Annotated in this window: 57 protein-coding genes and 1 tRNA gene (2 of these 58 cut by a window edge); 24 read left to right on the top strand and 34 right to left on the bottom strand. The window is 56.4% G+C overall.

All coding sequences use genetic code 11. From position 1 onward, the window contains the following. Positions 1 to 519 carry the 5' portion of a lipoyl synthase gene (lipA, locus tag Q4G72_RS02960; RefSeq protein ID WP_303310682.1) on the bottom strand. Its footprint begins 375 nt before the window's first position, so only the first 519 of its 894 coding nucleotides appear in the window; the start codon lies at positions 517 to 519; the stop codon falls past the left edge of the window. Between the two features lie 78 nt (positions 520 to 597). Beyond that, entirely contained in the window at positions 598 to 1,383 is a 786-nt protein-coding gene (locus Q4G72_RS02955; RefSeq protein WP_303309944.1) for a hypothetical protein, read from the bottom strand. A gap of 117 nt (positions 1,384 to 1,500) precedes the next feature. Here Q4G72_RS02955 and Q4G72_RS02950 point away from each other — a divergent pair, with 117 nt between their 5' ends. Further along, complete coding sequence (locus tag Q4G72_RS02950) at positions 1,501 to 1,908, top strand: OsmC family protein (protein ID WP_303309943.1); 408 nt, start codon at positions 1,501 to 1,503, stop codon at positions 1,906 to 1,908. A 97-nt stretch (positions 1,909 to 2,005) separates the two neighbouring features. On the opposite strand, the gene ytxJ is transcribed toward Q4G72_RS02950, so the two are convergent. The 4 genes from ytxJ to Q4G72_RS02930 form a co-directional block, all read right to left on the bottom strand. Then, positions 2,006 to 2,344, bottom strand: coding sequence for a bacillithiol system redox-active protein YtxJ (gene ytxJ / locus Q4G72_RS02945; protein ID WP_303309942.1), 339 nt, complete (start codon positions 2,342 to 2,344; stop codon positions 2,006 to 2,008). Next, positions 2,341 to 2,709: a hypothetical protein gene (locus Q4G72_RS02940; protein WP_303309941.1), complete on the bottom strand. Its 369-nt coding sequence runs from the start codon at positions 2,707 to 2,709 to the stop codon at positions 2,341 to 2,343. The genes ytxJ and Q4G72_RS02940 overlap by 4 nt, the downstream gene beginning before the upstream one ends. 92 nt (positions 2,710 to 2,801) lie before the next feature. Beyond that, positions 2,802 to 3,104 carry a hypothetical protein gene (locus Q4G72_RS02935; protein ID WP_303309940.1) on the bottom strand — a complete coding sequence of 101 codons (303 nt, stop codon included), beginning with the start codon at positions 3,102 to 3,104 and terminating at the stop codon, positions 2,802 to 2,804. An 85-nt stretch (positions 3,105 to 3,189) separates the two neighbouring features. After that, entirely contained in the window at positions 3,190 to 5,169 is a 1,980-nt protein-coding gene (locus Q4G72_RS02930) for an alpha-ketoacid dehydrogenase subunit alpha/beta (RefSeq protein ID WP_303309939.1), read from the bottom strand. Between the two features lie 138 nt (positions 5,170 to 5,307). On the opposite strand from Q4G72_RS02930, the gene Q4G72_RS02925 reads away from it, so the two are divergent. Beyond that, entirely contained in the window at positions 5,308 to 7,932 is a 2,625-nt protein-coding gene (locus Q4G72_RS02925) for a SusC/RagA family TonB-linked outer membrane protein (protein WP_303309938.1), read from the top strand. Positions 7,933 to 8,063: 131 nt separating this feature from the next. Continuing rightward, on the top strand, positions 8,064 to 9,347 hold the full coding sequence (locus Q4G72_RS02920; RefSeq protein ID WP_303309937.1) for a M16 family metallopeptidase: 1,284 nt from the start codon (positions 8,064 to 8,066) through the stop codon (positions 9,345 to 9,347). Between the two features lie 23 nt (positions 9,348 to 9,370). Here the strand turns inward: Q4G72_RS02920 and Q4G72_RS02915 are convergent, their stop codons facing one another. Further along, complete coding sequence (locus tag Q4G72_RS02915) at positions 9,371 to 9,739, bottom strand: hypothetical protein (protein ID WP_303309936.1); 369 nt, start codon at positions 9,737 to 9,739, stop codon at positions 9,371 to 9,373. Between the two features lie 173 nt (positions 9,740 to 9,912). Further along, positions 9,913 to 10,446: a hypothetical protein gene (locus Q4G72_RS02910; protein ID WP_303309935.1), complete on the bottom strand. Its 534-nt coding sequence runs from the start codon at positions 10,444 to 10,446 to the stop codon at positions 9,913 to 9,915. Between the two features lie 218 nt (positions 10,447 to 10,664). On the opposite strand from Q4G72_RS02910, the gene pheS reads away from it, so the two are divergent. The 6 genes from pheS (at position 10,665) to Q4G72_RS02880 (ending at position 17,921) form a co-directional block, all read left to right on the top strand. Continuing rightward, on the top strand, positions 10,665 to 11,702 hold the full coding sequence (gene pheS, locus Q4G72_RS02905; RefSeq protein ID WP_303309934.1) for a phenylalanine--tRNA ligase subunit alpha: 1,038 nt from the start codon (positions 10,665 to 10,667) through the stop codon (positions 11,700 to 11,702). A gap of 55 nt (positions 11,703 to 11,757) precedes the next feature. After that, entirely contained in the window at positions 11,758 to 12,642 is an 885-nt protein-coding gene (locus Q4G72_RS02900) for a 3-hydroxyacyl-CoA dehydrogenase NAD-binding domain-containing protein (protein WP_303309933.1), read from the top strand. After that, on the top strand, positions 12,629 to 13,075 hold the full coding sequence (locus tag Q4G72_RS02895) for a Rieske (2Fe-2S) protein (protein ID WP_303309932.1): 447 nt from the start codon (positions 12,629 to 12,631) through the stop codon (positions 13,073 to 13,075). Before Q4G72_RS02900 ends, Q4G72_RS02895 begins: the two co-directional genes overlap by 14 nt. Before the next feature lie 96 nt (positions 13,076 to 13,171). Next, positions 13,172 to 13,248, top strand: a tRNA-Asn gene (locus tag Q4G72_RS02890). Between the two features lie 659 nt (positions 13,249 to 13,907). Further along, positions 13,908 to 17,549, top strand: a complete 3,642-nt coding sequence (locus Q4G72_RS02885) for an alpha-amylase domain-containing protein (RefSeq protein WP_303309931.1) — start codon at positions 13,908 to 13,910, stop codon at positions 17,547 to 17,549. A gap of 201 nt (positions 17,550 to 17,750) precedes the next feature. Further along, positions 17,751 to 17,921 (top strand): hypothetical protein, encoded by a 171-nt coding sequence (locus Q4G72_RS02880; protein WP_303309930.1) that lies wholly within the window; start codon positions 17,751 to 17,753, stop codon positions 17,919 to 17,921. Positions 17,922 to 17,994: 73 nt separating this feature from the next. Here Q4G72_RS02880 and Q4G72_RS02875 read toward each other — a convergent pair whose 3' ends face one another. The 5 genes from Q4G72_RS02875 to Q4G72_RS02855 form a co-directional block, all read right to left on the bottom strand. Next, positions 17,995 to 18,669, bottom strand: a complete 675-nt coding sequence (locus Q4G72_RS02875) for a sterol desaturase family protein (protein ID WP_303309929.1) — start codon at positions 18,667 to 18,669, stop codon at positions 17,995 to 17,997. 77 nt (positions 18,670 to 18,746) lie between these two features. Beyond that, positions 18,747 to 19,268 carry a shikimate kinase gene (locus Q4G72_RS02870; protein WP_303309928.1) on the bottom strand — a complete coding sequence of 174 codons (522 nt, stop codon included), beginning with the start codon at positions 19,266 to 19,268 and terminating at the stop codon, positions 18,747 to 18,749. A 72-nt stretch (positions 19,269 to 19,340) separates the two neighbouring features. Beyond that, positions 19,341 to 20,396 carry an ABC transporter permease gene (locus Q4G72_RS02865; RefSeq protein ID WP_303309927.1) on the bottom strand — a complete coding sequence of 352 codons (1,056 nt, stop codon included), beginning with the start codon at positions 20,394 to 20,396 and terminating at the stop codon, positions 19,341 to 19,343. Positions 20,397 to 20,435: 39 nt separating this feature from the next. Next, positions 20,436 to 21,536, bottom strand: a complete 1,101-nt coding sequence (locus Q4G72_RS02860; RefSeq protein ID WP_303309926.1) for a BT_3928 family protein — start codon at positions 21,534 to 21,536, stop codon at positions 20,436 to 20,438. 30 nt (positions 21,537 to 21,566) lie between these two features. After that, the gene (locus tag Q4G72_RS02855) at positions 21,567 to 22,142 is read right to left on the bottom strand and encodes a DUF1599 domain-containing protein (RefSeq protein ID WP_303309925.1); all 576 of its coding nucleotides are present in this window, start codon (positions 22,140 to 22,142) and stop codon (positions 21,567 to 21,569) included. Between the two features lie 225 nt (positions 22,143 to 22,367). Here Q4G72_RS02855 and folP point away from each other — a divergent pair, with 225 nt between their 5' ends. Then, positions 22,368 to 23,186 (top strand): dihydropteroate synthase, encoded by an 819-nt coding sequence (gene folP / locus Q4G72_RS02850; RefSeq protein ID WP_368408959.1) that lies wholly within the window; start codon positions 22,368 to 22,370, stop codon positions 23,184 to 23,186. After that, positions 23,183 to 24,022 (top strand): diadenylate cyclase CdaA, encoded by an 840-nt coding sequence (cdaA, locus tag Q4G72_RS02845; RefSeq protein WP_303309923.1) that lies wholly within the window; start codon positions 23,183 to 23,185, stop codon positions 24,020 to 24,022. Before folP ends, cdaA begins: the two co-directional genes overlap by 4 nt. A 92-nt stretch (positions 24,023 to 24,114) precedes the next feature. Here cdaA and kbl read toward each other — a convergent pair whose 3' ends face one another. Both kbl and Q4G72_RS02835 read right to left on the bottom strand, forming a co-directional pair. Further along, complete coding sequence (gene kbl / locus Q4G72_RS02840) at positions 24,115 to 25,362, bottom strand: glycine C-acetyltransferase (RefSeq protein WP_303309922.1); 1,248 nt, start codon at positions 25,360 to 25,362, stop codon at positions 24,115 to 24,117. Positions 25,363 to 25,462: 100 nt separating this feature from the next. Further along, on the bottom strand, positions 25,463 to 26,536 hold the full coding sequence (locus Q4G72_RS02835; RefSeq protein ID WP_303309921.1) for a patatin-like phospholipase family protein: 1,074 nt from the start codon (positions 26,534 to 26,536) through the stop codon (positions 25,463 to 25,465). 177 nt (positions 26,537 to 26,713) lie between these two features. Between Q4G72_RS02835 and Q4G72_RS02830 the strand changes: the two genes are divergently transcribed. The 3 genes from Q4G72_RS02830 to Q4G72_RS02820 all read left to right on the top strand — a co-directional run bounded on the left by Q4G72_RS02830 (position 26,714) and on the right by Q4G72_RS02820 (position 29,558). Beyond that, positions 26,714 to 27,712, top strand: coding sequence for an NAD-dependent epimerase/dehydratase family protein (locus Q4G72_RS02830; protein WP_303309920.1), 999 nt, complete (start codon positions 26,714 to 26,716; stop codon positions 27,710 to 27,712). An 87-nt stretch (positions 27,713 to 27,799) separates the two neighbouring features. After that, complete coding sequence (locus Q4G72_RS02825) at positions 27,800 to 28,528, top strand: DUF3891 family protein (RefSeq protein WP_303309919.1); 729 nt, start codon at positions 27,800 to 27,802, stop codon at positions 28,526 to 28,528. 61 nt (positions 28,529 to 28,589) lie between these two features. After that, entirely contained in the window at positions 28,590 to 29,558 is a 969-nt protein-coding gene (locus Q4G72_RS02820; protein WP_303309918.1) for a YihY/virulence factor BrkB family protein, read from the top strand. Positions 29,559 to 29,637: 79 nt separating this feature from the next. Here the strand turns inward: Q4G72_RS02820 and rlmN are convergent, their stop codons facing one another. Continuing rightward, the gene (rlmN, locus tag Q4G72_RS02815) at positions 29,638 to 30,705 is read right to left on the bottom strand and encodes a dual-specificity RNA methyltransferase RlmN (RefSeq protein WP_502213671.1); all 1,068 of its coding nucleotides are present in this window, start codon (positions 30,703 to 30,705) and stop codon (positions 29,638 to 29,640) included. A gap of 105 nt (positions 30,706 to 30,810) precedes the next feature. Beyond that, entirely contained in the window at positions 30,811 to 31,239 is a 429-nt protein-coding gene (locus Q4G72_RS02810) for a thioesterase family protein (protein ID WP_303309916.1), read from the bottom strand. 18 nt (positions 31,240 to 31,257) lie between these two features. On the opposite strand from Q4G72_RS02810, the gene mnmC2 reads away from it, so the two are divergent. The 4 genes from mnmC2 to Q4G72_RS02790 all read left to right on the top strand — a co-directional run bounded on the left by mnmC2 (position 31,258) and on the right by Q4G72_RS02790 (position 34,866). After that, complete coding sequence (gene mnmC2, locus Q4G72_RS02805) at positions 31,258 to 31,980, top strand: tRNA (5-methylaminomethyl-2-thiouridine)(34)-methyltransferase MnmC2 (RefSeq protein WP_303309915.1); 723 nt, start codon at positions 31,258 to 31,260, stop codon at positions 31,978 to 31,980. Between the two features lie 21 nt (positions 31,981 to 32,001). After that, entirely contained in the window at positions 32,002 to 32,940 is a 939-nt protein-coding gene (locus Q4G72_RS02800; RefSeq protein ID WP_303309914.1) for a hypothetical protein, read from the top strand. A gap of 127 nt (positions 32,941 to 33,067) precedes the next feature. Continuing rightward, positions 33,068 to 34,285 carry a DUF2157 domain-containing protein gene (locus Q4G72_RS02795; RefSeq protein WP_303309913.1) on the top strand — a complete coding sequence of 406 codons (1,218 nt, stop codon included), beginning with the start codon at positions 33,068 to 33,070 and terminating at the stop codon, positions 34,283 to 34,285. Continuing rightward, complete coding sequence (locus tag Q4G72_RS02790; protein WP_303309912.1) at positions 34,282 to 34,866, top strand: GDYXXLXY domain-containing protein; 585 nt, start codon at positions 34,282 to 34,284, stop codon at positions 34,864 to 34,866. Before Q4G72_RS02795 ends, Q4G72_RS02790 begins: the two co-directional genes overlap by 4 nt. Here Q4G72_RS02790 and Q4G72_RS02785 read toward each other — a convergent pair. From Q4G72_RS02785 to Q4G72_RS02720, 14 genes are all read right to left on the bottom strand, one after another. Further along, positions 34,863 to 35,381 carry an ExbD/TolR family protein gene (locus Q4G72_RS02785; protein WP_303309911.1) on the bottom strand — a complete coding sequence of 173 codons (519 nt, stop codon included), beginning with the start codon at positions 35,379 to 35,381 and terminating at the stop codon, positions 34,863 to 34,865. The genes Q4G72_RS02790 and Q4G72_RS02785 overlap by 4 nt on opposite strands. 103 nt (positions 35,382 to 35,484) lie before the next feature. Continuing rightward, entirely contained in the window at positions 35,485 to 36,063 is a 579-nt protein-coding gene (locus tag Q4G72_RS02780) for a 5-formyltetrahydrofolate cyclo-ligase (protein WP_303309910.1), read from the bottom strand. Between the two features lie 6 nt (positions 36,064 to 36,069). Continuing rightward, positions 36,070 to 37,662, bottom strand: a complete 1,593-nt coding sequence (gene bshC / locus Q4G72_RS02775) for a bacillithiol biosynthesis cysteine-adding enzyme BshC (protein ID WP_303309909.1) — start codon at positions 37,660 to 37,662, stop codon at positions 36,070 to 36,072. A gap of 103 nt (positions 37,663 to 37,765) precedes the next feature. Further along, positions 37,766 to 38,578 carry a phytanoyl-CoA dioxygenase family protein gene (locus Q4G72_RS02770; RefSeq protein WP_303309908.1) on the bottom strand — a complete coding sequence of 271 codons (813 nt, stop codon included), beginning with the start codon at positions 38,576 to 38,578 and terminating at the stop codon, positions 37,766 to 37,768. A 137-nt stretch (positions 38,579 to 38,715) separates the two neighbouring features. After that, positions 38,716 to 40,032, bottom strand: a complete 1,317-nt coding sequence (gene rimO, locus Q4G72_RS02765) for a 30S ribosomal protein S12 methylthiotransferase RimO (protein WP_303309907.1) — start codon at positions 40,030 to 40,032, stop codon at positions 38,716 to 38,718. Positions 40,033 to 40,258: 226 nt separating this feature from the next. Next, positions 40,259 to 41,407 carry an acyltransferase family protein gene (locus tag Q4G72_RS02760; RefSeq protein WP_303309906.1) on the bottom strand — a complete coding sequence of 383 codons (1,149 nt, stop codon included), beginning with the start codon at positions 41,405 to 41,407 and terminating at the stop codon, positions 40,259 to 40,261. A gap of 136 nt (positions 41,408 to 41,543) precedes the next feature. After that, positions 41,544 to 42,521: a signal recognition particle-docking protein FtsY gene (gene ftsY / locus Q4G72_RS02755; RefSeq protein WP_121236120.1), complete on the bottom strand. Its 978-nt coding sequence runs from the start codon at positions 42,519 to 42,521 to the stop codon at positions 41,544 to 41,546. Positions 42,522 to 42,707: 186 nt separating this feature from the next. Further along, positions 42,708 to 42,869, bottom strand: coding sequence for a DUF4295 domain-containing protein (locus tag Q4G72_RS02750; protein ID WP_071843814.1), 162 nt, complete (start codon positions 42,867 to 42,869; stop codon positions 42,708 to 42,710). A 7-nt stretch (positions 42,870 to 42,876) separates the two neighbouring features. After that, on the bottom strand, positions 42,877 to 43,059 hold the full coding sequence (gene rpmG, locus Q4G72_RS02745; RefSeq protein WP_044510387.1) for a 50S ribosomal protein L33: 183 nt from the start codon (positions 43,057 to 43,059) through the stop codon (positions 42,877 to 42,879). A gap of 213 nt (positions 43,060 to 43,272) precedes the next feature. Then, on the bottom strand, positions 43,273 to 44,082 hold the full coding sequence (locus Q4G72_RS02740; RefSeq protein ID WP_303309905.1) for a DUF5602 domain-containing protein: 810 nt from the start codon (positions 44,080 to 44,082) through the stop codon (positions 43,273 to 43,275). Positions 44,083 to 44,341: 259 nt separating this feature from the next. Continuing rightward, positions 44,342 to 45,988, bottom strand: coding sequence for an aminopeptidase P family protein (locus Q4G72_RS02735; RefSeq protein ID WP_303309904.1), 1,647 nt, complete (start codon positions 45,986 to 45,988; stop codon positions 44,342 to 44,344). A gap of 99 nt (positions 45,989 to 46,087) precedes the next feature. Next, positions 46,088 to 46,327 (bottom strand): 50S ribosomal protein L28, encoded by a 240-nt coding sequence (gene rpmB / locus Q4G72_RS02730; protein WP_044015540.1) that lies wholly within the window; start codon positions 46,325 to 46,327, stop codon positions 46,088 to 46,090. Between the two features lie 97 nt (positions 46,328 to 46,424). Then, positions 46,425 to 46,613, bottom strand: a complete 189-nt coding sequence (locus Q4G72_RS02725) for a C1orf53 family protein (RefSeq protein WP_303309903.1) — start codon at positions 46,611 to 46,613, stop codon at positions 46,425 to 46,427. A gap of 7 nt (positions 46,614 to 46,620) precedes the next feature. After that, entirely contained in the window at positions 46,621 to 47,001 is a 381-nt protein-coding gene (locus tag Q4G72_RS02720) for a RidA family protein (protein ID WP_303309902.1), read from the bottom strand. A gap of 107 nt (positions 47,002 to 47,108) precedes the next feature. On the opposite strand from Q4G72_RS02720, the gene rocD reads away from it, so the two are divergent. Further along, on the top strand, positions 47,109 to 48,359 hold the full coding sequence (gene rocD, locus Q4G72_RS02715) for an ornithine--oxo-acid transaminase (protein ID WP_303309901.1): 1,251 nt from the start codon (positions 47,109 to 47,111) through the stop codon (positions 48,357 to 48,359). A gap of 89 nt (positions 48,360 to 48,448) precedes the next feature. On the opposite strand, the gene Q4G72_RS02710 is transcribed toward rocD, so the two are convergent. Continuing rightward, positions 48,449 to 48,778, bottom strand: a complete 330-nt coding sequence (locus tag Q4G72_RS02710; protein ID WP_303309900.1) for a hypothetical protein — start codon at positions 48,776 to 48,778, stop codon at positions 48,449 to 48,451. Positions 48,779 to 49,095: 317 nt separating this feature from the next. Between Q4G72_RS02710 and Q4G72_RS02705 the strand changes: the two genes are divergently transcribed. Both Q4G72_RS02705 and hemB read left to right on the top strand, forming a co-directional pair. After that, positions 49,096 to 49,653: a hypothetical protein gene (locus tag Q4G72_RS02705; protein ID WP_303309899.1), complete on the top strand. Its 558-nt coding sequence runs from the start codon at positions 49,096 to 49,098 to the stop codon at positions 49,651 to 49,653. 110 nt (positions 49,654 to 49,763) lie between these two features. Further along, positions 49,764 to 50,756, top strand: coding sequence for a porphobilinogen synthase (gene hemB, locus Q4G72_RS02700; RefSeq protein ID WP_303309898.1), 993 nt, complete (start codon positions 49,764 to 49,766; stop codon positions 50,754 to 50,756). A 74-nt stretch (positions 50,757 to 50,830) separates the two neighbouring features. Here hemB and Q4G72_RS02695 read toward each other — a convergent pair whose 3' ends face one another. Both Q4G72_RS02695 and Q4G72_RS02690 read right to left on the bottom strand, forming a co-directional pair. After that, positions 50,831 to 51,538, bottom strand: coding sequence for a phosphatase PAP2 family protein (locus Q4G72_RS02695; RefSeq protein WP_303309897.1), 708 nt, complete (start codon positions 51,536 to 51,538; stop codon positions 50,831 to 50,833). Positions 51,539 to 51,625: 87 nt separating this feature from the next. Beyond that, on the bottom strand, positions 51,626 to 53,008 hold the full coding sequence (locus Q4G72_RS02690; RefSeq protein WP_303309896.1) for an APC family permease: 1,383 nt from the start codon (positions 53,006 to 53,008) through the stop codon (positions 51,626 to 51,628). A 105-nt stretch (positions 53,009 to 53,113) separates the two neighbouring features. On the opposite strand from Q4G72_RS02690, the gene Q4G72_RS02685 reads away from it, so the two are divergent. The 3 genes in view from Q4G72_RS02685 to Q4G72_RS02675 are tightly spaced (at most 34 nt apart) and all read left to right on the top strand, a layout consistent with a single transcriptional unit that may run on beyond the window. Then, on the top strand, positions 53,114 to 54,055 hold the full coding sequence (locus Q4G72_RS02685; protein ID WP_303309895.1) for a cation diffusion facilitator family transporter: 942 nt from the start codon (positions 53,114 to 53,116) through the stop codon (positions 54,053 to 54,055). Between the two features lie 34 nt (positions 54,056 to 54,089). Beyond that, on the top strand, positions 54,090 to 55,304 hold the full coding sequence (locus tag Q4G72_RS02680) for an amine oxidase (protein ID WP_303309894.1): 1,215 nt from the start codon (positions 54,090 to 54,092) through the stop codon (positions 55,302 to 55,304). 21 nt (positions 55,305 to 55,325) lie between these two features. Further along, a protein-coding gene (locus Q4G72_RS02675; RefSeq protein WP_303309893.1) for a phospholipase D-like domain-containing protein crosses the window boundary here: on the top strand, positions 55,326 to 55,392 show its 5' end (the start). The gene runs 647 nt beyond the window's last position; 67 of the gene's 714 nt are visible here — the first part of the coding sequence; the start codon lies at positions 55,326 to 55,328; its stop codon lies off the right edge, out of view.

Here is a 55,392-nt window from a genome sequence, read left to right as displayed (position 1 = left end):
GTGCGATACTACTTCCTGCCCACCGGAAATCATCAGATCCAGCGCTTCCCAGTTCGCCTTTACGTCGGGAATCAGAGTTTCAATAGTGGTACCCGGGCTCAACTGCTTAATACGGACCACCGTTTCGTGCCAGATGCTGGCACCCCGGTCCTTCAGCTCGTCGCGGTTTACGCTGGTAATTACGGCATGCTTTACGCCCATCAGCTGAATGGCTTCGGCTACGCGGCGGGGCTCATCAGTATCATACTCATTGGGGCGGCCCGTAGCTACGGCGCAGAAAGAGCAGGAGCGTGTGCATACGTTGCCCAGAATCATGAAGGTAGCCGTACCGGCTCCCCAGCACTCGCCCATGTTAGGGCAATTGCCGCTTTCACAAATGGTGTGCAGCTTATGTTCATCTACCAGACGGCGCACGCTGGCGTATTCGGGGCCCACAGGCAGCTTCACGCGCAACCAGTCGGGCTTGCGCGGACGAGCCGGCGCAGCAGCCTCCGGCTGAATCACGGGCAGGGTCAGCAGTTCATCCATACTACAAAGGTAGGGGCTAGGCGGCAGTTGGCAGCTATGACCGGAAAATGTACCGGGCCCGGTTTGGGCTTAGCTGCGGCTGCCGATGTATATGGTCAGATAAACCGAGGTGAAGTACCGGTTGTTTAACTGATCATTGGGGGTGCCCAGGGCACGCAGCAGCAGCATCGGCTTGGGGTAGGCCTCAAACAGGAAGCCGGTTTCTACCCCCGCAATGGCATCACGGTAGCGGCCATACTCAAAGGTGAGGGCCCCGCGCACGTGCGCGCCGACTTTGGGCTCCAGATCATTGATACCCGAAAAAAGCGGGGCATGATCGTAGATAAAAATTTCGTTGCGGTGCTTTTCCGGATTATAGGGTTCAGCCCGGATGTCTTCCTGCGAGATAGGACGGTTCTGGGAGTCCCGCTTGGTGTAGTCGTAATAGATATAGTAGGGCAGCAGCAACGCTACTGAGGGGCCGCCCCCTACCAAAGCATTAATCTGTACGCCTGAGTCGGGAGCTTTGCGAAAAATGACTTTCTGCACGCCTACTGAAGGCCGGAGCACAAAGGCCGAGTTGGTTTTTCCAAAGACGTACACGCCACCCGTGTAAGGGTTTTGCACCCGCCGTTCCTTGGGGTGCTTCACCTCCACCACTTCCACCATCCAGAAGCGCGACATATCCCCGGTCAGCAAATGCGTAGAGCGGATCATGCCGCCGCCAATCAGGCCACCATTGGTGTTGAAGTTGATGCCGTAGGCAAACTCTTTGCGGTACGTTGGTGTTTCGGTGGCCTGCTGGGCCTGCGCCGGAGCCAGGCTGCCGCAGAGCGCAGCCAGCAAGGCAAAACCAAATAGGAGACTGGTACGCACGGCGCCCGGAAAAGAAAAAGTGTGGAACATCCAACCGCAACGGGCCAGCACAGCCCGGCGAGACTTCTCGAAAGTACGTAAATTTACCACCATTCGTCTAGCTCTATTTCGTAGCATATGTCAACCGCCACCGCCCACTACGCCGGCCATTTGCGCACCGAAGCCACCCACGTGGCTTCCGGCAACACCATTCTGACCGACGCCCCCGTGGATAACCACGGCCGGGGCGAGGCCTTCTCTCCCACCGACCTGGTTAGCACGGCGCTGGGCTCGTGTATGATGACTATTATGGGCATCGTGGCCAATCGCCACGAGGTAGATTTGGCAGGAACTACGTTCCAGGTCACCAAGCATATGACGGGTGAGCCCCGGCGCATTGCCCAGATTGATGTGCACTTTCACCTGCCCGCTACCTTGCCGGCAAAAGAACGTGCTATCCTGGAAAACGCCGCGCGGACGTGCCCGGTAGCCCTCAGTTTGAACCCTGAAATTCAGCAGCAGGTTCAGTTCACCTACGACCTGTAACGCTACTGTTGCCGGTTTCGGTATAAGAGCAACGCCCCGCGCCGATTTCCACTAAGGAAGTCAACGCGGGGCGTTTTGTTTTTGCTAAGAGCGTTTTCTATAGCTGGCTCTGAACGTCGCTCAGGCGGATACCCATGTGGGAGGCATCGTAACGGCACTCGCCCTGCTGAATCAGTAGCAGTTGGGGCGACTCGTGGCGCACCCCAAACTTCTCGGCAATTTCGTTGGAAATGGGGCGGTAGCGCAGCAAATCCAGGTAGTACAGCTTCACATTCGACAGGCCGGCATCGGCCCACTGGCGCTCCAGGCGGCTTTTGGCAGCGGCGCTAATGGAACAGGTAGTGCTATGCTTAAATATCAGAATGGTTTGGTCTTCTGACTCGCGGACGATGTCTACCAGTTGTTCTGGTTGGGTTAGTTGAATCCAGGAATTCATGGAGTGGTTGTAGGCTTCTTCAATTGTTTTGGAGGAATTCGCAGCCAATGCGTGGGCAGCATGGCCGACATGGGCACGCTTACGCGTGGAATCCCTTCGTGGTCAAACTTATATTTTTCCCGGCCATCGTTCGGCCGGGCTTTCTGGTTGCCGCTGTCTCCGTCTTTAAACGTTTCCCGCGTCACGGCCAGATGCGATTCCTGATAAGGGGTTTGCACCCGCCGGGCATCCCGCAAAGCCCGCCGGTTCTCCGCTCGTTGCTGCGCCGGACTGGAGTAGCTGATTTGAGCGCAGGCCGGCGTAGTGGAGAGCCAGCCGGTTAGGGCGAGCAACACCGCCGAGGGGAAAAACGTGCGAAAAGCCATGGTGGTAGAGAATACGAAATAGCAGAACGTAATTACCGGGAGAAACTTCTAAGATATACGCAGATAGCTACCCTCCCGGGCAATGAATTGGCTTAGAAAACGATACCTAGAAACTTGCGCTGGCCTACTTTGTGCTTCAGCTTGCGGCGTTCGTACTTTTTTTGCTTCAGTAAGCCCTGTTTATCAAAGCTTTTCTTGGGAGTTTTCAGCTCCGCTACGGCCGCCGACATACCAGTACCATTTTTATCGGCTTTGCCCAATTTCACTTTGGGCTGCGGCGGTCCTTTGGGACTCGGAATTCGGTAGCGGTGGCAGCCCGTGCCTAGCAGTAGCGCGCAGGTCAGCACCAGCAGACTTACAAACCGACCAACCTTTTGTGAAGAGAAAAACTGCATGGAAAGGAGTACCGATGAAAAATCGGATGGCTAAGATAACAAGAGTAGTGCGAAGCCGGAGCTTCGCACTACCAGGCGCAATGCTTTAGTAATTGCGCAGCTTTTCTACCGTTTCGCGAAGGCGCTGCTGGGGCAGGAACTGCTTTTCCAGTGGGGGTGCGAAGGGAATGGCCGTATCCAGGGAAGCCACGCGCTGTACGGGCGCGTCCAGGCTCTCGAAGCAGTGCTCGGCAATCCAGGCGGCAATTTCCCCACCGATACCGCCCGTGAGCGTGTCTTCGTGCAGGATGATGACGCGGCCGTTTTTCTCTACCGTTTTGCGTACGGCTTCCTCGTCCCAGGGCAGCAGGGTGCGCAGGTCCAAAATGTCGCAGTCCAGATTCAACTCACCAGCCAGCTGGGTAGCCCAGTGCACGCCCATGCCGTAAGTAATGATGCTTAGCTCCTCACCTTCGCGGGCCAGGGCAGCCTTGCCAATGGGCGTGGTGTAATAACCGTCGGGTACGGGGCCACTGATGCTGCGGTAGAGCATTTTGTGCTCGAAGTACATCACCGGATTTGGATCCTCGATAGCCGCGCACAGCAGACCTTTGGCATCATGGGGGTTGCTGGGGTACACCACTTTCAGGCCGGGCGTGTGGGTAAACCACGCCTCGTTGCTCTGAGAGTGGAACGGACCGGCCGCCGAGCCGGCACCGGTGGGCATACGCACCACCACGTCAGCGTTCTGCCCCCAGCGGTAGTGGCTCTTGGCCAGGTTATTCACAATCTGGTTGAAGCCGCAGGTCACGAAATCGGCGAACTGCATTTCCACCATGGCCTTTTTACGCTTGATGCTCAGTCCCAGGCCCGCGCCCACAATAGCTGATTCGCAGAGCGGCGTATTGCGCACCCGCTCCTTGCCAAACTGCGCCACAAAGCCTTCGGTCACCTTAAACACCCCGCCGTAGTCGGCAATGTCCTGGCCCATGAGCACCAGCTCGGGGTACTCTTCCATGCTCTGGCGCAGGCCATCGGAAATAGCATCCACAAAGCGCTTGTCGGTAGCGGGCGCATCGGCGGCAGGGGTGCGGTCAGGCGCCTCGAAGGGGCGGTACATATCCGCAATTTCTTCCTGCAGGCTGGCCGTGGGCATGGGCACGGCATCGGCCACGCGCAGGCCTTCTTCAATTTCGGCTTTGATTTTCTCGCGGACTTGGTGGCGGGCGGTTTCGCTCAGAATGCCCTGCTCCATCAGCCAGTTTTCGTAGTTCTGCACCGGGTCTTTCTGCGCCCATTCCTCAAACAGCTCCTGGGGCACGTATTTGGTGCCGGAGGCTTCCTCGTGGCCGCGCATACGGAAGGTGAGAGCTTCCAGCAGCACAGGGCGCGGGTTCTGGCGCAGGTCCTCGGCCAGGCGGCGCACCGTATCGTACACTTCCAGTACGTTGTTGCCGTCTACCTGCACGGCTTCCATACCATAGGCCGGGCCTTTGTCGATGAAGTAGCGGAAGCGGAACTGCTCCCGGCTGGGCGTGCTCAGGCCGTAGCCATTATTTTCAATGATAAAGATGACCGGCAGCTGCCATACGGCGGCCACGTTGAGGGCCTCGTGGAAGTCACCTTCGGAGGCGCCACCGTCGCCGCTGTAGGTAACGGTTATTTTATTGCGGCGGTCCAGCAAATCGGCCAGGGCAATGCCGCCGGCCACGGCCAGCTGCGGGCCGAGGTGGGAAATCATGCCCACAATGTGGTGCTCGTTGGTGCCGAAGTGGAAGCTCCGGTCGCGGCCTTTGGTGTAGCCGGTGGTTTTGCCTTGCCACTGCGCAAAGAGGCGGTCCAGGGGCACATTGCGGCCGGTGAACACGCCCAGATTGCGGTGCAGGGGCAGGATGTACTCGTCCTCGTCCAAGGCCAAGGTGCTGCCCACCGAAATGGCTTCCTGCCCGATGCCCGAAAACCACTTGCTCACTTTGCCCTGCCGCAGCAGAATGAGCATTTTTTCTTCAATCATCCGGGGCTTCAGCAGGCCCTGGTACAGGTGGAGAAGCTGGTCGTTGGAGTATTCCTTACGGTCGAAGTTCATGGAAAGCAGGCGGGTGGGAAGATGATGGCGCCAAAAGTACGGGTTTGGGTTGGAAGGAAAATTATCTGCGTGGCTTTCTGAAATATGGGGGTGGGTAGCTTTTATCTTCGGCGCTGATTTCTTCCCTATTTATTTTCTATGACCCAACTATTACCGCTTATCTCGCTGCTTTTTATTGCCCCAGTAGCCCTTGCTCAGCAGGCAGACACGCTGACTCTCCGGCCGATAGCCAGCCCCGGACATATCATCATAACTAACGTCACGCAGCCCGGTACTACTTCCGGTCCCGCTCTGATGCCAGGCACGCCCTTTCAGGAGCAGCTGCGCCAGGTGGCCGGCGTGCAGGTCACGCCTTACTCCGGTGCTCCCGGCGCACCGGCCCTGGTGCGCATTCGCGGGGCTGCCAGTTTGAGCCGCAACGCGCAGCCCTTGTATGTGATAGATGGTCTTCCGGTGTGGCAGCATCACACTCGGATATTGTTAAATCCAAACCAGGGTACCCTTTCCAACTCTTATGAACTGAACCCCACGCTGACTCTTGCGCCCGACGACATCCTGTCTCTGGAAGTGCTGAAAGGGGCCTACGAAACAGCCGAATACGGCACGCAGGGCCAGAACGGTGTTATTCGCATCACCACCCGCAGTGGGCAGGTAGGGCAGCCGCGCCTTACATATAATGGGTATGGCGGGATTCAGCAGGCTCGTTTTCGCTACGATCTGCTGAACGCCCACGAATATGCCGGCCTAGTGAATGCGGCTGATTCCTTCTACGGCCAGGAACCCACCTATACCCCCGAGCAGATAGAAGCCTTTGGGCAGGGCACAGACTGGCAACGCGAGCTGCTGCGCACGGCCGCCGTGCATCACCAGCAGGTAGCCTTGCAGGGCGGTAACGGCCACACTATATACTACACCAGCGCCGCTTACGGGCAGCAGCAGGGCATTGTGCAAAACTCCCACCTGCGCACGTTCAACTTACGAGCTACTGCCGAGCACCAGTTCACACCTAAGCTTATGCTGCGCGGCAGCCTCTCCGCCAGTGAGCAGCAGGCCTGCCTGCCCGAAGATAATCTGGCGGCTAATATGGTACTAGCCGTGCCCACCCAGCCGGCCCGCACCTCCACTGGCGAACTGGCGGAACCCGAGTTTCTCTTTGATAATCCGCTGCGCGACGCTTTGCTCACCTACCGCACACCCCGCCAGCGCTACCTGTTGGGCCAGTTGCATCTGCGTTATTCCGTGATGCCTTTTCTCACGCTGGAAATGCGGGGTAGTGAGGAGCGCATCAACCAAAAAATGAACGGTTACCAGACGCCCCGATATAGCCGGCCGGGCGGCCGGGTGCTGGCGCAGGAAGCCGAGTTCCGACAATGGACGTTTTTGCCCTCCGTGCGCTTCCACCGCACTTTTGCCCAGCATCAGGTGCAGGTAGGCCTGGCGGCCCAGCGCCAAAGCCAGCAGCAGGATCAGAACCAAAACCAGTATAGTGGTGACCAGCTGGAAAGCTTTTATAGCAGCCGTATGCCTTATCGACTCACTGCTTATCACCTCACCGGCTCTTATCAATGGAAGGAGCGCTATGAGGCCAATCTGCGCCTGCGCCGCGATGCCGCACTGATATCTTTCGGCAGTAACAAAGTGCAGTACCTACCAGCCGCCCAGGTAAAGTGGCATGTCGGCCGCGAAGCATGGCTGCGGCAATTCCCCCTGCTGAGCACGCTGGAGGCCTGGGCCGGGTGGGGCCACACTTCCAACACCGGCCAATTTGCCACCGGCGCCTATCTCATGCAGGCCGTGCCAGGGGCTGGAGGCTTCAGTTACCGATATTTGTCGCTCAATGAGTTAACCCAGCAACAGGAAGTCGGCCTTACGGTGGGTCTTTGGCAGGACCGCTTCATATTTAGCACTACCGCCTACCACCGGAATACCCGCGTACTGGGCCGCCCGGAAATTGTCTTTCCTAACCAACCAACTCCACCAACGCCTACCTACGGCCACCTGCGCAACCAGGGCCTGGAGCTGAGCGCTACCGGCCAGTGGCAAGTCGGTCGGCTGCAGGGCAGTACCTCCCTGGTCGCTGCCTTCAACCAGAACCGCTTTCAGGCCGATAAACTAAATAACTACCGCTCCAACCAGAATCAGCAAATTGTAGATGGTCAGCCTCTTGCTACCTTCTACACCCTGCGCTATACTGGCCTGGACGCCAACGGCCAGCCCAGCTATCAGGATATGAACCAAGATGGCCACTTCAATATTTACGAGGACGGCCAGGCCCGTGGCAGAGGCTTGCCTGGCCAACTGCTCTCCATGGGCCAAACCCTAGAGGCGGGCCGCTTCCGTATGCAAGCGCAGCTCGACGGCATGTTCGGCTATCAGCAGGAAACCTCCTACCTGCGCTTCCTGAACTCTGCGAACACCTACACCAACAGCACTCGTAACACCCTCAATTACTGGACTCCCGAAAACCCTACTGCCACGGTACCCGGCTTAGGGGCCGTACCGAAGGCGGACAGCGACTTCACTCTGCAATCGGGCAACCATGTGCGGCTCACCAGCCTGACTGTGCATTATAAGCTATGGGAAAAAGACAGTCGCAATTTCTCGCTCTGGGCCAGCGGCCACAATCTGCTGGTGCTATCCAAATACCGTGGCTTTGACCCCAACGTAAGCAGCGCCGGCGCCGATAGCCAGCAGGCAGGCCTCGATAATGGTGCATACCCCACCGCCCGCACTCTACTTATCGGCGTGCAGGCCACTCTGTAAACCTCCCGGCTGGGAATTGCCGTACATCTTCCGAACTTGCCCTTCCGGCCGCCCATCATCAGAAAAACTTCTGATTCGGGCGGCCGGTTGAGTAGTTCTACGCTCTGGCTCACCTGCTGCCCCATCCTCCTATGATTCATTTCGAAGAATTCACTCTTGCTAACGGTCTGCGCTGCATTGTACACGAAGACCATAGCACGCCCATGGCGGTGCTCAATATTCTGTACAACGTGGGCTCCCGCGACGAAGATCCGGCGCACACAGGCTTTGCGCACTTGTTTGAGCACCTAATGTTTTCTGGCTCGGTGAATATTCCCAGCTACGATGAGCCTTTGCAGCTGGTGGGCGGCGAGAACAATGCCTTCACCTCCCCCGATATCACCAACTATTACCTCACGCTGCCTGCCGCCAACATTGAAACCGGCTTCTGGCTGGAATCAGACCGGATGCTGAGCCTGGCCTTCTCCGATAATGGGCTGGAAGTGCAGCGCAAAGTGGTAGTAGAAGAGTTTAAGCAGAATTACCTCAACCAGCCTTACGGCGACGTATGGCTGAAACTGCGCCCGTTGGCCTACCAGGTGCACCCCTATAGCTGGGCCACCATCGGTAAGGAAATTAGCCATATTGAAGAAGCCACCATGCAGCAGGTGCGCGACTTCTTTACCAAGCACTACTCGCCCGCCAATGCCATTCTGGTAGTGGCCGGGGCCGTTACCAGCGCCGAAGCTCAGCGTTTGGCCGAGAAATGGTTTGGCCCCATTCCGGGCGGCACCCGCTACGAGCGCCACTTGCCCCAGGAGCCACGCCAGACCCAGGCCCGCTCGCTGGATATAACCGCCGATGTGCCCCTGAACGCGCTGTATAAAGTGTACCACATGCCCGCCCGCACCGACGACGCCTATTACACGGTGGACCTGCTCAGCGACGTGCTGGGCCGGGGCAAATCCTCCCGCTTATACCAGCAGCTGGTGAAGGATGAGCCCTTGTTTAACTCTATTTCGGCTTCCGTCACCGGTTCCCTGGAGCCGGGGCTACTAGTTATTAGCGGCCGTCTGAACGCGGGCGTTTCTCTGGAACAGGCTGAGGCCGCCGTAGATAAGGTGGTAGCAGAGCTGCGCACCACCCCGGTAGGAACCGAAGAGTTGGAGAAAGTAAAAAATCAGGCCGAAGCCAGCATCATTTTCGGGGAAATTGAGCTCCTGCATCGGGCCATGAACCTGGCCTACTGCAAGCTGATGGGCGATGCCGATTTAATTAATCAGGAAAGTGCCCGCATTCAGGCGGTAACACCCGCCGCGCTGCTAGCAGCCGCGCAGGAGGTGCTGCGGCCCGAAAACAGCAGCACCCTGCGCTACCATGCCCAGGCAAGCGTGGCCACGCCTTCCGACGCGGCAGAGGTCATCGCCACAGCATAACATCCGGAAAGAAAAGGCAGAGCTTAGCGCTTTCTGGGAGCTTTACGGGGTGTAGTGGCCGGGCGCTTGGTGGCCGACGGCGTAGCCGCTTTGGAGGACAGGCTGGAAGCGCCGGAAACTGGTTTGGCCGGCTTCTTTTTTAAGGGCCGCCCCATATAATCGGTGGTGGGCGGGCTGGGCATATTCAGCCGCATGCCCGGAGCTAGCTGCAGATGTTCTTCTCCGCGTCGTTTAGATGCATCGTAGCGGGAATACGCGCCGGCCCTGGGTTTAGCGCGCTGGCTGGCGGTACGATGATAAGCAGCCTTGGTGGCCTTTTTGGTTTGGGCCAGCCCAGGCTGTGTACTCAGCAACATAAGTGCTGCCAGGAATAGTAGGGTGTTATATTTCATCTGCGTGCAGGTTATAAGTGAAATATATAAGCTGAGGTAAGCGGCAACAACCCTTATATGTATTCAAGCAAGATTTTATATTAAAAATATCAGCAAATAATAAGCCAATAGTCCATAAACAAGAATGCCCAAACCATAAGATTTGGGCATTCTTTATAAAAGATTTTTAATGTTTACCATCCGCCGGAATCCCAGCCCGAAGTGGTCTTTTTCTTGGCAGGCGCGGGGGCTTTTTTAACAGGAGCTTTGGCGGGAGTTGTGGCGGGCTTTTTGGCGGTTGTGGAGGTGCTGGTAGGCGCCATAGTTTTTACAGCGGGTGCCGTGGCTTCTACGCTTTGGCCACCCAAGGCATCACCGGCTTGCGAATTGGCATCCGTGGCCGTAGCGGGTGCAGCCTCCGGTGCTGGGGCAGCCGGAGCGGGTACACCCCAAGGCTCGGCTACTTTACGCCGTACATACTTGGGAATCGGACGCCCACGGTAGTCAGTAGTTACACGGGCAGCGGGCGCAGCCGTGAAACCCGGTGCAATCTGCATACCATCAATATCACTGGTGGTGGAAGTGCTGGCGCCAAAGCCATCAGCAGGTTGGGTAGTGGGAGCCGGCGTGGTAGTAGCTGGAGCGGGCGTAGCGGGTTGCTGGGCCAGGGCTACGGTGCTGCTTGCTGAAGCGGCCGCCAGTAGCCAGAAAAAAACAGATTTTTGCATGGCAAGTATGAGGTTCTGAGTGAGAGAGTCGGGGGGTAAAAAGCAGAAAAGTATACTACGGAAAAAAGAGTAATTATTTATCCTATAAGTTATATATTTTATTTATTTAATACCAATATACTACTCACTTGAAATCTTACCATACGCTTTTGCGCACAGAATGGCTATCTAAAAGGGAGTACCGGCGGTTTGCAGGGAGCGTGTACCTTTGTAAGACTATGCAGGAGAACATCACGCGGCTGCAGACCGCCATTGAAACCTACGACCTTACAACCCCGGAACAGCTGGAGCAGTTCCGTATTGCCTTCACGGGTCGTAAAGGCCAGCTGGCTGATTTATTTGATCAGCTCAAAACTGTACCTCAGGAAGACCGTCGCGCTGTAGGCCAGCAGCTTAACCAACTGAAGCAACTGGCCCAATCCCGCTTCGACGAGCGCCAGCAGGAACTGGAGGCGGCTACCAGCAACGCCCCCGCCGACCCTACCTTCGACTACACGCTGCCCACAGTGCCTAACGCCTTGGGCACCCGCCACCCCCTGAGCCTGGTGCGCGAAGAAATTACGCGCATTCTGGCTCGTATTGGCTTTAACGTGGCCGAGGGGCCGGAAATTGAGGACGACTGGCACAACTTCACGGCCCTCAACTTCCCGGAAAACCACCCGGCCCGGGATATGCAGGATACGTTCTTTGTGCACCGCACGCCCGGGGAGCAGGAATGGGTGCTGCGTACGCACACCAGCCCGGTTCAGGTGCGCGTAATGAAAGCCCAAAAGCCGCCCATTCGCAGCATTATGCCCGGCCGCGTTTACCGCAATGAAGCCATATCGGCCCGCGCCCACATGATGTTCCATCAGGTGGAAGCACTGTTTGTGGATGAAAACGTAAGCTTCGCTGACCTCAAGCAGACGGTGTATTATTTTGTGCAGGAGCTGTTCGGAGAGGATGTGCAGGTGCGCTTCCGCCCCTCCTTCTTCCCTTTCACTGAGCCCAGCGCCGAAATTGACATCACCTGCCTGATTTGCAAAGGCAAGGGTTGCAACATCTGCAAGCAAACGGGCTGGGTAGAAATTGGGGGTTGCGGCATGGTAGACCCTGCCGTGCTGGAGCAATCGGGCATCGACCCGGAGCGGTATTCGGGTTATGCTTGGGGCATGGGCATTGAGCGCATTGCCATGCTCAAATACCAGATTAAGGACCTGCGCCTGTTCACGGAAAACGATATGCGCTTCCTGCGCCAGTTCGAAGGCGTGCAATAAGCCGGAGGGTTGGGAGTTGATTGTTTGTTGTTCTTCTGAAAAAACGTTGCTTTTCATGTCTGCTCCCTCTCCCCCCACTACCCATCAGCCACCCGCTATCAACACTATAGCTATTGTAGGGGCCGGCACCATGGGGCTGGGTATTGCGCAGGTATGCGTGCTGCACGGTTTTCCTACGGTGCTGTTTGATATCAGCGAAGCCGTCCTGACCAAGGCTCAGCAGAGTATTGCGGCCGGTCTGAACAAGCTGGTAGAAAAAGGCAAGTTGACTGCTGCCGAGCAGGAAGCTGCGCTGGCCCGCCTGCGCCCCACCACCGACCTTTCCACCGTACAGGCCGACCTGATTATCGAAGCCGTGGTGGAAAAGCTCAGCATCAAGCACCAGCTTTTTCAGGAGTTGGCGGCCGTGAACTTGTCTACCACTATTCTGGCTTCTAATACCTCCTCGTTGCCCATTACGCGGCTGGCGGCGCCCATTCAGCATCCCGAGCGGGTAGTAGGCATGCACTTTTTTAATCCGGCCCCACTCATGCCGCTAGTAGAGGTTATCCGGGGAGTAGCTACGGCCCCGGCCGTAGCCGATGCTGTGTATGCGCTGGCAGAAAAGCTGGGGAAAAAGCCCGTGCGGGCGGCTGATGCCCCCGGCTTCATTGTAAACCGGGTGGCCCGACATTATTATGTAGAAGGCCTCAAGATTGTGGAAGAGCAAGTAGCATCTTTTGAGGTAGTAGATGAGCTTCTGGAAGCCGCCGGCTTCCGCATGGGCCCCTTCCGCCTGATGGATTTAATTGGCGTGGACACCAACTTCTCCGTTACCTCCGCCATGTATGAAGCCTTCCACTTTGATCCTAAATTCCGCCCCAGCCGTATTCAGCAGCAGAAAGTAGATGCTGGCCAGCACGGCCGCAAAACCGGCCGAGGATTTTATGATTACTCCTGATTTTCGTTGTCGGATACGCCAAGGGGTGCTGCTGAGTGCGGCTCTCCTGCTGGCCGCCTGCGGCTCCAATGGGTCTGAAGCCGAGCCCCAGATTCCGCTGGCAGTAGTCAATGAAGTCATTAACCTAACCAACCAGGAATACCAGCAGCTCCGCTTTGACCGGGGAGCCATAGAACACGCCGGGGGTGTGCGGGGCCTGATTATTGTGCGGCAGAATGCCAGCACCTACCTCGCATTTGAGCGCAACTGCCCCTATCGCCCCTATGATACCTGTGCGCTGGTGGAAATAGATTCTTCCCGCCTGTTTCTGGTGGATAAGTGCTGCGGCTCCCAGTTTGGGCTCGATGGCCAGTTGCAGGCCGGCCCCGGTGCCCGTCCCTTGCGGCAATACAACACTGCCTTATCCGGCAATCTGCTGACAATCACGAATTAGGCAGGTTTTCAAAATATTTTTCACCGGAATGCTTGCAGAAACCTGCATTCTGCCCTAATATTGCACCCGCAACGATAGATAATCGTCGCCATAACCGCTTCCTTAGCTCAGCCGGTTAGAGCATCTGACTGTTAATCAGAGGGTCCCTGGTTCGAGCCCAGGAGGGAGCGCCACGAAGCCCGGTAATAGACTGTACTCCAGTTTGTTACCGGGCTTTCTTTTTTCAGCGGTGCACCTCACGGGACAACACTCGCCAAATCCCCTGTAGCAATACGCTCCTGCCTTCAAGCAGCGCACTAGCGCCACACCGCTGGCATTTCACCAGGTGATGTGAAGTGCAACCTCCATTATCAGGAGGCTACGCTCCTATAAATGAAGCCCGCCGTATCCGGTGGGCTTCTTTGCATTCCAGCCGCTGCTGTATTTCCCGAAACTGGCTGCGAAATTTGATCTATATTTTTACAGAGGGTATAAGGCAGAGGTACTAGAGTGAAGCATCGATGGTTCTGGAATATATAGCCCAAGGTGATGTGCAAAATTTGGTTGTTCATATTGGCTTACTAAGACTACGCCAGGAGAAAGCAAATTTTCGCCGGCTACACCCAAAATGCTGCGCGCCTTCTGTAATAGCATTTTCTGCAGCAGTACTATTCAGCAAAGCGTAGCACACAAAATGATAAACATTATTATCTCAGCGCCAAGCCTTTTTTCAGCGAAAATTTGCTAGGCTATAGAAAAGAAAGACAAGAATAATAATTGAACTTTTTTCAGAGACAAGACGCTAAATTTACCGTCAATCGTCTACTGATTTCTACCTATTCCCTTATTGCGCATGCTAAAACGTTACGCATCTGGCCTGCTGGGCCTATGGCTGCTATTGCTTACCGGGCTGCCGGCCACGGCCCAAACCACTGTTAAGAAAGTAGTGCTGCAAGCCTTCTGGTGGGACTACTACAATGATAATTACCGCTTTAAGTGGGCTGATTATCTGACGGAAATGGCGCCTCGCCTCAAGCAGATGGGTATTGATGCCGTCTGGATTCCGCCCACGCCCAAAAACAAAAACGCCACCAACGATGTGGGCTACTCTCCCTTTGACCCCTATGACCTGGGGGATAAATACCAGAAGGGAGACGTACGCAGCCGCTTTGGCTCGAAGGATGAGTTCCTGCGCATGGTGGCTGTGCTACACGCCAACGGCATTGAGGTAATTCAGGACATGGTGCTTAACCATACGGACGGTGCCGGCACTGCTGATGGCTCCGGGGGCCAGGATCCGGAAACGGGCTTCTCCATGCGGACCAACAGCGGTTACAAAACCTTCCGTTATAGCTGCTTTGGCACGCCGCTACCGGAGAAAGACGATACCGGCACCGCCTATGCCGCCCGCCAAGGCCGCTGGCCCAAAAACTACCCCAACTTTCACCCCCATCTGGGCCATAACACCACCGACGGCGACCAGGCAGCCGCATACTTTGGTCCCGACTTCTGCTTTGGGAACGACGGCGGCTCCGATGGGTATGGCGGCGTGAGCACGCAGTACCTGGCTCTTTTCCCTAACGCTTATAACCCAACGCAAACTCAGGGCTACAGTCAGAACCAGGCCCGGAACTGGTCGGTGTGGATGAAGAAGCAAACCGGGGTGGATGGTTTTCGCTGGGATGCAGTAAAGCACTTTAGCTACAATACTCAGCAGGACCTGAGCTATAATCTGAAATACCTGTCCGGCTGGGCCAACGGCGGTGAGGCCATGTTTAACGTGGGCGAGTACGTAGGCGGTAAAAGTGAGCTGGATAGCTATACCGATAACGTGAAGAGCCAGAATGGCGGCCAGGAGTTCCTGATGGGCACCTTCGACTTCGGTTTGCGGGGCGCTATTTACGGCATGGTCAGCGGCAATGGGGGCTACGACCTCAGCCAGATACCAGGCACGCAGCAGGACCGCCGCGTAGCCTACTATGCCGGCTCTAATACTTACGTGCACCGCACAGTGCCCTTCGTCAATAACCACGACACCTTCCGGCCCCAGCTCAGCAGCACCGGCAACTACACGGGCTGGAATACCGGCTCCGAGCTAGCCGCGCACATTGACCCATTCGACGGGCGTCTTTCGGCGGCTTATGCCATTGCGCTGGCTGTGGATGGGGCCCCGCAGATTTTCTTTGAAGATCTGTTCAACATTGGCAACACCAACAAGCGCTTTGCCCACGCCCCCAGCAACACCACCGACCTGCCCACTCGCTCCGACCTGGAGAACCTAATCTGGTGTCACCAGAATCTGGATTTCAAAAGCGGCGCCTACAAAGTGCGAAACTATGGACAGGACCACCTCATCATCGAGCGAAGCGCGCGGGCCATCATTGGCATTAATGACAGCTGGGACAGTTGGCAGAACACCTGGGTGGATTCTGACTTTGCCCCTGGCACGGTCCTGAAGGACTACTCCGGTGCCAACGGCAACGATACTAAAACGGTGGCCGGTGATAAGCGGGTAAATATCAACACTCCACCTTGTAACGGCACGGCAGCCCAGGGGCGCCGCGGCTACTCCGTGTGGGCCCCAGTAGGGCAGGATGCCGATGCGTACCAGCCACCGCGCACCACGGCTACCACGCAGGAGTGGGAAATGGCCGATGACTTGGGCGACCTGAACTGCAGCAGCCTGGGGCAAGGAGGCCGCCTGCCTGACTTCTCGACCAATTCGCGCTTGGTAGGCAAAATCTACGTGCAGTCCGGGCAGCCTATCAGCTATGAGCTGTACCCCGAGGCAGCCGGCAATGCCCGTAGCCTCACCGTAGGCTTGTATGACTTAAGTGGCAACCTTCTCAGCTCAGCGGCCGGCACAGCCTCCGCCACGGGCAGCTACACGCCCACCACCACGGGCTGGGTGACCTTGAAAGTGCGCAACACTAGCAACACCTATGCCGGCCAGCGCTGCTACGTAAAAGCTACCTACACGGCCCCCACCGTAGTTAATACCCGAACTACTACTGCGCCCACCAACCAAGTAGCCATCTGGACGGGAAATAACAACTCCGCTGATCCTGCCGACTGCCGCAACTGGGAAAACGGCGTGGCCCCTTCCGCCACCACCGACGTACTAGTGCCGGCGGGCAGCACATTGGCTCCCAGCCTGAGCACCGGCACGCTCACGGCCCGCAACCTCACCGTAGCGCCCGGCGCCACGGTAGAAATAGCGGCCGGCGCTACGCTGCGCCTCACGGGTAATCTGGTAAACCAAGGCACCCTGGCCGCTACCGGAACTGTGGAGTTTGCAGGCAGCACTGCTCAGAGCATCACGGGCACCAGCACCTTCACCAACCTAACACTCAACAACGCGGCTGGCCTCACCCTGGCCGCGCCTATTACGGTAAACGGTACCCTGGCTCTTAGCAACGGCCGGATAACCCTCGGCTTGCATGACCTGACCATTGGTAGTAGTGGCAGCATCAGCGGAGCGAATGCCAGCCGTTACCTGGTAACCAGTGCCACAGCCGCTACCGCCGGGCGCTTACGACAGAGTGTGGCCGGTACGCCGGTCATATTCCCGGTAGGCACTCCCAACAGCTACACGCCGGCCACCCTCACGGCGGGCACGAATACCGTGCTGCAAGTGCGCGTGTTTGAAGGCATATTGACCAACGGTACCAGTGGCAGCACCTATAATCAGGCCAGCCGGTTTGTGAATCGTAGCTGGGAAGTAGTGCCCTCGGGTAGCAGCCCCCAGACTACCGTAACGCTGCAGTGGAATGTGGCGGATGAGAACAGTGACGTAGCCATCCAGCGTGACCGGATGCGCCTCTTCGGCTACAATGGCACAAACTGGGTTTACTTGCCCGGTACGGGCCAGACGGTTACGGCACCTTACTCCGCAACTGCCACGGCCCCAACCGGTACCACGCTGTTCAGTGTGGGCATTACCGACGCTGTGCTGCCAGTTTCGCTGGTGAGCTTTGGCGCTCAACGGCAGGAGGACGCAGTGTTGGTGAGTTGGGCCACGGCTACGGAAAAGGATAACGCCCACTTTGTGGTGGAGAAGTCTGAAGACGGACGCGTGTTCCAGGCCGTAGGACGGGTAGCCGGGGCTGGCAACTCGGCCCAGCGGCGCGAATACCGTTTCCGGGATGCGCGGGCGGTGCAGGCGGCTTACTACCGGCTGCGGCAGGTAGATAGCAACGGCCAAAGCCAGGTAAGCTCCACGGCCTACGTGGCAGGCATTGCCCCCGCCGTTCCCGTACAGCTATTCCCCAACCCCACTTCCGGGCAGGTAACGATACAAGGCCTAACGGGGCAGAAGTTGGAGTTAAGTATTACTACCCTGCACGGGAAAGTGCTGCTGTCCGCAACTTCGGGCACCGCCTCGGGGCTTAACCAGCGCCTGAATGAGTGCCTCAGCAAAAGCCCTGCGGGCACCTATATCATTACGGTAAGACAGGATGGCCGCCAGCAACACCTGAAGCTGGTGAAGAGCTAGCCTAACCCACATTTTTGTTTCCCGCAAGGCCCTGCTTCCCACGGAGCAGGGCCTTGTTTATGGTAGGTTCGGGGCGCTAAGGGCATGTGCCACAGTATGCCGCTGTAGCGCCGCATGTCAACTTTTTTGGGAATAAGGCAGTATCAGGCAGTAGTGCTGCCCACTTGGGTGGCTTCTCTCCCACTTCTCTCCCGAAACCCTATGAAACTGTATCGTCCCCTACTGGCCATGTGCCTGGTACTACTCACCTTTTCGCTGAGCAGCTGTGAAGTTGTTGGCGACATCTTTAAAGCCGGTGCCTGGACGGGCATTATCGGTGTAGTGCTGGTAGTGCTGCTGATCTGGTGGATTATTGGCCGTGTACGCCGGTAGTTTTCCTACTTAGATAGCCATAGAAAAAGGGAGTCCGGCCAGGCTCCCTTTTTCGTGCTGTAGTAAGCTTACTTTATTTGTCTTTGCGCTGTTCGGGCATAGTTCCAATGATGTGGTCCCAGATAGTAGTGCTCACGCCAAAGGCAATTTCATCCTGCCGGTAATGATGCTGCGCGTGGTGATGCCACCACACCTTAAGAAAGTTCTTGGGCGGGGCATACACGTGAATGGCGTAGTGCACGAACAGGTACAGGGCGTAACCAAATACGAAGCCAGCCAGAATTCCGAACCCGGCGTTGCCGAAGACGAACCGGAAGATGAAGAACAGCAGCGAGGCTACAAATACCGTCAGAATAGGCGGCATGGCCAGACGGGTTTTATCCTTCGGATATTCATGGTGCACGCCATGCATGGTGTACTGAAACTTGGCTTTACCCGGCGTATTGGTATCCATATGGTACACGAAGCGGTGCATCAGATACTCCACAAACGTGAACAAAAACCAGCCCATCAGAAATAAGCCCATAGCACTCAGGCCAGTCAGCAGGCCCTGGCTCAGGCTATAGTACAGGCTGACGGCAGCCACCGCGAAGAAAATGCTGAGTGGCGCAGCAATGTGCGTGTGCGTGAGGCGCTCCAGTGCCGGATTTTCAAATAAACGGGCCGATCCTTTGTGCTTGGGCTTAATGGCATCGGGAGTTTTCACCGGCGTCGGTTGGGCTTCGGCAGCAGAAGTGGAAGTATTCATAGAAAACGGTTGGCTCAGATTCAGAAGGCAAAAGTACGCATCAACCCGCAAAACGGCACCGGTTTTGGCAATGTCACTTAACTACTGGTCAGAAAGCGGGTAATTAAGTGGCTCACGGCCTCCAGCGTGCAGCCGGAACCAGTGCAGCGGAGCGGGGCGCGCTCGTAAAACTGCTCCCGGCGGCTTAGTGTTTCGGAAAGTTGCTGCTGTAGGGCTGTGACATCCGGCAAGTGAGAGAGCAAAGGTCGGGCCGCCATTTCGGAAAGTAGCCGGCGAGCCAGCTCTTCCACCGGCACATGCAAGTAGAGGGTAAGTCCCTCCTGTAGCAGCACTTCCAGGTTGCTATGAAAGCAAGGCGTACCGCCGCCAGTGGCCAGCACCAGCTGCGGATGCCGGTGCACTACCTCCTGCAATATGGCCGCTTCGCGCTGTCGGAAATACGCCTCTCCATCGGCGGCGAAAATCTCCGGAATACTGCGCTGCTCCTGCCGTGCAATCTCCTCATCCAGATCCAGGAAGGGCAGCTCATATAAAGCTGCCAAAGCCCGGCCGAGGGTTGTTTTACCCGCTCCCGGCATCCCAATCAGAAACAGACGCATAGGAGAAACCATTTTCGGAAACAGACAGGCTGTGAAGTAAAACATCGAAAGCCCTACATGCCGGTGTGTACTCTACCCCAGCTTCACCCGTGGGTCCAGCAGGGCATACAGCACATCTACCGCAATATTTACCACCACAAATAAGGCTGCAATAAAGATAGTAGAGCCCATTACCACCGGAAAATCAAGATTTTCCACGGCCCGGAGCGTGACCGTTCCCAGACCTTTCCAGTTAAAGATATACTCAATAAAAAATGCTCCTGCCATCAGCGAAGCCAGCCAACCGGAAACAGCCGTGACGACCGGATTCAGCGCATTTTTGAGGGCATGGCCCATTACGGTACGGTAGCTGGAAAGCCCCTTGGCCCGCGCCGTGCGAATGTAATCCTGACTTAGCACATCCAGCATGGAGCTGCGCGTGAGCTGAGTGATAACCGCCAGCGGCCGGATACCCAGCGCGAAGGCGGGCAGCAGCAAATTGCGCAGTACCAAGTGGCGGCCCGTGAATGGGTCGGTTTCGAAGAGCTGCCCAGTCAGGTTCAGGCCCGTCCAGCGACTCCAGTAGAATCCAAACGTCATGGCAATGAGAATGGCGGCCACAAAGGACGGCACCGAAATACCCAGCACAGAGGTAGTAATCAGCACCCGGTCTACCCAGGAGTGAGGGCGCAGGGCCGCCAGCACACCAAATAAAATACCCAGCACCGCCGCCAGCAACATGGCGGCCAGCGCCAGCCACAAGGTGCCGGTAAAATGGTCCATCAGAATCAGCAATACCTCTTTATTGCTTTGAAAGGAACGGCGCAGGTAGGGCTTTTTTAAGACCACTGCCTGCTCGCCTAAGGGTAGCAGTGTGAGGCCACCGTACTTGGCCACCCCGGCTGAGTCTCGTGCGTGTACCCCCACCGGCGACACATCATTCAGGTATCCCAGCAGCTGGGCCGGCAGAGGTTTGTCCAGGCCCAAGTCGGCGGCAATGGCGGCGCGGGTAGCTTCATCCGAGCGTTGCCCGGCCAGTAGCGCTACCGGGTCGCCGGGCAGTACGTTGAAGAGAAAAAACACTGTGAGGGCAACCCCGGCCAGTACCAAGAGGCCCTGCCCCAGGCGGCGCAGTACAAATAGAAGCATGAACGGGGCTTGGAAACTTAAGAATGTAGAGCCGCCGGTTTATAGCAGCTCTTCCAGCTTTTCGCGGGTCGGAATATCGTGGTAGTGAAATTTGCCTTTTACCACGCCATCCTCCAGTAGAATGATGCCCGGGTTGGAACGCACCATGGATTTGAGCACCGTAGCATCGGCGTAGTAGAAGGGAGCCGGCAGGTTTACCTCGTGGCGGAAGGCATCGTAGTCGGCGGGGTTGCTGCTGGTAAGCACCACGGTTTTGATTTCCCGCTTGGAAGAATCGGCCGACAGAATCATGGTATTCATCTTATCGAACCGGTCCCGGTCGGCGTGGTTCACATCCTGAATAATGAGCAGCAGCTTATTGCCTTTCAGCAGTTCCTGCGTGTAGTCGCCGTCATCATTCCAAACCCGAAAATCCGTGATTTTGGGACCAGCATCGGGGTTCAGAGCTACCATTTTCTTAAACTTCCAGGTGCTGTCGGTGGGATAATCGGCAAATTCCTGCTCCTTTCCCTGGCGCTCCATGATGTACTTGTAGCGCAGCGGCGCCGAAGGCTGCATGAGCTTGGGAATATTGTTGCCCACCTTGTAAGGCAGGAAATCGAAATACGGGAGGTGGCCCAGCGCATACACGCCAATACCGGCCGCCACAGCCGCCGCAATAGTGATGTACATCACGCCCAGCGTGCCCTTGGCAAATACCAGCCGCAGGTAGCGCTGCCCGTAAAACACCACCAGCCACAGGCCCAGCAGAATCATATCCTTGGTGAAGGAAGCCCAGGGCGTAAGCTTGATAAAGTCGCCGAAGCAGCCGCAGTCGGTTACCTTGTTAAAGGCCGCGGAATAGAACGTGAGGAACCCGAAAAAAACCAGCAGGCCCAGCAATACCCACAGGGTTTTGCGCAAGTGCCAACGCAGCAGCAAGGCCACGCCCAGCACTACTTCCAGTGTACTGAGAATAAGCGAAATGGTGCGGGCATGCGGATAGAACCACATAAAAAACTGCCCGAAATCCTGTGAAAATACCTCAAAGTATTCCTCCAGCTTCAGGGCTGTGCCCACAGGGTCGTTCAGCTTAACCAGGCCGGAAAAAATAAACACCACTCCCAGCAACAACCAGCAAATGCGGGTAAATAACCTCATAAGAAGAAAAAAACGTGTACGTCCGTAGCCTTAAACTGTGTGGGCAGATTCTGGTTGAGGTGCGGCGGCCAGCCCGCGCTTAATGAGAGCAAAAACGGCGTAGTTCAGCATATCCCGGTAGTTGGCCTCCACTCCTTCTGATACCCTGGTTTGCCCCGCCAGATCTTCAATCTGCTTGGTGCGGTGCAGCTTCATCAGAATAATATCGGTGATGCTCTCCACCCGCATGTGCCGCCACGCCTCACCATAGTCGTGGTTTTTGGCAAAGAGCAGCTCACGCGTGGTGTTCACTTCCCGGTCGTAGGCGGCCGTTACTTCCTCTACGGGCAGTTCCAGCGGCGCCTCAAAGGGCAGATGCAGCTGCATGAGGGCAATGAGGCAGTAGTTGATGATGGCCACAAACTCCTCGTCAATGCCTTCGGCCACCCGCTGGGTACCTTTCTCCTGAATGGAGCGAATGCGCTGTGCCTTGATGTAAATCTGATCCGTGATGGAGGGCAGGCGCATAATACGCCAAGCGGTGCCATAGTCGTGGGACTTAGCCAGAAACAGCTTCCGGCAGTGCCCGATAATGGTGTCGTACTCGTGCTGGGTTTGGTTCTGCAAGATTTTCAGACTAATTTGTTGGAATCTTGGGTACTTGGGGCCTGGGAAACCCGCTTGCGTCCGCGGCCTCGTACCGCCCTGACGCAACCGTATGGAAGAAACCTGGTTTCTTTACCCCAAAACCAGGTTTTTGAGTTCCTGAGCGCTTCCATCTCTATGCTACCCCAGGCCGCGAAAGATACATGTTTTTCGGCGAGGCAAACAGTATGTTGCCCGCGTGGCCGCGTGCTGGATTTGCGACGCCCGCAGGTGATGGGCATCCTTAACCTCACCCCTGATTCCTTCTTTGCCGGCAGCCGCGTCAGCTCAGCCGATGACCTGCTGTATCGGGCGGAGGCCATGCTTACGGCTGGTGCCGCCGTGCTGGATGTGGGCGGCTACTCCACCCGCCCCGGTGCCCCGGAGGTAACGGAGGAGGAAGAAAAGCAACGCATTCTGCCCGCCATTGAGGCCTTGCGGCAACGCTTTCCGGAAGCCTTTCTCTCTATTGATACCTTCCGGGCCAGCGTGGCCGCCGAAGCCGTAGCTGCCGGTGCCGATATTCTTAACGACATCAGCGCGGGCACACTGGATGCGGATATGATAGCTACCGCCGGCCGCCTGAATGTGCCCTACGTGCTCATGCACATGCGCGGTACCCCGCAGGACATGGCCCAGCACACGGACTATGCCGACGACCTGCTGACGGAATTGGTGCGCTTTTTCCGGGATAAGCTGGTGGCCCTGCGGGCCGCCGGCGTGGTAGATGTTATTCTGGACCCGGGCTTCGGCTTTGCCAAAACCTCCGCCCAAAACCATGAGCTGCTGCGCCGCCTGGATGAGTTGCGCGTACTGGGGCTTCCCCTTCTGGCCGGGCTTTCGCGCAAATCGATGGTGTACAAGCCACTGGGGCTGACGCCGGATGCAGCCCTTACGGGTACTGTGGCCGTCAATACCATAGCTCTGCTCAACGGCGCCCGTTTGTTGCGCGTACACGATGTAGCCGAAGCTATGCAGACTATTCAACTCGTATCTAACACATACTCAATTCCTTCCTCCCCGTGATTGGCACTTTCACCATCGGCTTCCTGCGCATTGGCTGGCTGGACGTAGTGGACGTGCTGCTGGTGACGATGCTATTTTATCAGCTCTATAAGTTGCTGACGGGCAGCGTAGCGCTGAAGATTTTTCTGGGGCTGATGTCGATTTACCTGCTGTACCTGGTGGTGCGGGCAGCAGGTATGGAGTTGCTGACAACCATTCTGGGGCAGTTTATGAGCGTGGGCGTGCTGGCCAGCATTATCCTGTTTCAGCAGGAAATTCGGCGCTTTCTGCTCACCATTGGCAAGGCTACCACACTGGAGCGCATGCGGGTATTTTCCTGGCGGCGGGATTCTGCCGCCGAGAAAATGAACATTATGCCCTTTGTGGAAGCAGCCAAGAGCCTGGCGGGCAAGAATACCGGCGCGCTCATTGTCTTCAGCATGGGTTCTGACCTGAAGCTGTACGCCGACTCCGGCGACCTGATTGATGCCACCGTGAGCAAGCGCCTGTTGATGAGTATCTTCAACAAAACCAGCCCCCTGCATGATGGAGCTGTCATCATCAGCAACAACCGCATACAGGCGGCACGCTGCATTCTGCCGGTAAGTGAAAACCCGGACGTACCGGCCTCTCTGGGTTTGCGCCACCGCGCCGCCATTGGCCTTTCCGAAGTGACGGACAGCGTGGTGCTGGTAGTGAGTGAAGAAACGGGGCAGATTTCGCTGGTGCGGGCCGGCGAGGTGTACCGCAACCTGTCTACTTCTGACCTGCGGGCACGCTTGAACGAAATGCTGTTTGATGTGGAGCCCAAGGCCTCCACTCCCAAAGCGCGCTCCGCGGAAGAAGTAGCCGCGTAGCTTCCTGCTGTGTAGGTAACTTTTTCGAAGAACACCAAAAGCAAAAAGGCCCGCCAAATGGCGGGCCTTTGCATTACCTCTTAGTGCCTAAATTACGGGGTGTTCGTTACTACCTGCCCTGCCTCGGGCTGGGCGGCTGAGCGGTCCTTGAGCGTGCCCAACTCCTTGCCAACGGCAATAAAGGCGGCAATGGCCTTGTCCAGATGCGCGCGGGTGTGGGCGGCGCTCATCTGCACCCGGATGCGGGCCTGGCCTTTCGCTACTACCGGGAAGTAGAAACCCACCACATAAATGCCGTGCTCCAGCATGCGGGCCGCAAACTCCTGGCTCAGCTTGGCATCATACAGCATTACGGGCACAATGGGGTGCTCACCGGGCTTAATATCGAAGCCGGCTTTGGTCATTTCCTCCCGGAAATACTTGGTGTTTTCTTCCAGTCGGTCGCGCAGCTCGGTGCTTTCGGTGAGCAGATCCAGCACGCGGATGGAGGCGCCTACAATGGCCGGGGCCAGCGTGTTGGAGAATAGATAGGGGCGGCTGCGCTGGCGCAGCATATCAATAATTTCTTTGCGGCCGGAGGTGAAGCCACCCATGGCGCCGCCGAGGGCTTTGCCCAGCGTGCCGGTGATGATGTCTACCCGGCCCATGACGTTGCGGTACTCGTGGGTGCCGCGGCCGGTTTTGCCCAGGAAGCCCATGCTGTGGCACTCGTCAATCATCACCAGGGCCTCATACTTATCGGCCAGGTCGCAGATTTTGTCCAGCTGGGCAATAGTGCCGTCCATGGAGAACGAGCCGTCCGTAACGATGATGCGGTGGCGGGTGCCTTTGGCCACGGCGTCCTGGAGTTGGGCTTCCAGATCGGCCATGTCGTTGTGGGTGTAGCGGTAGCGCTGGGCTTTGCACAGGCGCACGCCATCAATAATGCTGGCGTGGTTCAGGGCATCGGAAATAATGGCGTCCTGCTCGTTGAACAGGGGCTCAAAAACGCCACCGTTGGCATCAAAAGCTGCCGCGTACAGAATGGTATCTTCAGTACCCAGAAACTCGGCCAGCTTCTGCTCCAGCTCTTTGTGAATATCCTGGGTGCCGCAGATAAAGCGCACCGATGACATGCCGTAGCCGTGGGTATCAATGGCTTCTTTGGCCGCCTTAATTACCTCCGGGTGCGAGGAAAGGCCCAGGTAGTTATTGGCGCAGAAATTCAGCACTTCCCCCGCCTCTTTCGTCTCAATTTCGGCGCCCTGCGGCGAGGTAATGATGCGCTCCTGTTTGTAGAGGCCGGCATCTTTAATTTCCTGAAGCTGCTGCTGAAGATCGGGCTGGAGGGTGGTGTACATGGGAATGACTGCTGAAGGGTGAAGGGGAATTTCTAAAGGTGGGATGGAGCGTAAAGGTACGGTTTTGTGCATCTGCGGCCGAAGCGGCGCACGATGGTGCTTACTTGCTTCGCGCCAGAAACTGCTGCACGCCCTGCTGACCACTGTCCATCAGTTCCTTTTTTTGCGCCGTAGACATGCGCTTGATCTTAGGGCTAAAATGCAGGGTATTAATGCTGATGGTGCGCGACCAATCAGTGGGCCGCGCCGGGTTCAGGTTTTCGATGGCCAGGTTATACAAAGCGCCTACGTAGGTGCCGAAGCTATTGATGGTGTAAGGCGCGAGTTGCTGTCGGCCGGCCACGGTAGCATCATACGCAATCTGCTCTACCCGATCGAGCCGCAACCCCAGCGTTTCGGGGTTAGCCAGCGGTTGCGCGGCCAGCACCGACTTTTCCACGGTGAAGTATTTTGGGCTATCAAATAGGTCGATGGGAAAATTGGCCAGTAGGCCCCCATCGACCAGCACTTCTACTTCCTGTCCCTTTGCGGGCTGGCGCACGACCCTCCCCTGCTTGTCGAGCAGCACGGCCCGGAAGTACAGCGGAATGCTCATGGATATCCGTACGGCATCGGCGATGCGCATCTCCGGGTGGGTTTCGTAGCTGAACACCTGCACACACTGGCGGGTAAGATTGGTGCCGGTGACGTATAAGTCGCGCGCTTTCCCTTGTGATGCGAGGGTATGCAATTGACCGAGGGTATAGTTGGCAGAGCCCGTTTTGCGGGCCACCAGCTGGTCCATCACCTGGGTAAACTTGTCGCCGCGGTACCAGCCAAATTGCTTAATCAGCCGGCTACTGCCGCCAAAAAAGATCAGGCGGCCATCGTTGAGCTGCTGCACGGGCATCTCATTTACCACGGCAATAATTTCATCGGGGGAATAGCCTACGGCCAGCAATGCTGCCTGAATGGCCCCGGCGGAGGTGCCCCCTACCCGCTGTATGCCCGGTAAGATTCCCTGCGTTTCCAACTCTTTGAGGGCACCACCATAGGCAATACCCCGAATACCGCCACCCTCCATCACCAGGTTCCGGTACGCCTGCGGCGCCTTGGTCTGTGCCATGCTCTCACCAGACAAACTACAACAAAGGCTCATGCCAATCAGAATACGGCGCATAGCGGGGATATACATATCGACTAAAAGTAGGCAAAAGCACCTTTCCCTTGAACGGGGGACACAACTTAAGCTAACCAGCTTGCCTTTACTGCCGCTTACTTACCAATCTGAAAGCTGGCCTTCACCCGGATAACCGCCCCATCCGTTTATATTTGTAGCCTTTTCTTCCCCCACCCACAGTCTTCTTTGCGCATGGCTACTTCCACCTCCGGCACCCCCGGCGACACAGTTCTCATCATCGGAGCCGGCGGTCAGCTGGGTCTGGAACTCACCCACGAGCTGCGCCAGCGCTACGGCGCCTCCAACGTAGTAGCCGCCGACGTGCGAGCCCCTAAAGATGAAGAAACGCACCACGCAGGCCCTTTCGAGCTGCTGGACGTACTGGACAAGAACCGCCTGACGGAAATCGTACAAAAGTACAAGCCCAAGCAGGTGTACCACCTGGCCGCCCTGCTTTCGGCCACGGCTGAAAAGAACCCCAAGTTTGGATGGCAGCTGAATATGGATGGCCTGTTTAACGTGCTGGATGCCGCCGTAGACCTGGGCGTGCAGCAGGTATACTGGCCCAGCAGCATTGCCGTGTTCGGCCCCGATACCCCGCGCGAGAACACGCCTCAGCTCACCATCATGAACCCCAACACCATCTACGGCATCAGCAAGCTGGCCGGCGAGCAGTGGTGCGAGTGGTATTTCCGCAAGCATGGCCTGGATGTGCGCAGCCTGCGCTACCCCGGCCTCATCGGCTACAAGAGCCTGCCTGGGGGCGGCACTACGGACTATGCCGTGGACATTTACCACAAAGCCATAGCCGGGCAGCCCTACGAGTGCTTCCTTAAGGAAAACACCTATCTGCCGATGATGTACATGCCCGATGCCCTAAAGGCTACCCTGGATTTGATGCACGCCCCGGCCGACAGCATCAAAATCCGCAGCAGCTACAACCTGGGCGCCATGAGCTTCTCGCCCAAGGAAATTACCGCCAGCATCCAGCGGCACATTCCGGAGTTTGAGGTGACGTATAAGCCCGACTCGCGCCAGCAGATTGCCGACTCCTGGCCCGCCAGCATCGACGACAGCCGCGCCCGCCAGGACTGGGGCTGGCAGCCGGATTATGATCTGGATAAAATGACCGACGATATGCTGTTGCACCTGCGCCAGCAGGTAGCGGAAACGGCTGCGGTAGCCCAATAACCGGCGTCAAGACCAGCGCAAGATTCGACAAGCCCCGTCGTCTGTCCGTATAGGCAGGCGGCGGGGCTTTTCCGTCGTCTACTTGCTATGATTGTAAACCATACGCCCGATGGCTGGCAGATTATTTATCAACAGGCACACGCCCTGCTGGCGGCTCAGTTGGCCTGGCACTGGGAGCCATTTGGCCCCTCCGACCGTTGGGTGGGCCTGCTGGCCGCCATTGCCCAGCATGATGATGAGCAGCGGCAGTGGGACGGCCACTACAGCCTGACCCCGGCTGGGGCACCGGCCAATTTCACGATGAAGGAATTCTCGCTGGAGCAGGCGCAAGGCGTGATGAAAGCGGCCCGCTTTCAGGGCCGCTGGCGCAGCCTGCTCACTAGCATGCACCTGCACACCCTCTATGAAGGATTACGCCAAAAGCAGAAAGTAATTGACACCTTCCTCACCGAGCAGGAGGCGAAGCAGAAGCAATGGCGCCGGGAACTGAAGCTCAACAAACAAGAAGCCCAGCAAGCCTACGACCTCATGCACTGGTGCGACCGGCTCAGCCTGATTTTGTGCCGGCAGGAACTGCCGGAAATGGGCCGGGAGCTGGAGATATATCAGGGCCCCGATGGGCAACGCTACCACGTGTCCCGCCCGGCGGCAGACGGCCCGGTAACGGTAACACCCTGGCCGTTTCGGGAAAAGCAGTTTACCGTGAGCGTAGAGGCCAGCCAGCTCCGGCAGCTCCAGTTCGCAGACGACCAGGAGCTGGCCGCTGCCCTGCGGGAAGCTCCCGTAGAAACGCTCCGCTGGGAGCTGGTGCGCTAGTCCCGCCAAACGGCAATGCGGTACTACCCGTATGAGGTATCAACACGCTACACTGTACCCTATGCCTATACCCTTTTCCTTCTCCAATATTTTCACGCTGCTGAAGTCGACGTGGGCTTCCTTCATGGAGAACAACTCGTTTCGGCATGCTGCCGCGCTATCCTACTACACTATTTTTTCTCTGCCGCCGCTGCTGATCATTGTTATCACCACGGCCAGCACGGTCCTCGGTTCGGAGGCTATAACGGGCCAGTTGTTTCACCAGCTTAGCTCCCTGGTAGGGGCCGAATCAGCCAAATTCATTCAGGATTCTATCAACGACTTCAATAAGCAGGAAAAGACTGGGGTGGCGGCTGCCCTGGGTATTGGCATCCTCATCTTCGCAGCTACCACCTTCTTTGTTACCCTGCAAGAAAGCATCAACGACATCTGGAATCTGAAGGTGAAGCCCCGCAGCAACATGTGGCAGTTTCTGAAAGACCGGTTCCTGTCGTTTGGCCTGATTCTGAGTGTTGGGCTGCTATTACTGATTTCCTTTGTGATAAGTGCCGTACTGACTTCCTTCACCGATTACCTCAAACAACTGCTCCCGGATCTGGCCGTGGTGTTTATTCACCTCATTGACCTGGTGCTTTCTCTGGCCGTTACCACCACGCTGTTCGCCCTTATCTACCGCTTCCTGCCCGATGCCATTATCCGCTGGCGCGACGTCTGGATCGGGGCTTTTATAACGGCGCTCCTTTTCGTTGTCGGCAAGTTTCTGATAGCACTATACATTGCGCAGGCCGACCCGGGCTCTACCTACGGCGCGGCCGGCTCAGCTATTATTCTGCTGGTGTGGGTAAACTACTCTGCCCTTATCATCTTCTTTGGGGCCGAGTTCACCCAACAATTCGCCGATAAATACGGGCAGTGCGTGCAGCCAAAAGCCAACGCCGTGCGCATTCAAGTGCGTGAAGTACCGGAAGGCGAAACTCACGAGGAAATTTCCTCCGGCCGCCCCCGGGCCGTGGGCCGTTTTCGCGCTTAAAGCATAGCATAAGCAAACTAAAAAGCCCTGATGCATGAAGCATCAGGGCTTTTTAGTTTGTGAGTCCTTCTGTTAAATATTACGCCGCAGCGGGCTTTTCCTTCACTGCCAGCTGGCCGCAGGCGGCATCAATGTCCTTACCGCGTGAGCGGCGCAGGTTGGTTTGCACGCCCCGGTCCGCCAAGTACTTCAGGAAGGCCATCAGCTTGGCTTCGCCGGTGTTTTTGTAATCAGCGTTTTCGATGGGGTTGTACTCGATAAGGTTCACCTTGCAGGGAATCCACTTCGAAATCTGGAACAGTTCCTCGGCATCCTCCAGCGTGTCGTTAAAGCTCTCGAATACGATGTACTCGTAGGTGACTTTGCGGCCGGTTACCTGGTGGTAGTGCTTGAGCGCATCCTTCAAAGAGGCCAGGGAATTGGCTTCGTTGATGGGCATGATTTCGTTACGCTTGGTATCGTTAGGCGCGTGCAGCGAGAGGGCCAGGTTGGCCTTCACGCCGTCGTCAGCCAGCTTTTTAATCATTTTGGCAATGCCGGCAGTGCTGACGGTAATGCGGCGCGGGGCCATATTCAGGCCGTCGGGGGCGGTGATGCGCTCAATGCTTTTTACCACGTTGGCGTAGTTCAGCAGCGGCTCGCCCATGCCCATGTACACAATGTTGGTGAGCGGCGTACCGTATTGGGATTCGCACTGTTCCTTAATGCGTACTACCTGGTCGTAGATTTCGGCGGCTTCCAGGTTGCGCTTGCGGTCCATGTAGCCGGTTGCGCAGAACTTGCACGTGAGCGAGCAGCCCACCTGCGAGCTAATACAAGCCGTCATGCGCGTGTCGTGCGGGATAAGCACGCCTTCCACAATGTTGCCATCGTAGAGCCGGAACGCCGACTTAATAGTGCCGTCGTTGCTGAGCTGCTGATTCTGAACCTGTACGCCGTTGATAACAAAATACTTGGCCAGCAGCTCGCGCGTGGCCAGCGAGATGTTGTTCATCTCTTCAAACGTACCCGCCGTGTTCTTCCACAGCCACTCCAGCACCTGTTTGGCGCGGAAAGGCTTCTCGCCGTGCTCCACCATAAAGGCTTTGAGCTCGTCGGAGGTGAGTTTGCGAATGTCGCGCTTGGAAACTACTGGCAAGTCAATCATCATAGCCGCAAAGATACAACACGGAAGGCGCTTGAGTTCCACGGATTTGTTCAATCCGCTCATTCCCTGCTTACCATGCAGTTGTTGTGCTTGTAAAACAAAGATCTACTCTCCCCGCAATTTCTGCGCATACGCTTCTGTAAGCGGCATCAGCTTCCGGGTATTGTAATCGAAGCAGAGCATGCCGGTTTTGGCGCGGGCTACTTCCTTGCCGTCCTGGTTGCGCACCCAGTACACCAGGTCGAATCCGTATTTGCTGAGGTCGTCGGCGGCGAGCTGGATGTGGAGCGTGTCGCCGTAGAAGCCTTCGCCTTTGTATTCGATGGCCACGTCGGCCATGATGTGGCCGGTTTTATTGGCGGGGTCGAACTCGGGGTGGCCCAGGTGCTGCAGAAACTGCACGCGGGCTTCGTGCAGAATGCTCAGCAGGGCATCGTTGCCGAGATGGGCGCCGTAGTTCAGGTCGGTGATGCGCACGGGCACCTGCACCGTGAGGAGGAATGAAGCGGGGAGAGCTACTTTTACACGGGGCATAGACTCAAGCAGAAGTAAATGATGAGCAAGGATGAATTTGCGGCGACACCAAAGGTAGAGGTTCGGACCACCGGCGACGGCTCCAGCACCTTATACGTGCCCGCCCTGAACGAGCATTACCACAGCACACATGGGGCCGTGCAGGAAGCCATGCACGTGTACCTGGGTGCGGGTCTGGAACCTAACCTGGCCGCTGCTACGGCCCCGGTGCGGGTACTGGAAATTGGCTTCGGCACCGGCCTGAACGCCCTGCTCACCCTCCAGCGCAGCCTTACGGCCCCGGTAACTATTGAATACGATACCATTGAGAAATACCCGCTGCCGCCTGAGGTAATCAGCCAACTGGGTGTGGAGCGCTACATCCTGAATCCGGAATTGCAACAGTACCACGAGCAGTTGCACGCTGCCGCCTGGAATACCCCGGTACGCGTTGCTCCGCAGTTGCTGCTCCGAAAAATAGTTGGCGCGCTGCAGGAAACCGAGCTGGCGCCCAACCACTACCACGTTATCTACTTCGATGCTTTCGCGCCGGAAAAGCAGCCGGATATGTGGACGGAAGAGGTATTTGCCCAGCTCTACGCTGCTACCGCGCCAGATGGCTGCCTGGTGAGTTACTGCGCCAAAGGCTCCTTTAAGCGCAGTCTGCTGGCTGCGGGCTGGCAGGTGGAGAAGATTCCCGGGCCTCCTGGTAAAAGGGAGATGACGCGGGCGTGGAAGCGAGAAGCTAGATCAAGTGATTAGCTTTGTATATTTCACTTCATCTTGAAGACTTTTGTCGAAGCATTTGCACTTTACAGCTCAATTAATCATTTTCATATGTCAAATTCATTTTTTAAAATATTTATAAAATATATTTTAATTGTATTTATAATCAGTATTTCAAACTATTGCTTTGGACAACCATCCTTTAAAGAAGAAATCGATAAAATCTACAATTTTTATCCTCACAAAATTTCAAAAATTGAGCAAGAAGAAAAAACACCAAAATTAAATGCATTTTTCAACAAAATAAAATCTGATACAACAAAATATTTACCATTATTAAGAAGTGAACTATTATCAAATAATCATCTTCCTTATTTTTATTATGACTGTTCACATTTGCTACTAATACTTAGCAAAAGCAATTCAGATAAGGAAATTTGCGCGAAATCATTCGAAAAATGTGATATCAATGACCTTGATCCAAAGATATACTTTAGCCTTATTAGTTATTTATCAAAAAATAATATCAATACAACAAATGCTTCAATTAAGATTTTAGAGGACTCTACATTCCATTTTTTCGTTCCTGAGCACGCCTTGGACTTTACACAAGGCTATTGTTTAACATATTTATTATTACCCCTTGATTCAAATTTTTACACAGATACTTTGATAAAAATTTTCAATCATACCAAATATATATCAACTCAAAAGTCCATTATAACAGCACTTTGGTTCAGTTATTCTTGCAAAGGAGATGAATTTTTATTAAAAATAAATGAAGGCAATGCTCTAAACAAAGATATTTCAGATTACGCATATAAGTTACTAAAAGATAAAAAATTAGAAAGAGAATATAGAAAACAATTAAACAAAATCAATCAAAACAAATTAGTAGAAATACAAAAATCAGCCTTAAATAGACTTTCGGACGAAGCAATATTAGACCTTGATTTTGCAACAAAGGCGCGAAGGATAAAATACAGTTGTCAATAATTAGCCAGAACTCCTCAGAAAAACTCTTAGCAGGCGAGCAAGCTCTGCCACCGTTTAATTTGATGAGTAGACAGAAAATCAATTATGCCTCATCACTTTTCTCCTTTCTTCCTAATTTCAACCCACTATGAGTCGGAAACTGCTGGAAACAGAAGGCCCAGCGTGGGTGCAGAAAGGCATTATTTCCCCGGAGCAGCACCAGCAACTCCTGGACCTCTACCCCATCGATAAACAAGCCATTGGTCTGCTGCCGCTACTCGGCAGCCTGCTGGTGGGTTTGAGTGCGCTGAGTCTGGTAGCGGCCAACTGGCAGGGCCTGCCAGAGTTTGTCCGCCTGGGGCTGCTGCTGCTTTCCATGATTGGGGCCTACGCTACCGGCGACTATTTCCTGCGCCGCGGCAATGGTGCCGTGGGCATTGGGCTAACGGGTTTGGGGCTGATTCTCTTCGGAGCGGGCATTGTGCTGGTCAGTCAGATGTACCAGCTTATCGGCTACGATGTCACGGGGCTGCTGGCCTGGGCGGTGGCGGGCGTGGCCCTCACGTTTCTGTATCGTAGCCGCTTTCTGTTCATCCTCACGGTGGTTATCGGGGGCATTGTGCAGGGCTACAACACCGGCGAGCTGGGCGCGTTCAGCGTGGCCGCGGCCGTGCTTACGGCCGGCGGACTGGGCTACTACTGGTGGCGCCACCCCGATGCGCTGCTGGCCGGCGTACTGGCCACCGGCGTGCTGTGGCAGGCCGGACTGCTCATTGGTCTGCTGCACGTAAAAATCACCTGGTTCTTCGTGCCCGCCATGCTGCTCTACGCCCTGGGCGACTGGCAACCTGACCGACCCGCCGGCCGGGCGCTGCAGGGGCCACCGCTGGTAGCCGCGTTTCTGTTTATGCTGGGGCTGGCGCTGTATGGCGAGGCCGGAAGCTATACCGAGCTGCTGCGGCCGCCGCTGTGGGCGTACCTCAGCGCCATGGGCGTTGTGCTGCTGATTTCTCTGGCCGGCAAGCGCGCCCGCGGCCGTATGGCCGGCGCCACCGACTGGCTCCTGCTCCTGCCGGGCTTTTACTTCCCCGGCGGCCTGCCGCTGGCCGTAGCCGCGCTGGTAGTACTGTACGCCTATTCCGGCAGCCTGCTGGTGCGCGCTCATCAAGAGCAAAACCCCGACCGCATCAGCCTGGGCACTATGCTGTTTATCCTGACTACCATGGTAGCCTACTTCAAGCTGACCTGGGAGTTCATGGATAAGTCGTTGTTTTTCCTGATTGGCGGGCTCCTGCTGCTGGGCCTGAGCTGGTACCTGCGCCGCCGCAACAAACACACGCTTAACTCAGACGCCTCGCAATCATGAGAAAGTGGCTGTTTCGGAAAAGGGCGGCATTTACGGGAGCCCGCCACTGGCTGCTCCTGCTGGTAGCGGCCCAAGCTCTGTTTCTGCTGGCCGTGGCGGGGGCTGGATACGCCACCCGCGCCTATGGCCAAACCATTGTACTGCGCACCACCCCGCTGGACCCGCGCGACTTCCTGTACGGCGACTATGTACAGTTGCGCTTTACCATCAGCCGCTTACCTGTGAAACTATGGCGCGAAGCCGGTCCCGTACCCCGCCGCGGTACGCCGGTATATGTGCTGCTGCGTCCGGCCGGGGCAGCGTATGAGGCCGTGGGCGTATACGCGGAGCAGCCCACCGCCCCTACCGGCACCGTGGTGCTGCGCGGTTGGGTAGCCAACAACTGGCGGCGCGCCCTGCACGTGCGCTACAATCTGGAGAAATACTACGTGCCCGAGGGTACCGGCCGCCAGTTGGAACGGCGTGGCGCCCGGCACCCTTTACTGGTACACGTGAGTATTGCACCCTGGGGACAAGCGCGCATTACGCAGGTAGAACCCCTGGCCGATTCTACGGCCCAAAGCATCGAAAGCAGAGACTAAAAGCCGTTTCGCTTAAGCAGGGCCTGGTCGGCGGCGCTCAGGTCTACCAAGGCATATTTCTGCTGATCGGTGATATTCATCTCATCGAGGGCGTCCACCATATCCCGGTATTTGGCCTCCGGCGTGGTTTTAATCAGAACCACCGTAGCGGGGTCTTGCTGCTGCCGTAGGAGCAGCGCTTGCCGCAGTCCTTTAGCCCCAAAGTCAGTGGTATGCAGCTTGGTTTTTGCTACGGTTGGGTCGGCTTCTGAATTCAGGCCGAAAAAGTAGTGCACCCGGCTGCTCTTATCCAGAATCAGCGTCATTACCCGGCTTTGTTGGAGGGGCGTTTCCTTGCCTTTTACCGGCATATGGAGTTGCATCACCGTGGGCTTGTTGAAGGTGGTGGTGAGCATGAAGAATGTGAGCAGCAGGAAGGCCAAGTCCACCATCGGGGTCATATCGAGACGGAAGGCATTCTTCTTCACGCGGGGTTTGCCACTACGGGCAGCGGGAGCAGCTTGGATTTCGGCCATGATGGTGGAATGGTTAGAGGTTGTCTCCGGCCAACGCCCCACTTTTCCTGGTTATTGTTCAGGCAGCCAACTGGTTTGCGCTTTTATTTTTAGGGTGCTTCACTTAGCTATTGAAATGCCACACCTGCTCCGGCGTGATGCAGGCGTTTAGCGTAACGTCTCCTCCCCAGCTGTCCGTAATCTTTTCCACGGGAGGCTCCAGGCTGACGCCAATACGCAAGGCATCGGGACGGCACTGCTGCAGAAACCGGTCGTAGAAGCCTTTGCCGTAGCCCACGCGGTGCCCCTGCTGATCGAAGGCCAGCAAGGGCACCAGCACCGCATCTAACTCCTGAGGGTGTACTTCCGGGGCATTTACGGGCTCCGGAATACCCCAGCGGTTGGTACGCAACATGGTATCGGGTGCCAGCTCATAATGCAGCAGGTTCAAGCCATCAGGCTGCACTACGCTCACGGCCAGGCTCACCGGCAGCTGGTGTTCCCAAATCCAGTTGACAATCTCCCAGGTATCAGGTTCCTGGTGATGGGGAATGGGCAGAAACAAATGCAGCCAGCGCCAGTCGGTAAGCGAGAAATGCTGAACCAACTGCTCCCGCAGAGCCAGGCTGCGCCGCTGCACTTCCGCTTCCGGCAGGGCGCGGCGGCGTTCCAGCATCAGGCGGCGCAGGTCAGCTTTCAGCATACGCTTTTACTCTTCCTCAATCACCGTGAACTCCAGGGCCAGCGGATCAAAGGCCTCCAAGAGTTGCTGAATAAAGCCCGGGTTATTGATCAGGATGCTGAGCACATTGTCTTCCCGTTCCTGCAGGTGCCCGTTAGGCATCAGCTTTTCCTTTAGCGCCGCCAGCTGGCTATAGGCAGTTTCGTGCTTGGCCTCGGCGGCTTTGCTCAGGCGCTTTTCCAGTCCGGTTACAATACCTGATACCTTCTGCTGCTCGGCCGCCACCGTGCGCACCAGCGTGGGGTCAAGGCGTTGGGCCAGATCGGCAACGGACTTAAAAGCGGCTGCCAGTTGCTCCTGCTGTTCTTTCAGGCTTACTTCTTCCTGCCCCAGGGTAGCACCTACCTGCTTTTTCAGTTCAGGCAGCGGCCGGAAAATATCGGTAGCGGTGAGGCCCAGTTTGCGGAGCTTGCCTGCGTTGGCCTTGCCAATGTACTGCGCGGAGTTGCGGAGCAGCAGAATGGGAAACGGCACGTTGTTCTCCTCAAATATGCCTTTCAGCTGAAACCAGTAAGCCACTTCAGCCCCGCCGCCAATGTAGCAGAGGTTGGGCAGCAGTAATTCCTGGTATAGGGGCCGCAGCACCACGTTGGGGCTGAAGTGCTCCGGGTGCTGCCGGGCTAGCTCGAGCAGTTCCTGCTGACTATGACAGCGGCCCGTGTTGCGCACCGTAATCTGAACGCAGTCCTGGGCGGCATCGTACTCCAGCCGCTCCCGCTTGCCCGTATCGGTCAGAAAAAACAGGTTCAGCGGCCGCGAATATATCTGGGGTTTGTAGCCAGCGGCTTCCAGCTGGGCATTGGCCGCCTGCACCGCCCGGTTAGAAGCCTGTTCCCGAATTTCCTTTTCCAGCACCGGCACCAGGGCCTGCTTTAATGCGGGCATATCTCCATCAATGCTCACCAAGCCCAACTCCCCAAACAGGGCGTGCGTCAGGCGGCGCGTGGCTTCCGCCAGGTTACCCGACTGCTCATAAGCATCACGGAAGGCAGCTGGTACATCGGCCGGCAGTTGACTGAGCACTTCCTCCTGCAACCCGGCCAAGGGCAGGCGACCTACTGGGCCACCGGTTTCGGCGGCATTCCACTCGTACTTCTTGCCGAACAGGTTGATGTGGTTGATTTCGGCAAAATCGTGGTCTTCGGTGGCCATCCAGTACATCGGCACGAAATCGTACTGCGGAAACTTTTCCTTCAGCTGGCGGGCCAGCTTCACGGCCGTTACAATCTTGTAGATGAAATACAGCGGCCCGGTGAGCAGGTTGAGCTGATGACCGGTGGTGATGGTGAACGTGGTTTCTTTTTCCAGCAGGTCAATATTTGCCTGCACGGCTGGGTGCACAGTCGGCAGCGTGGCGTACTGTTCGCGCAGGGCTGCTACCAGGCGCTGGCGGGCTTCGGGGGTATAAGAAGCGCGCTTTTCTTCTATTTGAGCAGCAAATTCATCCAGCTGCGGGAAGCGGTTATAAAATGGCGTCAGGGCTTCGTGATGCGCCAGGTAATCGGTCAGCAGGGGAGAAAACGCGCCGGTATTGGCGTAACTAAGGGTCGTAACAGACATACGCAGAGAAAATATTCGGCTATAACCAGCCAGCCGCTACAAAGTAACTGGCAATTTTCGACCCGCCGCTTTTTCCACGCCAATACGCTCTTGGTCAGGCAGTTTATTCCGTCGACCAAAACCGCATTTCCAGCGAAATGCGCGTTTCGTCCGGATTCAGGTTCACGGCCCCGCCGTGTAGTAAGTAAGGCGAGAACAGCAGCACCTCATCCGGGCCGGGGTTGGGCCGAATGATTTCCAAGGGCTCGGCGGCAGCCGTTACAGCCGGCACGGTGAAGGAAACGCCGTTGTAAACGGCCCCACCCCGCGTACGCTCCGTGCGGTTTTCCGGCCACCAGTGGCTGCCGGGAACCAGCGTCAGGGAGGAATCCGGGGTGCTGCCCGTTACGGGCACGTAAATGTTGAGGCAGTCCCGGTAATCCGGGAGCCACACGTCGCGGTGTAGGGGGTTGTTGTCGGCGCGGTTGGGCCGTACAATCCGCAGATGAAAAAACCGCTCCCCGTCCCAGGGGTTCAGTGCCCGCACCGGCCGCCCGCACAGCTCCGATACCCGCGCTTCCAGCAAAGCCGCCGACACCGGCAGGCACTCCTGCCGGTATTCTTTGGTTTGGTTGATGACAGCCAGATGCAGTTCCCGGTCGTCACTGACTATCTGATGATATTGGTTGACAGGAAAATCTGTCGCTACTAGCTGGCCGGCGTTAGTAAGCGCCTCGCGCACTAATGCTTCCAGCCCCAGCTGCAATTGACGCTGCTCAGCAGTAGAAAGAAATGGGGCTACAGTATAGCCCTGCGCAGCCCAAGCGGTACCGGCCGTCAGATCAACCGCATCGGCCAGCAATACCTGCTCCTGCTGGGGGCCGGTTTCGCCTTCAATCCGATACTCTACCTCCCGCTTGTTGATCTGCGCTTTCATGCCAATAACCTGATGAACTATTATAAAACGTCATGCTGAGCTTGTCGAAGCATCTCTACCGCAAAAGTAGCCTGAATTACTACTGCAGTAGAGATGCTTCGACAAGCTCAGCATGACGGCTTTTTTCTCTAAAACCTCTAGCGCACCAGTTCGCCGTAGAGGTCGAAGTCGGAGGCTTCGTTAATTTTCACGGTGGCAAAGTCGCCGAGGCGAACGTGGGTGTCTATGTTGGCGGGCACCAGCACTTCGTTGTCTACTTCCGGCGAGTCGAACTCGGTGCGGCCCACGAAGTAGCCACTCTCTTTCCGGTCGAACAGCACTTTGTAGGTCTGCCCTACTTTCTGCTCGTTCAGCTCCATGGAAATGCCCTGCTGCAGCTCCATAATCTGGTCGGCGCGGTCCTGCTTTACGTCGGCGGGCACGTTGTCTTCCAGGGTGTAGGAATGCGTGTTGTCCTCGTGCGAGTAGGTGAAGATGCCCAGCCGGTCGAAGCGGGTTTCTTCTACAAAGTTGTAGAGGTCTTCGAAGTCCTGCTGTGTCTCGCCGGGGTGGCCGGCAATAAGGGTGGTACGCAGGGCAATGCCCGGCACGCGCTGCCGAATGGTATCCACCAACTCCACCGTGCGACGCTTGCTGATTCCGCGGCGCATGGTTTTCAGCATGTTATCCGAGATATGCTGCAGCGGCATATCCAGGTACTTGCAGATGTTGCTACGCTCGTTCATCACGTCCAGCGCATCCAACGGGAACTGCGAAGGGTAGGCATACTGCATCCGGATCCAGTCGATGCCGTTCACGTCGGAGAGGTTGCGGAGCAGGTCGGCCAGCTTCCGCTCGCCGTAGTGCTGCAGGCCGTAGTAGGTCAGGTCCTGGGCAATGAGGATCAGCTCCTTGGTGCCCATGCTGGCCAGGCGCTGGGCTTCCTTCACCAAGTCTTCAATGGGACGGTCTACGTGCTTGCCGCGCATCAGCGGGATGGCGCAGAACGAGCAGGGCCGGTTGCAGCCTTCCGCAATTTTGAAGTAGGCGTAGTGCTTGGGCGTAGTCAGCAGCCGCTCGCCTACCAGCTCGTGCATGTAGTCGGCCTCCAAGGTTTTCAACAGCTGGGGCAATTCCAAGGTACCGAAATAAGCATCTACTTGCGGAATCTCAGCTTCGAGGTCGTCCTTGTAGCGCTGCGAAAGGCAGCCGGTTACGTAGAGCTTTTCCAGCTTGCCGGCCTCTTTTTCGTCGGCGTAGCGCAGGATGGTGTCAATGCTTTCCTGCTTGGCGTTATCAATGAAGCCACAGGTATTGATGATAACGATGTTGGCGTCGCTCTTATCGGCTTCGTGCGTTACCTCAAACTGGTTGGCGCGCAATTGGCCCATCAGTACTTCCGAGTCGACAACGTTTTTAGAGCAACCGAGGGTAATAACGTTGACTTTATTGGCCTGCTGGCTTCTGACTTTCATGCAAATGGTATAAACGAGCCGGTGGGCAATTTCTTCTGCCTGAGAAGGTTGCCGGTTTGGGCTCGCGGCGAAAATTGGACCGCAAAGGTACGAACGAGGCAACGCCTTTTCCTACTGTGAACGTTCCTTTGCTGGGAAGAGGCCTATCGGGTATCTCTACACGCACCAACCGTGGCTTCCTTCTATAAGCAATTTGGGAGCTATAAAGAAAATTAGAAGGGCTTCCCTACAGACCCCGGCCGCCCGTGAGCAGGCCGTACACCCCAGGCAGGATGCGGCGTAGCACAGCACCCAACAGGATAGCTACCAGCACAATGGCCAGCGGCAGAAATAGGAAGACCAGCAGGTTCTGCTGGGGCCATAGGCGCAACGCCGCTTCGGTAGCGTAGTTTACCAGCGGCACGTGCAAGGCATAAATCATAAAGGAGAAGGCCGTGAGCCACACAAACCAGCGCTGCCGCATAGCCGCGCGCACCAGTCCATCAGCCCCAAACCACATAACGAGCACACCCAGCGCCTCCGCGGTTTTGTGCAGCAACAGCATGGGAAAGAATGGTGGCTGTTGCAGGTAAAAGGCCAGCCAGGTCTTCAGGGAAACAATGCCCAGCCAAGCAGCCGCCAACAGGCCCAACCGCAACCAGTGGGGCGGCGTCAGCATATTCACTTCGCGCTTGCGCAGCCATACGCCCAGCGCGAAGAACAGCAGACCAGTTCCTTCAAACAGCGGCGGCACGCCTATATCCAGCAGCCAAAGCAAGCCAGCCACCGCAAAATAAATTTTCGGGCCGCGCTCTAATGCTTTGCGCAGCCAGGGGTAAGCCAGGTTATATACCAGCAGGCTGCGCAAAAACCACAGTTGAAATGGCACCGGCAGCAGCAGCCAGCGCAACAGCAGCTGGCCAGGACTATAACCGCTCACCAAGGGATTCTGTGGGCCGAAAATACTCAGGGCGGCATCCAGCACCAGCTGCCGGGTATAAGGGTGCTGCTCCATCGCCCACGTCATACCCAAGCCAATAGCACTCCACAGCAGATAAGGAACCAGCAATGTGCGCAGGCGCTTTTTCACCCGTTCCTTGTGTGGCGTAGCAGCATCGTGGTGGGCAAACAGGTAGCCGGAAATGGCAAACAGAATGGGAATGCGGAAGCGCAGCAGCCCGTTGGCCAGGAAATACTGCAGCCAGGAGCCCACAGAAAGCGGCTCGTCCACCGGTGTCCAGGGCTGGAGGTAGCGCGGGTGCAGGTTATAGCCGTGCACATACACCAGCAGCACCATGGCCACCAAAGACCAAAAGCGGAGCTTCTGGCTTAGAAAAGGGTCGAGGCGGGCAGTGGTGCCCGGTTCAGCGGAAGGAAGGGTAGAAACGAGCTGCATATGGGCTGAGATGCCCTTAAGGTAGCTAATCGTTGCCTGCCTTGATATAAAAAAAGAGCCTCCCAAACGTTGTCGTTCGGGAAGCTCTTTTTTGTTTAACTCAATGACCACCTTGGCATTAGCCAGGTAGGGAGCTTTACTTCTTAAATAGAGAGTTAACGAAGGTATGGCGGTCAAACAACTGCAGGTCCGTCATCTTCTCCCCTACGCCGATATAGCGCACGGGCACGTTCAGCTGGTCACTGATACCGATAACGACGCCGCCTTTGGCCGTGCCGTCGAGCTTAGTGATAGCCAGAGCCGTTACCTCAGTGGCTTTGGTGAATTCCTTGGCTTGCAGGAAGGCATTCTGGCCGGTGCTGCCATCCAGTACAAGCAGCACTTCGTGGGGCGCATCGGGAATCACCTTCTGCATCACGCGCTTGATTTTAGTCAGCTCGTTCATCAGGTTCACCTTATTGTGCAGGCGGCCGGCGGTGTCAATAATGACCACATCGGCGCCCATTTCCACACCTTTCTTCACGGCATCGTAGGCCACGGACGCCGGGTCGGTGTTCATGCCGTGGGAAATAACCGGTACGCCCACTCGCTGACCCCAGATGATGAGTTGGTCTACAGCGGCGGCGCGGAAGGTGTCGGCGGCGCCCAGCACCACTTTCTTACCAGCGGAGTGGAAACGGTGGGCCAGCTTGCCAATGGTGGTGGTTTTGCCTACCCCATTCACGCCCACCACCATAATCACGAAGGGCTGGCCGGGATTATCGGCGCGGTCCAGAATGGCGCGGGAGCCGGTGGCGCCGCTGTTGGCGTCCAGTAGCTCCACAATCTCCTCGCGCAGGATGCGGTCCAACTCGGAGGTGCTCACGTACTTGTCGCGGGCTACGCGCTTCTCAATCCGGTCAATGACCTTCACGGTGGTGTCGATGCCTACGTCGGCATGCACCAGCATGGTTTCCAGGTCATCCAGCACAGCTTCGTCCACGGTGGCTTTGCCCACCACGGCTTTGCTTAGCTGATCAAAGAAGTTGGTTTTAGTCTTCTGCAGGCCTTCATCAAGGGCCTGCTGCTGCTCCTTGCTTTCCTTGTCCTTCTTGAAAAAATCGAAAAGTCCCATGCGGTCAGGATGTTGCGGGAAGCTCCAGCTTCGCGCGGCGGTGCTACGGTGAAACAAACCGCCCTACGTTTCCGCCGAGCCGCTTGTTTAAAAAGGCGCAAAGCTGGAGCTCCGCACTACAACGCAAAAAAGTCCCACGATGGCGGGACTTCTTCACTTCGGTTGGTATGCCACTGGGGCGCCGGATTACTTAACGCCAGTAGCGAGGTAGTCCTGCACTTTATCAACGGGCACCATTTCCTCACGGAACGTATAGGCACCAGTTTTCTCCGATTTAACGGCACGAATCACTTTAGCCCAATCCTTCCCGCCTGGGGTTTTCAGGGTTGCTACTACTTTCTTAGCCATTGCTCAATTACTTGATTTCCTTGTGAACGGTCATCTTCTTGAGCACAGAGTTGAACTTCTTCAGCTCAATGCGCTCAGGAGTATTTTTGCGGTTCTTGGTGGTAATGTAGCGCGAGGTGCCCGGCTGACCCGAGTTCTTGTGCTCGGTGCACTCGAGGATTACCTGCACCCGGTTTCCTTTTTTAGCCATCTCGACTTAGTTTTTGGATTAAGGACTGCAAAGGTACACGGGATTTTGGAATTGTCAAACACTCCGGCGAACAATACCTTCCCGAATATCTTTTTGACTTTCATTGTGCTACGCCCCAAATGGGTTGACTTTTGACTGCTTTCTGCAGAGTAGAGGCAGAAAACAACATCCTGAGACCGTTGCTTTCTGCCTATGCATTAGTTCTGAGGAAATTTACCGCAGCACCATGTCGTGGAGTTTCACCACATATTCTTTCGTGGCCGCATCATAACCAATGGTGTACTTGGTGGGGTAATACACTCCCGTTTTGGCCACCACTGCCGGCTGGGGGATGGGGAAGGTTTCGGTCTTCTTTTGCTCCAGATAGGCTTTCGTAGCCATGGGCTCCAGGAAAATGACCTTTCCATTGTAGGAACCATAGATGAAGGTCTGCGTGAAGGCCGCCCCATGGTACTCGTGGCTGTTAGGATCTACCCAGTGGCGGCCCATCATCGGCACCGTGCGGCCGGGCACTACATTGGGCGCCGTTTGATAGCCGGCAGGCAGCAGGTTGGCTACCGGCATAATATCACCTTTGGCATCATCTAAGGTAATTGGCATGCGTTCCGCCATCGAAACCATATAGAAGTGCACGTCGAAGTGGGGTAAATCGTACACGCCGGCCGGCTCGTGACCATGCGGGTTCCAGTCGAAGGAAAGATGATTGAAGGGCAGCTTCGTTGTTGTATTAGCAGGCAGGTCGAGCACAAACCAGGCAGGCGGATTGGTATCAGTTGTCGGCAGCCCGGTAAGGGCCGCCTCGGTCAGGCGCACGCCTATTTCGGATGGATTACCACTGGCATCTACTGTGACAAAGCTGCGCGCCGAGCCATTACCCACCGTCACGGCCTTGCCAAACGTGGTAACGGGTGTCTGCAGGGTGTTACCGTCTCTGTTATTGTTGCAAGCAGCAGTAAATGAAGCCCCACCAACCAAAATAAAAGCCAGCACAAGGCGCAGCCCTATAAAGCGAGAAGTAACCATACTGGATAGAAATAAAAACAACCGCACATTTCCTACAGAGCAGAACGACTACAGACCAGCTCTGCTCGGGCTAGTCTGCCTAGGAAGACTCTGGCATGGGAAACATCCTGCCAGGGACTCGGCATCTGTGCTACGCTCCGCTAGCAGGAGCGGCAGCACCTAATGATTTAGGTATCAAATAGTATAGTTCAAATATATACAAAACCAACGGTATTCGGGGTGCAGCATTATGATACCTGCCCCGAATACCATTGGTTTGCTACTTCAGCACTGGCAGCTTAAAGCCATCCAGCGCGCTGGATTTAGCCATCATCTTTTCAATCTCCGCTACTGTGCGCGGGGCATCTTTTGAGAGATTTTCGTAGCCGTTGCTGGTTAGGAGCACGTCATCTTCGATACGCACGCCGATGTTCCACCATTTTTTATCGCAGGGGCTACCTTCGGGAATATAGATACCTGGCTCCACCGTAATAACGTTACCGGCGCGCAACGGTCCATAAGTGCCCCGGTCGTGCACGTCCAGCCCCAGATAGTGGGACGTACCGTGCGGGAAATAGCGGCGCACATCTTCGGGCTTCGTGATAATGCCCAGCTTCTGCAGTCCGGCCGTAATTACCTGTTGGGCCGCTTTGCCGGGGTCACTGAAACCTTTGCCCGGCTTGCACTCCGCAAAGGCCGCATCCTGCGCTGCCAGCACCAGCTCATAAATCTGCTTCTGCTCGGGGCTGAACTTGCCACTGGGCGGAATGGTGCGCGTTACGTCTGCGGTATAGCCGTGGTATTCGGCACCGCAGTCCATCAGCAGCAGGTCGTTTTTTACCTGGGTCTTGTCGTTGGTTTCGTAGTGCAGGATGCAGCCATTGGCGCCAGCACCCACAATGCTGGGGTAGCCTTCAAACTCAGCCCCGTATTTCTTGTACACATACTCATGCAGGCCCTGCACTTCCATTTCGCCCATAGTCGGCTTTAGCGCCTTCATGACTTCCTGCTGGCCTACTGCGCTGATGCTAATGGCCCGGCGGAGGTGCGCCAGCTCTTCCGGCGTTTTGATCTCGCGCAGCTGGTCCAGGGCATTATTCAGTAAGCTGGCATCGTGCCGGCTCACGGGCCGTGCCTCCAATGCCTTCTGGCGCTCGGCATCAGTGGTGGCCTTTAGGTATCCTTGAATGTAGGCGTCGGAGGCGAGAGCAGGCTGGTCTTTCATCAACCGTTCCAGATACCCTTTTATCTGCGGGGCATTGGTCACTCCTGAGCGCTGTAACCGGTTATACAGTTCGGCCCGGGCCGGGTTATAGTCGGCTGGCACGGCGGCCTGCTGCCGGAAATCGGCTACCAGATTGTATAGGTCGGCGGGGTCACGGGCATCATCGCGCACGTCGGTGGGCAGATCCGTGAACAATACCTGCCCAAAGTCGGCCCAGCGGATACCAGCTCCGGCAAATGCTTTATTATCGGCAGTATACTGGAGTTTTAGCTGCTCTTTAGCGCCAGTGCTGCCCAGGCGGCGGCCGGTCCACTGCTCGGCCATTGGGTCGCGGGGCTGCACGAACAGGGCTTCTGTTATGCCAGTTTGCCCATTGATGGTCTGCGGCTCTTTGAAGAGCACCAGCACGGCATCGGGCTCATCGTAGCCGGTCAGATAAAAGAAATCCGGGCTTTGATGGTAGAGGAAGCTGACGTCGTTGGCGCGGTTGCGCGTGGGGGCCGCAAACAAAACGGCAACGGAGCGAGCCGGCATCTGTTGACGCAGTAGCTCTCTCCGTTGCCGGTGAAATGCGGGGTCCAGAAAATCGGCCGGCCGGTCGGGACCGGCGGCGCGCTGGGCATAGGTGGCAGCCACAGGGGCGGCCAACAGGGCCGAAAGCAGCGTGAGCTGCCCTAGGCGAAGGAGTTTGGCTGGAAGCACAGGAAGGAGATTTAGTCGGCGAAGAGACTCGCGCGCAGCTGAAACGTTGCGTTCAACTACCCGCAGCTTCACTAAAAAGCTCCTAAACTTCCAAAAAAACTAGTAAACGATAAAGCCCTGCTCTTTTGCCTTCTTCAGGACCGACATGATGCCGTTCTTGTTGATGGTGCGGATAGTGCTGGTCGCTACTTTCAAAGTAACCCAAGCATCCTCTTCGGGGATGTAGAAGCGCTTCTTCTGCAGGTTCGGGTAGAACTTGCGCTTGGTCTTGTTGTTGGCGTGCGAAACGTTGTTGCCTACGCGGGTACGCTTGCCGGTCAGATCACAAACTCGGGCCATGATATAGAGGGACTTGAAGGTTTCAGTGCTTGAAAAAGGGACGCAAATATCGGTATAACTTCGACAGTAACAAACCCAACGACTGAAAAATAGCGGGTTAGCTCGGTTTTGGGCCGCTGGAGGGCTTCTTTCTGGTACCGCCGGCCTGCCAGGGGCAGTGCCGACAGCCGCTGCCGCAGCAGGTGCCGCGCCGCCGGTGGTACTGCTCCGTGAAGACCATAAACCCTTCCGACGTGAAGTAATAGTCGCCGGGCTGCAGAGGTTGAGGTTGGGAAGGGGCGGCCATGGACAACTCAGTTGGCCAGTTCGGCAATGCACTCAATTTCCACCAAAGCATCCAGCGGCAGGCGTGATACTTCCACGGTACTGCGGGCCGGACGATGTTCCCCAAATATGTTGGCATATGTGGCATTCATCCGAGGAAAATCGGCGAAGTTTTTCAGGAACACGGTGGTTTTTACCACGTTTGCCAGGCTCAGCCCCTTACTGGAAAGCACCACATTTAAGTTGTGCAATACCTGGCGGGTCTGCTCCTCAACGGTAGTGGCCTCAATGCGCATAGTTTCCGGGACCAACGGTGTTTGGCCGGAGCAAAAAACCAGACCGCCGGCTACAACAGCCTGCGCATAAGGACCAATAGCCTGCGGCGCAGCGGGGTGATGCAAAGTTTCCATAGAACACAAAGGTAGGCCACTTCGCGGGATGCGTTGGCGCAGGCTCCGGCCTTTTTCCGTAATTTCGGGCAATTCAGTCCTGCTATCTTCCAAAACCCACTACCCCCATGGAAACCACGTCCGCTACCGCAACCCTGACCCGCAGCCAGCAGCTGATGGCCCTCGAAGACCAGTATGGCGCCCATAACTATCATCCTTTGCCCGTAGTGCTTAACCGGGGCGAGGGGGTACACCTGTGGGATGTGGAAGGCAAGCATTACTACGATTTTCTTTCTGCTTACTCAGCCGTAAACCAGGGCCACTGTCATCCGCGCATCATCGGGGCCATGACGGAGCAGGCACAGAAGCTCACCCTCACCTCCCGGGCCTTCTTCAACGACCAGCTGGGAGCTGCCGAAAAGCAGCTTTGCGAGCTATTTAACTACGACAAGGCCCTGCTGATGAACTCCGGCGCCGAAGCCGTAGAAACCGCCCTGAAGCTAGCCCGCAAGTGGGGCTACCAGGAAAAAGGCATTGCGCCCAATATGGCCCGCATTATTGTGGCCGAGCATAACTTCCACGGTCGCACTACCGGCATCATCTCCTTCAGCACCGACCCCGATAGCACCGGCGGCTTTGGCCCTTACATGCCCGGCTATCAGGTAGTGCCTTATGATGATCTGGAAGCACTGGAAGAGGCTGTACGGGATATCCATGTATGCGCTTTCCTGGTAGAGCCTATTCAGGGCGAGGCTGGTGTTATTGTGCCTTCCGATGGGTATCTGGCCAAAGCCCAAGCCATCTGCAAAGCGCATAAGGTATTGTTTATTGCCGATGAGATTCAAACCGGTCTGGGCCGTACCGGCGAGCTGCTGGCCACCTGCTATGAGGGCGTGCACGCTGATATTCTGGTGCTGGGCAAGGCCCTGAGCGGTGGCGTGCTGCCGGTTTCGGCAGTGTTGGCACGCAATGAGATTATGCTCACTATTCAGCCTGGCCAACACGGCTCTACCTTTGGTGGCAACCCGCTGGCCTGCGCCGTGATGCGCGCCGCTCTGGATGTGTTGCTGGATGAAAAGCTCACGGAGAATGCCCGTGCCATGGGTGAAGTATTCCGGGAGCGGATGCGCCGGGTGCAGGCCAAGCGCCCCGAAGTAGTGGAGCTGGTGCGTGGCAAAGGCCTGCTAAATGCCGTTATCATTAAGCCGCATGCGGATGGTCGCACGGCCTGGGACGTATGCGTGACTTTGATGGAGCGGGGCGTACTGGCCAAGCCCACGCACGGTGACATCATCCGCTTCGCCCCGCCCCTGGTCATCAATGAAGAGCAGTTACATGAGGCCTGCGACATCATTGAGCAGACTATTCTGGAGTTTTAAGCAATAGAAAAACCTGTCAAACAAAAGCCCCGGGAGCTACCTCGGGGCTTTTGTTTGACAGGTCCTGGACCTACTGCAAGAAGTAATAACTACTTTTTATTGGCCCCATCCCGGCCCGCTGAGGCCTGCGAGGTGCTATCATTGGGCTGGTTGTTGCGAAACTCTTTGTCTGAGCTGTCAGCACCCCGCTCATCTGAAGGGTTGGCGTGGGCGCCTTGCGGGCTTTTAGGGTTTGGATCCAGCTTGCCTTTTTTGGCCCCTGCACTGTGCCCTTCCCGGCTGGGGACGTTCTCACCACGGGTGTTGTTCGCACCGCCGGCTACCGGACCTTCCTGCGGACCCGCGGGCTGGCCGCTAACTCCGGCTTTCTTGCCAAACACACTGTTATTTGGATCGAGGTTATCTTTTTTATCGGCCATTATCTTGTTCTGGTTAGGTGATAAAATAGGTAATAGCGGCCGTTTGGGCCCTTCAGCTTTACGGGCTAGTGCGCGTTAGGGATTAGGTAAAATTCTGCCCGTGGGTACCATTGAGGTTCAATTCAGGGGCAGGCTGCTGCCACTCAGGTGGGCCGAATAAGTAGGCAAATGCAGGGTTAGTCCAGGGCAATGGGCAACTGCCGAAAGCATCTTTCGTTACGGTAGCGGTATTTTTTGACTCCGGCCTGGGCGGCTCTGCCTTTTCCTACCGGGTATCAAATGCTGCCCATGTCTCTTTCCCCCTTGTATCTCCTTGTATGTCCTACCTTTTACTTTCTCGTTTCACGGCTTTGCGGACTACTATTGGTGGCCTGCTGGTAGCATTCATTAGCCTCACAAGCAGCTGTCAGAGTTCTAAGCCAGCTTTTCAGTTTCAGCAGCCTGCCTATGTAGCCCAGCTGCCTGATTCCAGCATACAAGCCCAGGTAAGTATCAAATCGGATGTGGATATCACAGCCGGGGCAGTGGCCACTACTGCCCTGGCTGTAACTCCCGTGCCGGCAGTTGCTTTACCGGCCGCGGTCAAAACTCCCCTGGTGCACAACAACCGCCCGAACTCCCGGCAAACAATCCGCTCTAGTCCGAAGCGCACTGCCCATCTGATAGAAGCTGGCGAGCCGGAAAACAAAGGGTGGCACCTGGTACTGGGCGCCGTGCTGGTTATTGGTGCTGTGGTAACGGGCCTGGTGCTGGGTGGCTGGCTGGGACTGGGCGTGGGGGCGGCGGGGGTTTTGCTGGGCTATTATTTTCTGGTGCTGGGCATTGGTGGGCCGCACGCGTGGCTGGGCATTTTTCAGGAGTGTTTTAATATGTAGGCTGCACTACCGGGTATGCCGCTTCTGATTGGCTTACTCAACCGGCACAGCGGCCGCAACCTTATCTTTGCCCCCGTTGTTCTGCTCTGTTGTTAATTCTGAACGTAGCTATGCCTATTCTTCCCACGCACCGTCCGCGGCGCAACCGTAAATCCGAAGTTATCCGCAACATGGTCCAGGAGACTAACCTGGCGGTACAGGATTTCATTTACCCGGTCTTCCTGATTGAGGGCCAGAATCAGCAGATTGAAATTCACTCCATGCCGGGCATTTACCGCTACTCGGCCGACCGTCTTATCGACGAAATCGGGCAGTGCGTGGAGCTGGGCATTAAGTCCTTCGCTCCGTTTCCCGGCATTAATGATGCGCTGAAAGACCGGCTTGCCCGCGAATCGGCCAACCCGGAAGGCTTATACCTGAAAACCATAGCGGACATTAAGCGGCAGTTTCCCGATGTGGTGCTGATGACTGACGTGGCCATGGACCCTTACTCTTCTGATGGGCATGATGGCGTGGTGGATGTCGATTCGGGGGAGATTTTAAACGATGCTTCCCTGGAAGTGCTGGGCCAGATGGCCTTGGCGCAGGCCCGCGCCGGCGCTGATATCATCGGACCTTCTGACATGATGGATGGCCGCGTGGCCTGGATTCGGGAGGTGCTCGACAGCAATGCCTTCACAAACGTGAGCATCATGAGCTACACGGCTAAATATGCCTCTGCCTTCTATGGCCCCTTCCGCGATGCGCTGGACTCGGCCCCGAAAAAAGGCGACAAGAAAACTTACCAGATGAACCCTGCCAACCGGCGCGAAGCCCTGCGCGAGCTGGCCCTGGACGAGCAGGAAGGAGCTGATATGGTGATGATCAAGCCTGCCCTGAGCTACCTGGATGTAATTTGGGAAGTGCGGGATAACACGCAGCTGCCAGTAACGGCTTACAACGTCTCGGGTGAGTATGCCATGATTAAAGCGGCCGCCCAGAATGGCTGGCTTGATGGGGAGCGAACTATGATGGAAGTGCTGCTAAGCATTAAGCGCGCCGGCGCCGATGCCATCCTGACCTACTTTGCCAAAGAAGCGGCGGAAGTACTGCGCCGCGGCTAACCAATTTTCTTTCACTTTGCTTCACAAAAAAGCCCCCGTAGCTACGGGGGCTTTTTGCGTATAAGCACTGTTTTTTAGTGAGTTCCGAAGAGAAATACGGCTATCTGACGCAGCTCTTCAAACATAGCCCCTACCTGATAGGTGATAAAGAACAAGCCGACGTAGAACATACTGGGATATTGCTTGCCCAGCGTAAGTATGGGGGCAAACAGGCGCTCCAGGATTAAGCGCCTGGTGGTCAGCAGGACACAGGAAGCCCCGATCAGGCCTCCCGCCAGGATATCTGTAGGGTTGTGCACGCCAATATAGATGCGGGGCAGGCACACGAATATTACTACATAGCCCAGCACCAGCAACCCAATCCGGCGGTTAATCAGCAGGATACCCGTAGACAGTGCCAGCACCAGGGTGGCCGTGTCACTGGGCATGGAGTTTACATCGTTGAAGGAGGAGGAGGTTTTGCTGCGCCAGTCGGCAATAGGATTCACAAAATGTAGTTCCTTGTTGTAGAGGGGCCGCACCCGGAAGGGCAGCACATGCACCAGCACCCGCGCCACAAACATGGCCAGCAGTCCGCCCACTAGTGTAGCCAGCAGCATCTGTCGGACATAGACGCGGTTGGGCGTGTGCTGGTAAAACCACAGGAACCAGAACGTCATAGCCACAATGCCGCCCTTCAGCATATTATTGAACACAAACAGATTCACCAGCGAGTCGAAGAAATCAGACTGCCGGGAAAACTGATTGACAAAGGTGATAATGTGATAATCGAACGGGTTCATAGTTTTTAGGCTAAGGAGCGGTACTGACACTTAGCACTAAAATAATGATAGTAATAATTTTTACAAATAAAATGCAATAAAATATTTCTAGCTATTCACTTTGTCGGCCACTGGTACTGGGGCAAATGGCCAGCGCTTGAGCTTGCGGCTCCACAGCAGAAAAGCCACACAGCCCGCTGCAATTACGGCTAAAGCCGAGGCAATTAATTGCAGACCGGTGCTCCAAAAAATCAGGAGCCAGACGGTTATGGCCAGCACTACGGGCAAGGGATACAGGGGCATACGGAAAGGCAGCCCGGCAGTGCCTCGCCGACGGCGCAGCAATACTAGGCCAATGGCCTGCCCTACAAACTGAATTAGAATACGCATGGCCAGGATAGCGCTGATAACCTCTGCCAGCCGAAACAGCAGGCTGAAAACAAAGCCCAGCCCCCCTAGAATCAGCAGTGAAATGTAGGGAAACTGCTTGGTGGGATGCAGGCGCCCGAACAGGGGTAGGAACTCCCCATCGGCCGCGGCGGCGTAGGGAATGCGCGAGTAGCCCAGCAGCACCGCAAATAGGGAAGCAAAGGCCACCCACAACACCAGCGCCGTAGCGGCTTTGGCGGCCATGGCCCCATACAGCCGCTCCACAAACGTGCTGACGATAAACTCGGAATGCTGCGCCTCCTGCCAGGGAATAACAGTGCCTACGCTCCAGTTGAGCAGCAGGTACAGTGCCGTGATGCCCAGAATACTCAGGAAAATGCTGCGCGGTATCAGTTTGTGCGGCTCGCGCACTTCGCCGCCCAGGTGGCACACATTGTAGTAGCCCAGGTAGCTGTAAATGGTTTTCACGGCGGCCTGTCCCATAGCCGCCGACAGCAGCAGGCCCGGCACCGCCGACCAGCCTCCCGTGGGTAGCCAGGCTACCGGATGCGTGGCGTGCGTAATGCCGCCGAAAATCAGCCAGGCCATGAGCCCCAGTACACCGATCCACAGCATAACACCCAGGCGGCCAATATCCTCAATGCGGCGGTAGAGTAGTACGACTAGCAACACCACCACCGTGCCACTGACCAGCTTAGGCTGCCACCAGGCCGTGAGCGGCACCAAGTAGCTGAAGTACTGCGCGAAGCCAATAGCGCCCGATGCCAGCACCAACGGCGCCTGCACCAAAGTTTGCCACACGTACAGAAACGACATCAGCCGGCCCCATTTATGCTCGCCGTAGGCCAGTTTCAGAAACCGGTAAGAGCCACCGGCTTCCGGGTAAGCCGCGCCCAGCTCACTCCAGATCAGTCCATCTACCACCGCCAGCCCCGCCCCCACCAGCCAGGCCAGCAGGAAATACGGCCCCATCAGCCCCATCACCAGTGGTAGCGTGACAAAGGGCCCGATACCCACCATGTCAATCATGTTGAGGGCGGTGGCCTGCACTAAGCCCAGGCGGCGGCTTAAGGAAGGAACTGTGGGTAGTGGTGCAGACATAGAGGACGAATAAGCCTGTAAGAAAAACAAAACTCCTGACCAAGGCCCTAGAATTTAACCCCCGGCCCCGTGCCTGCGTAGGGAAACGCCGTATCAATCCATATTATGGCAGGAAACTCTTCATCTAAACTGGCGCTCTATGGTGGCATTGCGGCCAACATAGCCATTGCCGTCAGCAAATTTGTTGCCTCTTATATTACCGGCAGCTCGGCCATGCTCTCGGAAGGCATACACTCCCTGGTAGACAGTGGCAATGGCTTATTGCTGATGCATGGTATTCGGCAAAGTCAGAAGCCCGCCGACGCCCGCCACCCCTTTGGCCGTTCACAGGAACTCTATTTCTGGTCTTTGATTGTAGCCATTCTGATTTTTGCCATTGGGGGCGGCATGTCTTTTTATGAAGGTGTCAAGCACATTGAGCATCCCGAGCCCCTGCAGGACCCCATGTGGAACTACATTGTGCTGGGACTATCCGTTTTGTTTGAAGGCGTAGCGGCCTATCTGGCCCTGAAAGCCTTGTTTGACAGCGCCGAAAACAGCACTTTCTGGCAAATGCTGCGCACCAGTAAAGACCCCTCCGTATTTGCCCTAGTATTGGAAAACCTGGCAGCTTTGGTAGGCCTGTTGGTAGCGCTGGTCGGCGTATTCCTGGGCCATCAGCTGGATAACCCCTATTTAGACGGGGCCGCGTCCATTGTAATTGGCGTGCTCCTGATGCTGGTAGCCATTTTCTTAGTGGTGCGCACCAAGCGTCTGCTGGTGGGCGAGGGTGTGGATCCTACCATTATCCAGTCGCTGCAAAATATTGCCCAGGCTGACCCGGCCGTGGAGAATATCCGGCCGCCCCTTACCCTGTATTTAGGTCCGGCCGATGTGGTCTTAGCACTTGATGTAGACTTCCGGGACGAGCTGACTGCCGTGGAAGTAGAACAGACCATTGACCGGCTGCAGGAAGCTATACGAGCCAAACATCCCGAATTCAAGCGTATCTTCATCGAAGCCAAGAACATTTCCTATAAGAATCGCGAAACGTCTGTGCCTAACTAATGGGCCGGGCCAGTATGAACCCTTATTCACTACTATGGTTAATTCTCTTGCTGACTTTTCCGCTTCCCCCTTCCGCAGTTTCTGGATGGGCGGCTATGAATGCACCGATCAACTGAACGCCTTCGGACACCGCGTCGACTTCCTGGCAACGACCGGGCACTTGCAGCTGATCAACGAAGACTACCAGCAGCTGACCCCCTTTGGCATCCGCACGGTGCGCGAGGGAATTCGCTGGAGCCAGGTAGAAAAAACACCCTACACGTACGACTGGAGCACAGTGCAGCACCTGCTGGAAGCTGGCCAGCGCCAGGGTATTCAGCAGGTATGGGACCTTTGCCACTTTGGCTACCCCGACGACCTGACCCCGCTGCACCCGCTGTTTGCGCGGCGCTTTGCCCACCTGTGCCGGGCTTTTGTGGCGTTTTACCGCAGCCTGCGCCCCGAGGGGGAGTTGATTGTGACGCCTATTAACGAGGTCAGCTTTATGGCGTGGCTGGGCGGCGACGCCCGCGGCACTTCCCCTTATTGCGTAGGCCAGGGTTGGGAGGTGAAATATGGGTTGATGCGCGCCTACATTGAAGGCGTAGCGGCCCTGCGGGAGGCGGACCCTACCGTCCGCATTTTGACTACTGAGCCGCTGGTGAATGTAGTGCCACCCATGAATGCTACGCCCAAGGATCTGCGGCGGGCCCGGGAAATTCATGAGTCGCAGTATCAGGCCATGGACATGCTCACGGGCCGCATGTGTCCCGAGTTGGGCGGCCGACCAGAATACCTGGATGTGCTGGGCTTGAATTTTTACTATGATAACCAGTGGGACTCGCATACCAACCAGCGGCTGGGCTGGGTAAATGAGCCCTACGACCCGCGGTGGCGCCCCTTGCACTATCTGCTGGGCCAGGCCTATGCCCGTTACGGGCGCCCGCTGGTGCTCTCCGAAACCAGCCATCCTGGCCTGGACCGCCCCCATTGGATCCGGATGGTGGCCGAGGAATGCGCCGAAGCACTTCGGCAGGGCATCCCCCTGTGGGGCGTGTGCATTTACCCCCTCCTGGACCGGCCCGACTGGGACTTTCCCGACCGCGCATGGCACCAGTCGGGCCTCTGGGATGCCGAGTTGTGTCCCGATGGCCCGCCCCGCCGTATGCTACACGAGCCCTACGCGGCGGCGCTGCTGGAGTCCCAGCAAATTCTCTCCTCAGAAGTTCAACCAACTGAAATGCCGCAGCCTGAGCTAACCCTGGCCTAAGCCCACGTGCTTTCCTTCTATATGGCTTCTCCAGTAGCTTCTTCCACCGATTTACTGACGCTGTTTCGCCGCTCCTTCGCAGATAATA

Source organism: Hymenobacter sp. BT730 (assembly GCF_030542105.1).
Lineage (GTDB): Bacteria > Bacteroidota > Bacteroidia > Cytophagales > Hymenobacteraceae > Hymenobacter.
This window is presented reverse-complemented; position numbering and strand designations above follow the sequence as displayed.

Bases quoted from the DNA above. Each gene is read 5' to 3' on its own strand.
- Q4G72_RS02750 (WP_071843814.1), bottom strand. From the start codon at position 42,869: ATGGCTAAGAAAGTAGTAGCAACCCTGAAAACCCCAGGCGGGAAGGAT.
- rimO (WP_303309907.1), bottom strand. From the start codon at position 40,032: ATGAAAGTCAGAAGCCAGCAGGCCAATAAAGTCAACGTTATTACCCTC.
- Q4G72_RS02760 (WP_303309906.1), bottom strand. From the start codon at position 41,407: ATGCAGCTCGTTTCTACCCTTCCTTCCGCTGAACCGGGCACCACTGCC.
- Q4G72_RS02820 (WP_303309918.1), top strand. From the start codon at position 28,590: ATGCCTATACCCTTTTCCTTCTCCAATATTTTCACGCTGCTGAAGTCG.
- Q4G72_RS02710 (WP_303309900.1), bottom strand. From the start codon at position 48,778: ATGGCCGATAAAAAAGATAACCTCGATCCAAATAACAGTGTGTTTGGC.
- Q4G72_RS02940 (WP_303309941.1), bottom strand. From the start codon at position 2,709: ATGGCTTTTCGCACGTTTTTCCCCTCGGCGGTGTTGCTCGCCCTAACC.
- Q4G72_RS02875 (WP_303309929.1), bottom strand. From the start codon at position 18,669: ATGAATACTTCCACTTCTGCTGCCGAAGCCCAACCGACGCCGGTGAAA.
- Q4G72_RS02920 (WP_303309937.1), top strand. From the start codon at position 8,064: ATGATTCATTTCGAAGAATTCACTCTTGCTAACGGTCTGCGCTGCATT.
- Q4G72_RS02740 (WP_303309905.1), bottom strand. From the start codon at position 44,082: ATGGTTACTTCTCGCTTTATAGGGCTGCGCCTTGTGCTGGCTTTTATT.
- Q4G72_RS02870 (WP_303309928.1), bottom strand. From the start codon at position 19,268: ATGCGTCTGTTTCTGATTGGGATGCCGGGAGCGGGTAAAACAACCCTC.
- Q4G72_RS02860 (WP_303309926.1), bottom strand. From the start codon at position 21,536: ATGAGGTTATTTACCCGCATTTGCTGGTTGTTGCTGGGAGTGGTGTTT.
- Q4G72_RS02865 (WP_303309927.1), bottom strand. From the start codon at position 20,396: ATGCTTCTATTTGTACTGCGCCGCCTGGGGCAGGGCCTCTTGGTACTG.
- rpmB (WP_044015540.1), bottom strand. From the start codon at position 46,327: ATGGCCCGAGTTTGTGATCTGACCGGCAAGCGTACCCGCGTAGGCAAC.
- mnmC2 (WP_303309915.1), top strand. From the start codon at position 31,258: ATGATGAGCAAGGATGAATTTGCGGCGACACCAAAGGTAGAGGTTCGG.
- Q4G72_RS02795 (WP_303309913.1), top strand. From the start codon at position 33,068: ATGAGTCGGAAACTGCTGGAAACAGAAGGCCCAGCGTGGGTGCAGAAA.
- Q4G72_RS02830 (WP_303309920.1), top strand. From the start codon at position 26,714: ATGGCTACTTCCACCTCCGGCACCCCCGGCGACACAGTTCTCATCATC.
- rlmN (WP_502213671.1), bottom strand. From the start codon at position 30,705: ATGATTGACTTGCCAGTAGTTTCCAAGCGCGACATTCGCAAACTCACC.
- Q4G72_RS02690 (WP_303309896.1), bottom strand. From the start codon at position 53,008: ATGTCTGCACCACTACCCACAGTTCCTTCCTTAAGCCGCCGCCTGGGC.
- ftsY (WP_121236120.1), bottom strand. From the start codon at position 42,521: ATGGGACTTTTCGATTTTTTCAAGAAGGACAAGGAAAGCAAGGAGCAG.
- Q4G72_RS02925 (WP_303309938.1), top strand. From the start codon at position 5,308: ATGACCCAACTATTACCGCTTATCTCGCTGCTTTTTATTGCCCCAGTA.
- Q4G72_RS02950 (WP_303309943.1), top strand. From the start codon at position 1,501: ATGTCAACCGCCACCGCCCACTACGCCGGCCATTTGCGCACCGAAGCC.
- ytxJ (WP_303309942.1), bottom strand. From the start codon at position 2,344: ATGAATTCCTGGATTCAACTAACCCAACCAGAACAACTGGTAGACATC.
- Q4G72_RS02770 (WP_303309908.1), bottom strand. From the start codon at position 38,578: ATGAAAGCGCAGATCAACAAGCGGGAGGTAGAGTATCGGATTGAAGGC.
- Q4G72_RS02825 (WP_303309919.1), top strand. From the start codon at position 27,800: ATGATTGTAAACCATACGCCCGATGGCTGGCAGATTATTTATCAACAG.
- Q4G72_RS02915 (WP_303309936.1), bottom strand. From the start codon at position 9,739: ATGAAATATAACACCCTACTATTCCTGGCAGCACTTATGTTGCTGAGT.
- kbl (WP_303309922.1), bottom strand. From the start codon at position 25,362: ATGTACACCACCCTCCAGCCCGATCTTCAGCAGCAGCTTCAGGAAATT.
- Q4G72_RS02900 (WP_303309933.1), top strand. From the start codon at position 11,758: ATGTCTGCTCCCTCTCCCCCCACTACCCATCAGCCACCCGCTATCAAC.
- Q4G72_RS02780 (WP_303309910.1), bottom strand. From the start codon at position 36,063: ATGCTGAAAGCTGACCTGCGCCGCCTGATGCTGGAACGCCGCCGCGCC.
- Q4G72_RS02695 (WP_303309897.1), bottom strand. From the start codon at position 51,538: ATGAACCCGTTCGATTATCACATTATCACCTTTGTCAATCAGTTTTCC.
- Q4G72_RS02930 (WP_303309939.1), bottom strand. From the start codon at position 5,169: ATGAACTTCGACCGTAAGGAATACTCCAACGACCAGCTTCTCCACCTG.
- hemB (WP_303309898.1), top strand. From the start codon at position 49,764: ATGCCTATTCTTCCCACGCACCGTCCGCGGCGCAACCGTAAATCCGAA.
- Q4G72_RS02810 (WP_303309916.1), bottom strand. From the start codon at position 31,239: ATGCCCCGTGTAAAAGTAGCTCTCCCCGCTTCATTCCTCCTCACGGTG.
- rpmG (WP_044510387.1), bottom strand. From the start codon at position 43,059: ATGGCTAAAAAAGGAAACCGGGTGCAGGTAATCCTCGAGTGCACCGAG.
- bshC (WP_303309909.1), bottom strand. From the start codon at position 37,662: ATGTCTGTTACGACCCTTAGTTACGCCAATACCGGCGCGTTTTCTCCC.
- Q4G72_RS02910 (WP_303309935.1), bottom strand. From the start codon at position 10,446: ATGCAAAAATCTGTTTTTTTCTGGCTACTGGCGGCCGCTTCAGCAAGC.
- Q4G72_RS02935 (WP_303309940.1), bottom strand. From the start codon at position 3,104: ATGCAGTTTTTCTCTTCACAAAAGGTTGGTCGGTTTGTAAGTCTGCTG.
- Q4G72_RS02885 (WP_303309931.1), top strand. From the start codon at position 13,908: ATGCTAAAACGTTACGCATCTGGCCTGCTGGGCCTATGGCTGCTATTG.
- pheS (WP_303309934.1), top strand. From the start codon at position 10,665: ATGCAGGAGAACATCACGCGGCTGCAGACCGCCATTGAAACCTACGAC.
- Q4G72_RS02685 (WP_303309895.1), top strand. From the start codon at position 53,114: ATGGCAGGAAACTCTTCATCTAAACTGGCGCTCTATGGTGGCATTGCG.
- Q4G72_RS02895 (WP_303309932.1), top strand. From the start codon at position 12,629: ATGATTACTCCTGATTTTCGTTGTCGGATACGCCAAGGGGTGCTGCTG.
- Q4G72_RS02785 (WP_303309911.1), bottom strand. From the start codon at position 35,381: ATGGCCGAAATCCAAGCTGCTCCCGCTGCCCGTAGTGGCAAACCCCGC.
- Q4G72_RS02725 (WP_303309903.1), bottom strand. From the start codon at position 46,613: ATGGCCGCCCCTTCCCAACCTCAACCTCTGCAGCCCGGCGACTATTAC.
- Q4G72_RS02720 (WP_303309902.1), bottom strand. From the start codon at position 47,001: ATGGAAACTTTGCATCACCCCGCTGCGCCGCAGGCTATTGGTCCTTAT.
- Q4G72_RS02835 (WP_303309921.1), bottom strand. From the start codon at position 26,536: ATGTATATCCCCGCTATGCGCCGTATTCTGATTGGCATGAGCCTTTGT.
- rocD (WP_303309901.1), top strand. From the start codon at position 47,109: ATGGAAACCACGTCCGCTACCGCAACCCTGACCCGCAGCCAGCAGCTG.
- Q4G72_RS02880 (WP_303309930.1), top strand. From the start codon at position 17,751: ATGAAACTGTATCGTCCCCTACTGGCCATGTGCCTGGTACTACTCACC.
- Q4G72_RS02705 (WP_303309899.1), top strand. From the start codon at position 49,096: ATGTCCTACCTTTTACTTTCTCGTTTCACGGCTTTGCGGACTACTATT.
- Q4G72_RS02790 (WP_303309912.1), top strand. From the start codon at position 34,282: ATGAGAAAGTGGCTGTTTCGGAAAAGGGCGGCATTTACGGGAGCCCGC.
- Q4G72_RS02680 (WP_303309894.1), top strand. From the start codon at position 54,090: ATGGTTAATTCTCTTGCTGACTTTTCCGCTTCCCCCTTCCGCAGTTTC.